Origin of the sequence: Rhizobium leguminosarum bv. viciae USDA 2370 (assembly GCF_002008365.1) — a bacterium.
GTDB classification, from domain to species: Bacteria; Pseudomonadota; Alphaproteobacteria; order Rhizobiales; family Rhizobiaceae; genus Rhizobium; species Rhizobium leguminosarum.
On sequence record NZ_MRDL01000023.1, the window covers coordinates 1 to 57671 of the forward strand.

49 protein-coding genes and 13 pseudogenes are annotated in these 57671 nt (G+C 56.5%); 34 read left to right on the forward strand and 28 right to left on the reverse strand.

What is annotated here, in order from left to right; all coding sequences use genetic code 11:
• Positions 1–672 precede the first annotated feature (672 nt).
• Both repA and BS629_RS39675 read right to left on the reverse strand, forming a co-directional pair.
• A complete protein-coding gene (repA, locus tag BS629_RS10185) occupies positions 673–1923 on the reverse strand; it encodes a plasmid partitioning protein RepA (RefSeq protein ID WP_077988132.1) in 1251 nt (416 codons plus the stop codon).
• Between the two features lie 676 nt (positions 1924–2599).
• Positions 2600–3763: a hypothetical protein gene (locus tag BS629_RS39675; protein ID WP_245315073.1), complete on the reverse strand. Its 1164-nt coding sequence runs from the start codon at positions 3761–3763 to the stop codon at positions 2600–2602.
• 1023 nt (positions 3764–4786) lie between these two features.
• Between BS629_RS39675 and nifH (BS629_RS38195) the strand changes: the two are divergent.
• Both nifH (BS629_RS38195) and BS629_RS10205 read left to right on the forward strand, forming a co-directional pair.
• A pseudogene (gene nifH / locus BS629_RS38195) lies at positions 4787–4891 on the forward strand (nitrogenase reductase); the annotation flags it as partial.
• 379 nt (positions 4892–5270) lie between these two features.
• A complete protein-coding gene (locus BS629_RS10205; protein WP_077988135.1) occupies positions 5271–5987 on the forward strand; it encodes an NPP1 family protein in 717 nt (238 codons plus the stop codon).
• A gap of 410 nt (positions 5988–6397) precedes the next feature.
• Here the strand turns inward: BS629_RS10205 and nifH (BS629_RS38200) are convergent.
• The 8 genes and pseudogenes from nifH (BS629_RS38200) to BS629_RS40210 all read right to left on the reverse strand — a co-directional run.
• Positions 6398–6553, reverse strand: a pseudogene (gene nifH / locus BS629_RS38200) (nitrogenase reductase); the annotation flags it as partial.
• Between the two features lie 81 nt (positions 6554–6634).
• Positions 6635–6886 (reverse strand): CoA-transferase, encoded by a 252-nt coding sequence (locus BS629_RS10210; protein WP_094231116.1) that lies wholly within the window; start codon positions 6884–6886, stop codon positions 6635–6637.
• A gap of 10 nt (positions 6887–6896) precedes the next feature.
• Complete coding sequence (gene phaC, locus BS629_RS10215) at positions 6897–8003, reverse strand: class III poly(R)-hydroxyalkanoic acid synthase subunit PhaC (RefSeq protein ID WP_077988136.1); 1107 nt, start codon at positions 8001–8003, stop codon at positions 6897–6899.
• Positions 8000–8605 (reverse strand): poly(R)-hydroxyalkanoic acid synthase subunit PhaE, encoded by a 606-nt coding sequence (locus BS629_RS10220; protein WP_245315074.1) that lies wholly within the window; start codon positions 8603–8605, stop codon positions 8000–8002. The genes phaC and BS629_RS10220 overlap by 4 nt, the downstream gene beginning before the upstream one ends.
• A 108-nt stretch (positions 8606–8713) precedes the next feature.
• Complete coding sequence (locus BS629_RS10225) at positions 8714–9895, reverse strand: iron-containing alcohol dehydrogenase (protein ID WP_077988137.1); 1182 nt, start codon at positions 9893–9895, stop codon at positions 8714–8716.
• A 55-nt stretch (positions 9896–9950) separates the two neighbouring features.
• A pseudogene (locus BS629_RS10230) lies at positions 9951–11105 on the reverse strand (thiamine pyrophosphate-dependent enzyme); the annotation flags it as partial.
• Positions 11106–11200: 95 nt separating this feature from the next.
• Positions 11201–11865, reverse strand: a pseudogene (locus BS629_RS10235) (thiamine pyrophosphate-binding protein); the annotation flags it as partial.
• A 781-nt stretch (positions 11866–12646) separates the two neighbouring features.
• Positions 12647–12775 carry a hypothetical protein gene (locus BS629_RS40210; protein WP_259671699.1) on the reverse strand — a complete coding sequence of 43 codons (129 nt, stop codon included), beginning with the start codon at positions 12773–12775 and terminating at the stop codon, positions 12647–12649.
• Between the two features lie 741 nt (positions 12776–13516).
• On the opposite strand from BS629_RS40210, the gene BS629_RS38880 reads away from it, so the two are divergent.
• The 3 genes from BS629_RS38880 (at position 13517) to BS629_RS10250 (ending at position 14987) form a co-directional block, all read left to right on the forward strand.
• Positions 13517–13660, forward strand: a complete 144-nt coding sequence (locus BS629_RS38880; RefSeq protein WP_131706237.1) for a hypothetical protein — start codon at positions 13517–13519, stop codon at positions 13658–13660.
• 302 nt (positions 13661–13962) lie between these two features.
• The gene (locus tag BS629_RS10245; RefSeq protein WP_077988140.1) at positions 13963–14283 is read left to right on the forward strand and encodes a Nif11-like leader peptide family natural product precursor; all 321 of its coding nucleotides are present in this window, start codon (positions 13963–13965) and stop codon (positions 14281–14283) included.
• Positions 14284–14351: 68 nt separating this feature from the next.
• Positions 14352–14987 carry a hypothetical protein gene (locus BS629_RS10250; RefSeq protein WP_183628100.1) on the forward strand — a complete coding sequence of 212 codons (636 nt, stop codon included), beginning with the start codon at positions 14352–14354 and terminating at the stop codon, positions 14985–14987.
• Between the two features lie 135 nt (positions 14988–15122).
• Here the strand turns inward: BS629_RS10250 and BS629_RS39680 are convergent.
• A pseudogene (locus BS629_RS39680) lies at positions 15123–15347 on the reverse strand (hypothetical protein); the annotation flags it as partial.
• Between the two features lie 74 nt (positions 15348–15421).
• On the opposite strand from BS629_RS39680, the pseudogene BS629_RS10260 reads away from it, so the two are divergent.
• A pseudogene (locus tag BS629_RS10260) lies at positions 15422–16176 on the forward strand (IS5 family transposase).
• A gap of 112 nt (positions 16177–16288) precedes the next feature.
• Here the strand turns inward: BS629_RS10260 and BS629_RS10265 are convergent.
• Together BS629_RS10265 and BS629_RS10270 are read right to left on the reverse strand one after the other, a co-directional pair.
• Positions 16289–16522, reverse strand: coding sequence for a hypothetical protein (locus tag BS629_RS10265; protein ID WP_077988141.1), 234 nt, complete (start codon positions 16520–16522; stop codon positions 16289–16291).
• Between the two features lie 23 nt (positions 16523–16545).
• A pseudogene (locus tag BS629_RS10270) lies at positions 16546–16766 on the reverse strand (transposase domain-containing protein); the annotation flags it as partial.
• A 306-nt stretch (positions 16767–17072) separates the two neighbouring features.
• Between BS629_RS10270 and BS629_RS10280 the strand changes: the two are divergent.
• Positions 17073–17252: a hypothetical protein gene (locus tag BS629_RS10280; protein ID WP_025393262.1), complete on the forward strand. Its 180-nt coding sequence runs from the start codon at positions 17073–17075 to the stop codon at positions 17250–17252.
• Positions 17239–18007 (forward strand): annotated as a pseudogene (locus BS629_RS10285) (recombinase family protein); the annotation flags it as partial. The gene BS629_RS10280 and the pseudogene BS629_RS10285, both read left to right, overlap by 14 nt.
• An 18-nt stretch (positions 18008–18025) precedes the next feature.
• Here BS629_RS10285 and BS629_RS10290 read toward each other — a convergent pair.
• Positions 18026–18205 carry a hypothetical protein gene (locus BS629_RS10290; protein WP_183628098.1) on the reverse strand — a complete coding sequence of 60 codons (180 nt, stop codon included), beginning with the start codon at positions 18203–18205 and terminating at the stop codon, positions 18026–18028.
• Between the two features lie 784 nt (positions 18206–18989).
• Here BS629_RS10290 and BS629_RS10295 point away from each other — a divergent pair.
• From BS629_RS10295 to BS629_RS10365, 15 genes and pseudogenes are all read left to right on the forward strand, one after another.
• On the forward strand, positions 18990–19841 hold the full coding sequence (locus BS629_RS10295; protein ID WP_077988142.1) for an electron transfer flavoprotein subunit beta/FixA family protein: 852 nt from the start codon (positions 18990–18992) through the stop codon (positions 19839–19841).
• 17 nt (positions 19842–19858) lie between these two features.
• A complete protein-coding gene (locus tag BS629_RS10300) occupies positions 19859–20995 on the forward strand; it encodes an electron transfer flavoprotein subunit alpha/FixB family protein (protein WP_077988143.1) in 1137 nt (378 codons plus the stop codon).
• Positions 20982–22289, forward strand: coding sequence for an FAD-dependent oxidoreductase (locus BS629_RS10305; protein WP_077988144.1), 1308 nt, complete (start codon positions 20982–20984; stop codon positions 22287–22289). The genes BS629_RS10300 and BS629_RS10305 overlap by 14 nt, the downstream gene beginning before the upstream one ends.
• A gap of 11 nt (positions 22290–22300) precedes the next feature.
• Positions 22301–22597: a ferredoxin family protein gene (locus BS629_RS10310; RefSeq protein ID WP_018068357.1), complete on the forward strand. Its 297-nt coding sequence runs from the start codon at positions 22301–22303 to the stop codon at positions 22595–22597.
• 195 nt (positions 22598–22792) lie between these two features.
• Positions 22793–24352 (forward strand): nif-specific transcriptional activator NifA, encoded by a 1560-nt coding sequence (gene nifA, locus BS629_RS10315; RefSeq protein ID WP_077988145.1) that lies wholly within the window; start codon positions 22793–22795, stop codon positions 24350–24352.
• A gap of 196 nt (positions 24353–24548) precedes the next feature.
• Positions 24549–26042 (forward strand): nitrogenase cofactor biosynthesis protein NifB, encoded by a 1494-nt coding sequence (nifB, locus tag BS629_RS10320; RefSeq protein ID WP_077988146.1) that lies wholly within the window; start codon positions 24549–24551, stop codon positions 26040–26042.
• A 15-nt stretch (positions 26043–26057) separates the two neighbouring features.
• Entirely contained in the window at positions 26058–26252 is a 195-nt protein-coding gene (locus tag BS629_RS10325; protein ID WP_018484288.1) for a 4Fe-4S dicluster domain-containing protein, read from the forward strand.
• A gap of 272 nt (positions 26253–26524) precedes the next feature.
• Positions 26525–26731, forward strand: coding sequence for a putative nitrogen fixation protein NifT (gene nifT, locus BS629_RS10330; protein ID WP_028734772.1), 207 nt, complete (start codon positions 26525–26527; stop codon positions 26729–26731).
• Between the two features lie 136 nt (positions 26732–26867).
• A pseudogene (locus BS629_RS10335) lies at positions 26868–27916 on the forward strand (class I SAM-dependent methyltransferase).
• A 317-nt stretch (positions 27917–28233) separates the two neighbouring features.
• Positions 28234–28665, forward strand: a complete 432-nt coding sequence (tnpA, locus tag BS629_RS10340; RefSeq protein ID WP_046669441.1) for an IS66-like element accessory protein TnpA — start codon at positions 28234–28236, stop codon at positions 28663–28665.
• Positions 28662–29018 (forward strand): IS66 family insertion sequence element accessory protein TnpB, encoded by a 357-nt coding sequence (tnpB, locus tag BS629_RS10345; RefSeq protein ID WP_077988147.1) that lies wholly within the window; start codon positions 28662–28664, stop codon positions 29016–29018. The genes tnpA and tnpB overlap by 4 nt, the downstream gene beginning before the upstream one ends.
• A 71-nt stretch (positions 29019–29089) precedes the next feature.
• On the forward strand, positions 29090–30622 hold the full coding sequence (gene tnpC, locus BS629_RS10350; protein WP_077988148.1) for an IS66 family transposase: 1533 nt from the start codon (positions 29090–29092) through the stop codon (positions 30620–30622).
• 636 nt (positions 30623–31258) lie between these two features.
• Entirely contained in the window at positions 31259–31456 is a 198-nt protein-coding gene (locus tag BS629_RS39685; RefSeq protein WP_077988149.1) for a helix-turn-helix domain-containing protein, read from the forward strand.
• Positions 31457–31765: 309 nt separating this feature from the next.
• Positions 31766–32869 carry a pyridoxal phosphate-dependent aminotransferase gene (locus tag BS629_RS10360; protein ID WP_077988226.1) on the forward strand — a complete coding sequence of 368 codons (1104 nt, stop codon included), beginning with the start codon at positions 31766–31768 and terminating at the stop codon, positions 32867–32869.
• A gap of 408 nt (positions 32870–33277) precedes the next feature.
• Positions 33278–34306: an LLM class flavin-dependent oxidoreductase gene (locus BS629_RS10365; protein WP_077988150.1), complete on the forward strand. Its 1029-nt coding sequence runs from the start codon at positions 33278–33280 to the stop codon at positions 34304–34306.
• A 623-nt stretch (positions 34307–34929) separates the two neighbouring features.
• On the opposite strand, the gene BS629_RS10370 is transcribed toward BS629_RS10365, so the two are convergent.
• Genes BS629_RS10370 through BS629_RS10390 form a run of 5 tightly spaced genes read right to left on the reverse strand, consistent with a single transcriptional unit; the run spans position 34930 to position 39322 of the window.
• The gene (locus BS629_RS10370; RefSeq protein ID WP_077988151.1) at positions 34930–35709 is read right to left on the reverse strand and encodes an ABC transporter permease; all 780 of its coding nucleotides are present in this window, start codon (positions 35707–35709) and stop codon (positions 34930–34932) included.
• A 3-nt stretch (positions 35710–35712) separates the two neighbouring features.
• Positions 35713–36747: a nodulation factor ABC transporter ATP-binding protein NodI gene (nodI, locus tag BS629_RS10375; RefSeq protein ID WP_077988227.1), complete on the reverse strand. Its 1035-nt coding sequence runs from the start codon at positions 36745–36747 to the stop codon at positions 35713–35715.
• Positions 36748–36784: 37 nt separating this feature from the next.
• On the reverse strand, positions 36785–38062 hold the full coding sequence (gene nodC / locus BS629_RS10380) for a chitooligosaccharide synthase NodC (protein WP_077988152.1): 1278 nt from the start codon (positions 38060–38062) through the stop codon (positions 36785–36787).
• 22 nt (positions 38063–38084) lie between these two features.
• Entirely contained in the window at positions 38085–38735 is a 651-nt protein-coding gene (gene nodB, locus BS629_RS10385; protein ID WP_077988153.1) for a chitooligosaccharide deacetylase NodB, read from the reverse strand.
• The gene (locus BS629_RS10390) at positions 38732–39322 is read right to left on the reverse strand and encodes a NodA family N-acyltransferase (RefSeq protein WP_077988154.1); all 591 of its coding nucleotides are present in this window, start codon (positions 39320–39322) and stop codon (positions 38732–38734) included. The genes nodB and BS629_RS10390 overlap by 4 nt, the downstream gene beginning before the upstream one ends.
• A gap of 255 nt (positions 39323–39577) precedes the next feature.
• On the opposite strand from BS629_RS10390, the gene nodD1 reads away from it, so the two are divergent.
• The 8 genes and pseudogenes from nodD1 to BS629_RS40485 all read left to right on the forward strand — a co-directional run.
• Positions 39578–40510 (forward strand): transcriptional regulator NodD1, encoded by a 933-nt coding sequence (gene nodD1, locus BS629_RS10395; protein ID WP_077988155.1) that lies wholly within the window; start codon positions 39578–39580, stop codon positions 40508–40510.
• A 666-nt stretch (positions 40511–41176) separates the two neighbouring features.
• A complete protein-coding gene (locus tag BS629_RS10400; RefSeq protein WP_077988156.1) occupies positions 41177–41455 on the forward strand; it encodes an acyl carrier protein in 279 nt (92 codons plus the stop codon).
• Positions 41456–42667, forward strand: a complete 1212-nt coding sequence (locus tag BS629_RS10405; RefSeq protein WP_077988157.1) for a beta-ketoacyl-[acyl-carrier-protein] synthase family protein — start codon at positions 41456–41458, stop codon at positions 42665–42667. It begins immediately after the preceding gene.
• 381 nt (positions 42668–43048) lie between these two features.
• Positions 43049–43621: a nodulation O-acetyltransferase NodL gene (gene nodL, locus BS629_RS10410; protein ID WP_077988158.1), complete on the forward strand. Its 573-nt coding sequence runs from the start codon at positions 43049–43051 to the stop codon at positions 43619–43621.
• Between the two features lie 599 nt (positions 43622–44220).
• Positions 44221–46047 carry a glutamine--fructose-6-phosphate transaminase (isomerizing) gene (gene glmS / locus BS629_RS10415; RefSeq protein ID WP_077988159.1) on the forward strand — a complete coding sequence of 609 codons (1827 nt, stop codon included), beginning with the start codon at positions 44221–44223 and terminating at the stop codon, positions 46045–46047.
• Positions 46048–46124: 77 nt separating this feature from the next.
• Positions 46125–46610: a MaoC family dehydratase gene (locus tag BS629_RS10420; protein WP_018068343.1), complete on the forward strand. Its 486-nt coding sequence runs from the start codon at positions 46125–46127 to the stop codon at positions 46608–46610.
• Positions 46611–46777: 167 nt separating this feature from the next.
• Positions 46778–48226, forward strand: a complete 1449-nt coding sequence (locus BS629_RS10425; protein ID WP_077988160.1) for an efflux transporter outer membrane subunit — start codon at positions 46778–46780, stop codon at positions 48224–48226.
• Positions 48227–48431: 205 nt separating this feature from the next.
• Positions 48432–48790: pseudogene (locus tag BS629_RS40485) on the forward strand (IS110 family transposase); the annotation flags it as partial.
• A gap of 92 nt (positions 48791–48882) precedes the next feature.
• Here BS629_RS40485 and BS629_RS10435 read toward each other — a convergent pair.
• The 5 genes and pseudogenes from BS629_RS10435 to BS629_RS10450 all read right to left on the reverse strand — a co-directional run.
• A pseudogene (locus tag BS629_RS10435) lies at positions 48883–49279 on the reverse strand (ATP-binding protein); the annotation flags it as partial.
• Complete coding sequence (locus BS629_RS40490) at positions 49200–49544, reverse strand: Mu transposase domain-containing protein (protein ID WP_376767662.1); 345 nt, start codon at positions 49542–49544, stop codon at positions 49200–49202. The pseudogene BS629_RS10435 and the gene BS629_RS40490, both read right to left, overlap by 80 nt.
• A 146-nt stretch (positions 49545–49690) precedes the next feature.
• Positions 49691–49852, reverse strand: coding sequence for a hypothetical protein (locus BS629_RS38890; protein WP_020048089.1), 162 nt, complete (start codon positions 49850–49852; stop codon positions 49691–49693).
• Between the two features lie 49 nt (positions 49853–49901).
• Entirely contained in the window at positions 49902–50756 is an 855-nt protein-coding gene (locus tag BS629_RS10445) for a calcium-binding protein (protein WP_077988161.1), read from the reverse strand.
• A gap of 317 nt (positions 50757–51073) precedes the next feature.
• Positions 51074–51315 (reverse strand): annotated as a pseudogene (locus BS629_RS10450) (SfnB family sulfur acquisition oxidoreductase); the annotation flags it as partial.
• Between the two features lie 937 nt (positions 51316–52252).
• Here BS629_RS10450 and BS629_RS10455 point away from each other — a divergent pair.
• Positions 52253–52903, forward strand: a complete 651-nt coding sequence (locus BS629_RS10455) for an outer membrane protein (RefSeq protein WP_077988228.1) — start codon at positions 52253–52255, stop codon at positions 52901–52903.
• A 25-nt stretch (positions 52904–52928) separates the two neighbouring features.
• Here the strand turns inward: BS629_RS10455 and BS629_RS38210 are convergent.
• Positions 52929–53036, reverse strand: a pseudogene (locus tag BS629_RS38210) (IS6 family transposase); the annotation flags it as partial.
• A gap of 348 nt (positions 53037–53384) precedes the next feature.
• Between BS629_RS38210 and BS629_RS10460 the strand changes: the two are divergent.
• Positions 53385–54128, forward strand: a complete 744-nt coding sequence (locus tag BS629_RS10460) for a helix-turn-helix transcriptional regulator (protein ID WP_077988162.1) — start codon at positions 53385–53387, stop codon at positions 54126–54128.
• Positions 54129–54347: 219 nt separating this feature from the next.
• Here the strand turns inward: BS629_RS10460 and BS629_RS10465 are convergent, their stop codons facing one another.
• The 3 genes from BS629_RS10465 to BS629_RS10475 all read right to left on the reverse strand — a co-directional run bounded on the left by BS629_RS10465 (position 54348) and on the right by BS629_RS10475 (position 56290).
• Positions 54348–54797: a protein rhiC gene (locus BS629_RS10465; protein ID WP_077988163.1), complete on the reverse strand. Its 450-nt coding sequence runs from the start codon at positions 54795–54797 to the stop codon at positions 54348–54350.
• Between the two features lie 88 nt (positions 54798–54885).
• Positions 54886–55362 carry a tail fiber protein gene (locus tag BS629_RS10470; protein WP_342588335.1) on the reverse strand — a complete coding sequence of 159 codons (477 nt, stop codon included), beginning with the start codon at positions 55360–55362 and terminating at the stop codon, positions 54886–54888.
• Between the two features lie 232 nt (positions 55363–55594).
• A complete protein-coding gene (locus BS629_RS10475; RefSeq protein ID WP_077988165.1) occupies positions 55595–56290 on the reverse strand; it encodes a protein rhiA in 696 nt (231 codons plus the stop codon).
• A gap of 576 nt (positions 56291–56866) precedes the next feature.
• Here BS629_RS10475 and BS629_RS10480 point away from each other — a divergent pair.
• Positions 56867–57421: an acyl-homoserine-lactone synthase gene (locus tag BS629_RS10480; protein ID WP_077988166.1), complete on the forward strand. Its 555-nt coding sequence runs from the start codon at positions 56867–56869 to the stop codon at positions 57419–57421.
• Positions 57422–57671: the final 250 nt, after the last annotated feature.

A 57671-nucleotide genomic window follows, 5' to 3' on the forward strand; every position in this document is an offset into this window, starting at 1 on the left:
ATATGACTACTCCTAGCGTTACCACTAGGACTGCCAGTCAGTAGCCCGTCATCGCAAGACGGCTTTCACCGTGGGCTTACCGAATTTCCAGCCGGACGAAGTGTGCACCGCCGAATTTTGAGCCACCTCTGGCGGACCATCGGCGGTGCCCGACCTTACAGCTGCAGAACAAATATCAGGCCGGCGGAGTTGAGATTGTCACGGGAGCGGTCGGGTTAGGTACAGTCGACCCGATCCACGCGATCGGGTATGTCGGAAACAACATTGGTTCGGCGGTAGGGGTGTTTGGGACGGCCTTCCTATAAATGCTCAGGGGCCATGCAAGTAGGCGTCGAGCTTTCTTGAGCATGTGAACGGGCGCGGTCATGTGTCAGGCCCCATCGTTGCGGCATCATATGCACTGCGGGCCTGTATGACGTTACGCGGATTAGGTCTAGATCGAATTTACGAGCTTTGAGCTCGTTGCACGCCCCTAATTATCCTAATCCCAATCATATCGATCATAGCCGGGCCGAGCGGCTCACGAAGGCTGTTTTCGACGATGGGACGCCTGGCGCCATTATGGTCGGTGGATTCTGCGACCAAGGATCTCGATTTCCTCGAGACAGGCGGCAATCACCAGACGCACGCGGCGTGGCCGGCATTGATGATACAACCATTAAGTCCTCTCGATTAGGAACTCGCCTTACCTGCAGTCCGCGAAGCCCTCGACACATACATCGGGGGACGGCCCCAAACCTCGGCTATGAGGTCCATTACCTCCGCATTGGTGGAATTCAGCGTTTCCATCGCTTGCTCGTACGCCGACCGGCCTACCTCTCCCGCTGACAGCTCATACAACGACCGGTTTTTCATCCAAGCTTGCCGGATCGCGTCCGATTCCCAGACGGTCGCAGTCAACAGATCATCCCCCAGCCAGTCCCGCAGTAGTGCGACTGCCTCCTGCTGTGAGACGTCACGCGGATCGTGCCCTGTCACCAAATATTTGGTGAAATCATAATTTACCGACCTCCCAGCCTTTTCGATCAAAGAGACCAAATGCGAGAAGCGGTAGAGGGACAGGCCCATTGACTTGATCTCAGGCCATTGAGGGCGGACCGTCACCAGAACGCCGGTCGCGGCTTCATACGCACCCGCGGTCAGAAAGCCTCCACGTCCACAGTGGATAACGACAACGTCGTAGCCCTGCTCGACTTCCTTGAGCGCATCCACCATTCTGATGCTAGCGTCTGGGTGCCTCAAGTCCTCATTATCGAAGCGCTTCGTACTTTCCCGTTCGAATATTTCGAGCTCGAAAGTACCCGGCACAAGATCAAGACCATCAAAATGGGTGGGTCGGATTACAGAGCTCATACTGACCCGATCGTCATCATATCTTAAAGCGCCATACATGGTCGTAGGGTGGTCGGGACAACCGATATCCGGAAAATAATAGCCGAACATTTTCGACAATGAGCCCTTCGGATCGAGATCTATAGCGAGAACGCGGTATCCTTGAAGTGCAAGGCCCTGAGCCAGATAGTACGATGTGGTGGTGCTTGCGGAGCCGGAGGCTACTGAGATGATCTGTAGTTTCTCACCCTCGCGCCTGCGCGGGCAAAACTTCAAAGCCTCTTTTGGACGGGCCGAAGCGAGATAAGCGCGGAGTTCGTTGATCTGTCGAAGCGTATAGGAGCGCCGTCCTGCGGTCCCTAGCCCCGGTGTTGGCCCCAGCCCATCAATTGACAACTGGCGCAAATAGCTGCCCGACACGCCGAGAATTTCGGCAACCTCGCCCAAGGAGAACGAGCGAAGGGTCCTGTCGTCTCGGTCTCGAAAATCAGGAGCTCCCCGCTCCCTTAGGCGATCCCAGAGTTCGTTGATACGGCGCTCGATGCGCTCCGAAGTGGTTTCCATTTGAGGTGGATTCTCAGTGGGTGGCATAAGTGACCTCGTGACGGCATTTCTTGTGCATGACGTGTTTATTCTGTCACGATTTACCACATTATCTGTGCCCGTCAACAAGCACTCTGCCGCGCCAAGAACTTGCGGCTGCATACTTTCGTCAGGGAATTCTTGTTCTCTATTCCTCTTAAGGCGGAACGAGATTTTTTGGGCGATCGTTCTGCTCCGGGGTCCGGCTTGGGCTCGTGTTCGGCGGGACGAACAATCCTCCATGCCGGCGGGGCCTCCCCACAGGAACCACTCGACCCAGCGTGCCACGACCTTCGCCGTTACCCCCTATGGCCCTGATGGCCGCGGATCGTGCGGCCCCGCTTGTCCCAATTAGCCTAAGACGTGGGCTCGCGAACTGAATCGATCCAGATTCTTGTCACAACATGACGATCGTTGCGGTGCGGCGAATGATCTCGAAGCGCACAACCCGTGCCTTCGATATCCGCGCCAGCCGGCTGAATTCAGAAGAGGTCTGGCCCAGAACATTGCGCCGCTCGCGCGCAAGATCAGACTCGTCCTCCGCGAAACAAGCGCCGCTAGGTCCCTTCCGCTGCCGGGGCGATGCCGGACCCGGCGCCGATCACGAAGATAGACGGTCATAACTTCATCGCCGGGCAACTTTCGGCGGTTCGCTTTCTCGGGCAGCGTCGTGGCGGGGCCGGCGTTAGTCCCCGATTGCAAAGCGAGCAATTGACCAGATGAAATCCGTCTGCATGGCAACGGCGGCCTTGTCGAGCTTGCCCGGATTGGTCCAGAACCAATTCGGATCCGGCGCGCCATTCGGACTGCAGGAACCGGATGGATTGGGACAGAGCGCCGGCATCGGCGGATCGACAAATCCTGCTGGCGTCGTCTTTATTCCCTTTGCGTTGACGGCGGCACGCGCATGGCAGGTGATGCAGGACGAAGTGTCGGCGAATCCGGCCTCCGTTACCGAATTGCCGAGATGCGTCGGCAAGCCGGTCGCCGAGACGAAGTCGGTCTGGCTGCCCTTCAGGCAGTAATGTTCCCACACGGGTGAAAGGCCTGCAGAGCCCATCATGGCTTTCAGTGCGTCGTTCTTTGCACAGGCGCTGTAGGGCCGATCAGGGACGTCATTCGCGTCCACGTCGGCGACAACCGCACCATAGGCATCATGGCATCCGGTATAATCGCAACGGCCTGGATTGTTCTGGTGCTCGAACGTTGCCCAGGTCCAGTTGGGCAGCACCTTACTGCTGATATGCATGGCGATTAGCGCGTATTTCTTCCCGTCAGGTGCCTCGCTGACATAATAATCGGCGCTATCGACCTCATCGGCGGGTACCCAATTTGCCTTGACTTCCATGGCGCCGACAGGAGCTGAGATCGGCCGGCCGGCATTATAGAAGGATCGCAGACCGGCCTTGGTAAAGAGCTGGTTGCAAACGATGTAATCGAAAGTCGCCTGGTTGCGGCGAACTTCTTCGCTCCCGTCGGGCGACCCATGCGGGACGAGGCCCATCGGAGCCAACTGCTGGAGGGCTGGAAGACTCAGTATTTTTGGGCTGGCCACGGGAGCGGCGATTTCCGCCGCTGCACCCGACTGTCCACAGGACGGGTCACCTTTGGCGCCCGGAAAAACCGGGCGCGGAGTGAATGTATCTTCGTTCGAAGCCCATGTTTCGAACAAAACCTTGCCAGGCGTCGCCGCGACGGGACTAGCGACATAAGCGAGGAAACGCCAAGACGCCTCGTCCGGCCTGTTGATTGCGAGGTTGGCATCGACCGACTGAGCGAAGCCGTCGAGGGGTATGGACGCCAACGTAAAAGCGGCACCCGTTGCAAGTAATCTGGAAATCCAGCGCATCTTGTTCTCCTAGCAGTTTCATCAGTCTCCGAGCTTTTTCGGAGGGGATTTTGTATTTTCGTTGCCTATTCGAGACATCCCGCCTCGCGTGGAAACCGTCGCGCGGACCGAGCGCAAGGTCATGTGTCTGGAAATAGATAATCGCAGCTGCGCGCCGCGCGCGTATGCGGCCCAGAGTCCTTTGCGATGGCGTCGAGTTAGTTCCGACGTTGTCTCCATTTCAATTTGGTTATTATTTTCGTCGCGACAGCTTTTGACGTCTTTGACGCTTTTATGCCGTCGCGTTATAAAACGCAAGGCCCGTGCCAGCCAACAAGCGCTTTGCTGCGCTGCTCCGTCGGCGCAGGCCTTTCGTCAACTCATTGAATTTTCTCAGTGGAGTGCTGAATGAAGGTCTTCGGGCCAGCGGCGCCTTGTGGACCACGTCCTTCGGCTTGGCGGTGGGATCCGACGTATATACAGCGCTTCGCCACAAGGTTTGGCTGATCCTCCGCGCACACCCTCTGCATTTGGACCTGAAAGCCATCGAGCCGACACGCTAAGTTCGGAACTTTTCATGCATGCCGCACGATCGTCCTTCGTCGGATTGATTGCCGAGGAATCGACTGGCGGCAACATCATGCCAGGCACCAGATGCGGGACGAGGTTACCTCGTTCTAGTGAATGGGACCGCTTGCCGTGACGCTTGATCGTCGTCGATCATCCCACCGGAGAGCGCTGTGGGGCAGGCGGGGCCCAAGGATTGGTTTAGCGCGATAGCACTAGCCTATCAGTGTTTTCAGGTAGGGTCGATTGTTGATGATACGACATCGTCCTCACCTTTGTCCGCTCCGCGACACGCATTCGTCTTCGCCCAATCGCGTATTTTCCGCCCACATCGCTGAAATCGCAGCAAATACTTTGTTCGTCAGCTCAATTGGCCGGCTTGGCACGAATCTTGAGAGCTATTGCGAGGCAGCGGAACGGCCGCCGCATCCGCGTTGCGGGATAACCGCATTGTTCGAACACGTGAAAGGACAAACAATAGCATCACAACATCAGATCGCATTCTGTGGAAAGCGTGGAATTGGCAAATCCACTACCTCTCAAAATACGCTGGCGGCCCTTGTTGACCACGGCCAGAAGATCGCTCGCCGAATGCGATCCTTAAGGGACAGAGGATTTCAGACCCCGTCCAACAGCCTTTCGGCCAGGCGCGTCCAGCAAGATCGGCGGCCTCGGGAAATTAGTTCGATCGAGAAGGTTTCAAGATGATTAAGCGGAAGAAAGCATTCTTCGTCAAGCGGGTCAGAGGTGGCAAGCAGGGGTCGGCAAGGCGGATTACGGTAAGGCGGAGGTCGGCATCGGGGGCGTCGGCAAGTCCAAGCGGAAGCCTAACAAGTCTAAGCATTAACAGAACGGCGCCCAAAGACGGGAGTTCACCGCTGCGACCTACCACTAACCTCGTACGGTTTAGCGTCGGCATTCATTTTGCGGACCGAATCGTTCAAACAGCGAAGGACACAACATGGCACTCACCCTTCCCCATAATCGGCGAACTCTGCTTACCGCGTTAATCTCCCTTTGCGCACTATCGGGGCCGACGCGCGCGGCTGATGTCATTGATCACGATAAGGTCCAAGGGTTTCCCGACAGCACCTCCGGCTTCCTCAAGACCTTCCAGCCCTATCTCAAGGTTTACAACGGCTGTGTCCCTTTCCCGGCCGTGGATGCCGCCGGCAACGTCAGCGGCGGCCTGAACCCGTCGGGAGCGATGGACGGCCATTGCTCACGAAGCATCGGACAGGTCTACGTCAGAGCGGAATCATCCTTCAGGGGCCAGTGCGCGATCATGTACGCTTGGTATTTTCCCAAGGAGCAGAACGTCGACGGACCCGGCAATTTAGGGCATCGGTCTGGTTGGCAGAATGTCGTCGTCTGGACGGCGAGTTGTGACAGCCAAGCGCGGGTGAACGCAGTCAGCTACTCAAGCCATGGTCATTACAACCGGAAGACAGAGCCTCACATGAGCGGAACACATCCGCTGGTCGCCTATCAGCGCAACCCATTCCCGCTCAACCCTTCACTGGTTGACACCAGGACTCGTGGCGGGATGCAGCCTGCAATAAACTGGTTCGACATGACGCCAGCAGCGAGACACACGCTTGACACCTATGTCTTCGGCAAGGGGGTGCCATTCAACGATTACAACTTCTACTACAATCTGAGCAAGGCCCTATTGTAATTAATGGGTGGCGCCGGCTTCTCGCCTTCTCGCCGGCGCCTCTTTACGAGTATCGACGATGGCATGCGCCCAAGCGCACAGTGGAGGAAACGCTGGCACACATATGATCGGAGCCTGGAGAAACCCATGCACTTCGCGGTTCGTATTAAGCAGGGCTGGATTCTGCGCGAATCACGCCGATCCTGGATGAGCACGATCATGCGCCGGGGAGTGCCAACTCATTGTCAACCCCCACGCCTCCAGGCGCCCTCATCGCGCTCTTACCGTTAAATTGCGTAGACAGCCGCTGAGCGAGTTGACATGCCTGCCCTCTCCAAAGTGCCCGCGATTGCACTGCGGCATTCTCCGTATCACATCATCTCGTAGACCTGACGCTTAGGCCGCCGCCCAGAAGGACGCTGCCGACCTACAGCATATTTCAGGATGCCTTGGCGATGTTGTTGGCTGCATAGAGTGCTACCATCTCGACCGACAGACGATGTCGGTTCCTGAGCTTTATTCTCACGGATAGGCAACGCGAAGCCGCCGCAAATAACGTCATAGGATACGTCATAGTTGTGGAAGTTAGTCCTGGCTTCTAACAGTTCTGTTTCGCTCCCTTACCACCGCCGTCGTCGCTCCGCGCAACGCCAATTGGTCGTTTCCTATCACCCGCCCAGCTCGCGATGGACGCAAGCGTCATGCGCCAGTCGGTTGAGGCCCTTGTCTTTGCCGCCGCCCGGGGCGGCGGCAAAGACAAAGGTGAGATTGCTCGGCTCGCCCGTTTCGAGGAAACGCTTCTCGACGGCGCAGATCACCGCCTCCGGCGTGCCGATGCCGCCGAATCCGGAAAAATCGGCTCTATCGCCCGAACGGATGATCGCCACGGCTTCGGCGGCGGAGACAAATTTGTTGCGCATCGCTATCCTCTTACCCGTCCCGTGCCTGGAGCCATTCAACCATGCTTTTGGTGAGCGTGCCCTGCGACTTGCTCGAAACGAACAGGCCGACATGCCCGCTCAGAAGCGGAATCTCCATATAGTCGGTGCTGCCGATCTTGCCGCCGAGCGCCTTGGAACAGGCCGGCGGAATGATATGGTCGTTCAGCGCGTAGATGTTGAGCACGGGCACGTCGATCGCGTGGAGGTCGACGATGCGGCCCGACAGCTCGAACCTGCCCTTGACCAGGCGGTTCCCCTGATAGAGCTCCTTCAGCCATTGCCGGCCGGCCGCGCCCGGGTGATCCGGCCGGTCGGCCAGCCATTTCTCCATGCGCAGGCAGTTCATCAGCAGGTCCTTGTCGCCGGCGATGTCGATGAGGTTGACATTGTACTTGGTCAGCGATTGCATCGGCGTCATGAGCGAGAAGATCAAGCTCATGAATTCGCCGGGGATGACGCCCAACGCATCGACCATGCGATCGATATCCTCTGGCGCAAGCGAGCGCGTCCAGATGTTGAGGAGGCCTTGACTGGCCGCCGGGTCGTCGATATCGGCGTGGAAGTCGATCGGCGTGATGGTCAGGACCAGGTTCTTGACCTTCTCCGGATGGAGCGCCGCATAGCAGGTGGCGAAGAAGCCGCCCTCGCAGATGCCGAGCAGCGTTACCTTGTCATGCCCCGTCTCGCGGCAGATCCGGTGCACCGCCTCGTGGATATAGTCGTCGACATAGTCGTCCATCGTCAGCCAGCGCTCGGCGCGGCCGGGCTTGCCCCAGTCGATCAGCCAGACGTCGATGCCCTTGGCGAGCAGGCTACGCACCAGCGAGCGGTCGGGCTGGAGGTCCGCGATAGTGTAGCGGCCGATCAGCCCATAGACGATGAGGACCGGCGTCTCGACGATGCGCTTGGCCGTCGGCTCGTAGCGGAACAGTTCCACCTTGTCGCGACGCATGACGAGCGTCTTCGGCGTCGCTCCGACATCGACATCCTCGTCGCGGATCCCGGCGAGCACGTCCGCCCCCTTGTGAAACTTGCCGACATTCTCGGCGAAATCCTTCAGGAAGCTGTTGAAGGCGGTTTCGCGGGGTTCGGTCATGACTCATCCCTTCCTGGTTGTGTGGCGAGGCCGCGTGCATCTTCGGCCTCATCGCGCTGTGCCCTGCGGCTGGCGCGCACCTCCCGCCTGAGTTCCGTGAACTGCCGCGTCAGCTCGTCGAAGTCGTGCTGGCTCGGAACGCCTAACAGCTTCGCGACGCTGTCGGTCATTTGCTGTTGGCGGGTGCGCAGCTCCAGCCCGGCGAGCAGCAATTCGCGCTGCGCGGCGAGGAAATCCTTAGAGCGCAGGTTGCTGATCAGTTCCTTGTTCGCAATGTCCCTCCACTTGTCGAAGGCCTTGCGCCAGCCGAAATCCTTGGCGTCTCCTTCCTTCGTGTCGGCGAGCGTCGCGCTGTAGCGTTCATAGGCCTTGCTCCACGGCACGGATGCGATGGCGTGATAGGCCGCCATGCATTGGCTCACGTCCATCCAGGCCGCCATCAGCGCGTAGACCTGCCGGTCGAGGTTCCACATGTCGGCAAGGCGCGGGGCTTCCGCCATGCGTTTGATGGTTTTTGAGATCTCGCCGCACTGCGCGACGGCAAACAGGCTGCTGTCGGCCGCGCGCGTGGTGAGGAAGGGCATCATCGAGTTGAACCACATTTTTCCAATTTCCCCTGCTCCATGCTGCTGCGCCACATTTCCGACATGCGCAGCAGCATCTGCGAGAATTCCGGTTGGTCGTCCGAGCTCGGGGTCATGGCCGGCTCACTAGTCTGCGGCCGGGCCGCGGCCCGCAAGCGCGCTGGCATAGATCGCCCGGGCCTGATCACAGTCGAGCTCGCGCGGATTATTGACCAGTAGGCGATCCTTCTGTTTCATCGCATCCTCCGCCAGCTTGGAAAGATCGCCTTCGCCGATTCCAACCGCCGAAAGCGAGCCGGGCACCCCGCAGTCTCGGCAGATCGCCTCGATCTCGGCGATGAAGGCCACAGCGTCCGCCGCATCGGACTGGCGGCGATAGCCGGGCTGGATAACGTCGGAGAGCTCGGCATAGAGCGCTTCGGCCGCCGGCCGGTTGAATTCCAACACGTAAGGCAGGACCAGCGCAACGGAGAGGCCGTGCGCCTCATGGAAGATCTCGCCGATCGGATAGGCGAGCGCATGCACCGCTGCAACCGGCGAATGGGCAAACGCCATGCCGGCCAGCATGGAGCCGAGCAGCATTTCCGAGCGCGCTTCGAGGTCCGAGCCGTCCGCGCACACTTTCCTCAGATTGGCCGACAGCAGCGCCAGCGCCTTCAGCGCGAGCTGGTCGGAGATCGGGTTCTTCTTGATCTTGCCGGTATAGGCCTCGATCGCATGCGCCATGGCGTCGATGCCCGTCTGGGCGGTGAGGTGCGGCGGCAGGCCGAGCGTCAGTTCGGGATCGAGGATCGCACAGTCCGGGAGGAGGCGCGGCGAGATCACCGCCTTCTTCTCGTTGTTTGGCGTCTTAACGATGGAGACCGGCGTCACTTCCGATCCGGTGCCGGCCGTGGTCGGCACCAGCAGCAGCGGCAGTCGGTCGCCGGTGGCACGGTCGACACCATAGATAGCATCAAGCTTGTCCGGGGTTTTGGCGAGATAGGCGACGAGCTTTGCCGTATCCAGCGCGCTGCCGCCGCCGATTGCCACGACAGTGTCGACGCCGCGCTCGCGGCAGATTTCTGCCGCCGCTTCGATGACATGCGACGGCGCGTCGACGACCACGCCGTCGAACACGGTGAGCGCGATGCCGGCTTCGGCAATCGCCGCTTCCGCATTGCGCGTCAGCCCGGCCGCCCACACCTTCTCGTCGGTGACGAGCAGCACATGGGCGGCCTTGTAGCCCTTGAGGAGCTCGCCGATCTTGCTGGACGCGCCTGCGCCGAAACGGATGTTGGTCGGGGTTTGGAAAGTAAAGGCTTTCATGCTTTTGGTCCTCACTTGGGTCTCTCGGGCGGCAGGGCGGCCTGTCCGAGGCGGTTTATCCTAGGTCGCTCAGGCGCTTCGTTGGTTTCGCTTTGCGCGAGCGCGGCTTATCGGTGAGCCCTCGCTTGTAATCCGAATGAACGATCGCCACTTCGACAACATGGACGCCGCCGCCTTCGAAAGCGGCTTCCAGCGCCGGCACCAGATCGTCCGGCGTTTCGACGCGCGTGCCCTTGGCGTGATAGGATTCGGCCAATTTCACGAAATCCGGATTGTCGAATTTGGTGCCGAAATTCTTGTAACCCTTGGAGGCCTGCTTACAGCTGATCATGCCGTAGTCCTTGTTATTCAGGATGACGATGACCAGGTTGAGCTTGAGGCGGACGGCCGTCTCCAGTTCCTGGCTGGTCATCTGGAAGCCGCCGTCGCCGCAGAGCGCCATGACGCGGTGCAAGGGATAGAGCATTGCGGCAACTATCCCCGACGGCAGTCCTGCTCCCATTGTTGCAAGAGCATTGTCGAGCAGCAGCGTATTGGGGGCATTGGTCTGGTAGTTGCGAGCGACCGAGATCTTGTACTGGCCGTTGTCCAGCACCAGGATGCTGTCATGCGGCGTCATCACCTCGCTTATATCGTTGACCAAACGCTGTAGCGCGAAGCTGTCCTCCGTCGCCCGCGCGGCGGTGCGCTCGAGAATGGGCTCGCGTAGGTAAAGAAGCGCCTGCGCGTTTGGCAGCTTGCCCTCGAGGCGATCGCCCAGCGCCTTCAGCGAATGGCCGATCTCACCGATAAGCTGGTATTGCGGGGAGTAGACCGGCTCGAATGGTGCCCGCTGTTCTGCGATGTGAATGACCTCCTGGCCGCCCTTGCGCATGATGAACGGTGGCTTTTCGGTCGTGTCGTGGCCGATCGGGAGGATCAGGTCGGCCTTGTCGATGACCTCATGCACATCCTCGCCTTCGGATAGCGCCGGCGTGCCCATATAGAGGTGGGAGCTCTCGGACACGGTGCCCTTGCCCATTTGAGTGGTAAGGAACGGAATGCCGGTGCGGATCACAAACTGCGCCATATCCGCTGCCAAGCCGAGATTAGAGGCGGCGGCACGCGAGGCGGCTGCCCCGAATATCAGAAGCGGACTTTTGGCTTCGGTGATGCGGGCGGCGATTTGATTGAGGGTCGCATCGCTTGCTATCGGCCGTTCGAACTGGTGCAGGAGGTCGGACCCCTTGACCATGCGCTTTTCGCCCTCAGGGCTGCGAGTGTTCTTTCGTTGCCTTGTCATGTCAATTCCTTTCGATTGCTGACTGTGCGAATCGTAAACTGCGCGAATCCGGTGTAGATCGGGGACGCGAGGCGACTGCCCCGAACATCAGAAGCGGACGTTTGGCTGCGGTGATGGGGCGTCGGCGCAATCATCAGACCTCCTCCTCCTCGCATTTTTCGGCCGCAATATCTTCCGGAAGCTCAAGATACACTGGCCCCTGCTTTCCCTCCTGGGTGACGCGGAAGGACTCCCTGACCATCGACGGGATCAACTGCGCCGATGCGATTTGTATTGCGAGCTTGGTCACGGGCTTCATCACCGCGACGGCGTCGACCCTCTGAAAACCTGCCTGGGGGCGGCTCTTGATCGCTTTCTGGCCGCCAACCATCAGAAGCGGCATCCCGCCGAGAAAGGCATAGCCAGCCCCGTTGGGGAAGTTGAGCACGCCCGGACCGCAAGTGGCGAGGCAGACGCCGGTCTTGCCAGTCAGGCGGCCATAGTTCGCAGCCATGAGGGCCGCGGCCCACTCGGTGTGGGTCGGCACGAACTTTATCTTCGTCTTCGACTTGCGAATGGATTCCATGATGTCGAGGACTTCCTCGCCGGGGATGCCGAAGATGCATTTGACCCCCTGCTCCTCAAGCCCCCGCACAAAGAGGTCAGACCCCTTGACCTTGCGCTTCCGACGTTTAACAGACTGCGTCACAACAAACCTCCTGACGGTCTACTATTATATAACGGAAATAATCCGTCATGATGCATTTCTAAAGTCATTAGGCAGGAGCGTCAACAGCCATTAAGCTGCCGCGCCAACAAAATTACCGGCTCTATCGGAGCAAGGCCTTTCGTGACGGCTTCGGCGGCGGAGACAATTTTGGTAGTGGACTTGCCAATTCCGCCCTTTCCATAGAATGCGATCTAACGCAGAGCTGCCATGCTTGGTGTTCCTTCATGAGTTCGAAGCAATGCGGTTATCCCGCACCGCGGATGCGGCGGCCGTTCCGCTGCCTCGCAATAGCTCTCAAGATTCGTGCCAAGCCGGCCGATTTTGCTGACGAACAACTATTCGCTGCTATTTCAACGATGTGGGCGGAAGATACGCGATTGGGCGAAAACGATTGCGCGTCGCGCAAGCTGACAAAGGTGACGACGATGTCGTAGGTTGGCGTGGAGAATTTCGGTTAATCGGGTCATCTGGAACTGCATTTGTCGACTTACGACCCGCGCAGGAAAAAATTAAGCGGAGATCGCATTGTCCCGAATTTTGATAGAGGGAGAGGCTGATCGCCGATGTCTGTCGCAAAGTAGAAGCTTCTAACGCGACCTTCTAAATTAGCACAAAATATACTGGTCTGATGCCCTCGCAAGGTGAAGCGTCAACGCCATTTTGGAAGGGCGAACGTCAAGCTGAAGCGAACTGTCGCAGAGCTATCGTTGAACAAGACCGTGCTGCAGGGGTGTCACCTTCGTTCATGCAAGCGTCATGATTATTCAGGTCGCAGGCGCACGGCGAGAGCCTCGCTGAGGTCACCCACACCAACGGGATCGTCCGCCTCCCTGCGCAAGGCCTTGGCATCATCAAGCAGGGAATCGCTGTGTTCGGACTTTTCCTGCATGCCGGACAATCGTCCTTCGGAGATCCTGCTTTCGCCTGACGTTCTTCGCTCAATTGCAACGCTCTGGCATAGTGATGGACGAAACGGTCGATCAACATGCCGTAAATCCTGTGAAAAAAGGCTTCGTGCCCGAACTCTTTATTCCGAACGGAGCGTGCGGACCTGTCATCATGACCAGCTGCAACAGCACTCCAGGCGCGCAGGGCCGAATACATTTATGAAACGGCAAGCGTCATTTGCTCGACGTCGTGGTCCCTTGAGTGGGGAGAGGCCGCTCAAACATTTTTGGCCGATGGCGGAGCAGGCGCGCGCGCCAGACGGCAACATTATGCAGGGTACCAGATGCGGGACGAGGTTACCTCGTCCTGGTGAATGGGATCGCTCGCCGCGGCGCTTGATCGTCGTCGATGATCCCACCGGAGACAGCGCTATTGGGTAAGTGGGATCGTATCCCAGGGAGTGGTTTAGCGCGATAACGCTGGCCTGCCAGTGTTTCCGGTAGGGTCGGTTGTTGATGACAATCATCGTCGTCACCTTTGTCAGCTTGCGCGACGCGCAATCGTTTTCGCCCAATCGCGTATCTTCCGCCCACATCGTTGAAATAGCAGCGAATAGTTGTTCGTCAGCTCAATCGGCCGGCTTGGCACGAATCTTGAGAGCTATTGCGAGGCAGCGGAACGGCCGCCGCATCCGCGGTGCGGGATAACCGCATTGCTTCGAACTCATGAAGGAACGCCAAGCATGGCAGCTCTGCGTCAGATCGCATTCTATGGAAAGGGCGGAATTGGCAAGTCCACTACCAAAATTGTCTCCGCCGCCGTCGCGAAAGGCCTTGCTCCGATGGAGCCGGTAATTTTGTTGGCGCGGCAGCTTAATGGCCGTTGACGTTCCTGCCGAAAAGATCATAATTCGGACAAATGACGGATTAGTACCGTCATATCTTAATTAGACCGTCAGGAGGTTTGTTATGCCGCAATCTGATAAACGTCGGACGTGCTCGCCGGCATCCGTGATGAGGATGTCGATGTTGGAGAGACGCCGAAGACGTATCATGCTTCACGCACGGCCAAGGCTTTCTGAGCTCGAGGCGATCTGGAGATTAAAGATGTCCAAAACTGAACTTAAGCCTTTTGTTGGCGATCTGGGGAAAGACGTCAGCCTGCTGGAATACGTGAAGGAGATTAAAGATGTCTGATACTGAACTAGAGCGTTTCGTTGGCGATCTGGGGAAAGACGCCACCCTGCTGGAATACGTGAAAACGAATGCTACCGGTCTCGCATCACTGGTAGCGAGCGGAAAGACGCACGGCTACGATTTCACGATCGATGAGGCCAAAAGTTACATAAAGGCCAGAAATCCAAGTGGCATGACCGACAAACAGACCGATCCGGCTGTCGGCAAGCGCCATTCGGACGCTGTGACCTCTATCAAAGCAGTCCAGACCATCGTGGCCGCGACCACCGCCGTTGAGGCAGCGCAAGTCGTGGTCGCTGCGGTCCTCGTCTAATCAAACGGTCCCGGGGGTACTCATTCACCCCCGGACCGATGAGACAGTGGAAAATGGGAGGTAACCTCGTGGTGCATTCTGCCAAGGAACACTATCGACAGATCTTTAACCGGCGGACAACTGGAGAGGTCCGCACGTTGGCCCATATCAAGCGCTTCCTGGAGTGCCTCGGCGGTGACGTGGCCTTCAAGAGCGCGCTTTCGGAGAACGTCGACAACCCTCGTAGCGTAACGGCACGCTACGGGATTGAAGTCGATCCGATGGAGATGCTACCGCTCTGGCATTCGAGCTACCGGAAATTCTATCGCGAGCCGGAGTGTGCGTCGTGGCCATTGGCTGTAACTTGGCGTGAGTATATGGACGAGATGGTATGCCATCGCGACATCCTGCGCGACCAAGGCAATATGTCGGTGGCCTCCCCTCGTTTCCATGCGTGGCGCGAGCGCCAAATGCGCCGCTGCGATGACGTGTTGGGCACATCGGCAGAGTCGATCACACACCCCGTCATTGCTTTCGAGCTGAGCGAAGGCTGCACCGGGGGCTGCTGGTTTTGCGGTCTCTCGGCGGGCCAGTTCAAAGGTTATTTTGAATATAGCAAAGAGCATGCCCACCTGTGGCGCGGCGTGGCCGCGGCCGTCCCTAATTCATCGCGCAAATCTCGGTCTGGAGGATTGGCGTGGAACCGACACTCCAATGTTGATTAGCCGGAGCTGGAGTCTGGGCGCGGTTCCTCCATTTGTTGCCCGACGAGGCGCCAAGTTCGTTTTTGGCCAAGCTTAGGGAAATGCGTTTGACACGCTGCTCATGCCCAAAGTCCGCAGAATGCGTTTATGACAGCTTCAGCGTTCGAACCGCTCTAACATCCTCTTCAATTGCGCATTCTGCATTTGGAGCTTGCGCGCTAACTTGTCCCGGAGGAGCCTGATTTCTTCGTCGAGATTGATTGCATCGTCAGAAGCGGTGAGAGCGCTTAAAGAAGGTGGGATAACGACTGCAACCCTTTCCGCCTTCTTGCCCCGTCTGCTGCGCTTTCGCGTTGCACCTTCACGAGGCTGCAAGGGCTTTAGGCTCCAAACCCAATCAAGCCATTGATCAAAATGGATCGCTGTGATTCATTATGATGACAATGGGAGTTTTGATGATGGCAGGAGAGTTCTGGCTTGATGATCAGCAGTGGGCGGTGATTGCGCCCCTACTTCCCACGAACCAACCCGGTGCTCATCGCACTGACGACCGTCGAGTGATTAGTGGAATCATCCATGTCCTGCGATCGGGTTGCCGATGGCAGGATTGTCCCACTTGCTACGGGCCTTCAACAACCATCTACAATCGCTTCCATCGCTGGTCTGCGAAAGGAATATGGCGGCGGCTGTTTGAAGCTCTGGCGCAAACAACCGATCGGGATCTTCATATGATCGACAGCACCACCGCCAAAGCCCACCGATCAGCCGCTGGCGGAAAAGGGGGGCGGATGCCGAGGCAATCGGCCGCTCGCGAGGCGGCAGATCGACAAAAATCCATGCTGTTGTCGATGGTTGCGGCCGTCCAATCGCGCTGCGAATAACGCCCGGGCAGCGCGGCGACGCACCCGTTGCCGTTCCGCTGCTCACGCCCTTGCCTGCGAGCCGCCTATGTGCCGCAGACACCGCTTATGACAGCGACACATTACGCGACTTCCTCACCGCCCGCGGCACGCAGCCGGTCATTCCCAACAATCCTACTCGAAAGCGCATACAGCCCTTCGACCCCATTGCCTACAAGCGCAGGAATATTATTGAACGCACCTTCTGCCGCCTGAAGGATTGGAGGCGCATCGCAACACGATACGACAAGCTCATGATCAACTTCGAGGCAACTTGCTACATCGCTGCTCTCGTCATTTGGTGGGCATGATTGAGTCTGGAGCCTAGTGTGGTGTGTGCGGCTGTACCGGCGTCATCGGATAAGACCGGATTAGCCGCCTCCACGGTAAGCGCGGTCCTGAGGCCACGGCCAAGGGAGGAGCTTAGTGCTGATTTGCGAGCTGGCGAGCAGTTAGAGCCTCTGCCTGCGCCATCGCGGCAGCCTTGGTTTTGAAGGGGCCGACATCGTTTTCTCCGGTGTCAGGTAACCACTTCGGAAGGAACCACCAGCCTCCGGGATGATAACGGGAACTGCTCCTCACTGAGCCGACATCCTTGGCGAAGAACCAGCCGGAGTCGATTCCATCTTGCTCCCACGAGATGCTCTGCACTGTCATGACATATCCAATCGCCGCCGATTTTATCGGAGCATTTTATCCGTGCGATATGCCCAGGGCAATAACTCGTCGATCCGACTATTGGGGTGGCCGTTGACGATCCTGGTGAGCACGTCCGCGAGATAGCCGAGCGGTTCGACATCATTGAGCTTGGCGGTCTCGATGAGCGAAGCGATGGTCGCCCAGTGTTGCCGGCGTCGGAGCCTGCAAACAATGCATTCTTGCGATTGAGAGCCATCCCCCGTTCATTCTGCCCATGTCGGCGATGAAGTCGAGGTTCGTTATCGCTGGCATCCGTATTTCGGCCAAAAGGTTTCCATTCGCCGCGTCGAAGAACGAGCGACAGGTCGGTTTCTGAAGGTTTTGGGGCCCTCAGTTGTGGTGGTCTCGATTTCGGGGTGGATGATTGATCCTTTGGTGTGCGGCGGCATGACCATGGGAACGGCACGCGTCGATCTTGCGGCGCTGATCGAACTGAACTGACTGGTCTCAAGCGGTGCGAAGGCGGCACTCTTCCGGGGTGAACATGGAATCACTTAGGAGGAAGATGATGAGATCCCGCAACACGCTGGTGCCGGCGTCGGGCCGGCAGCTCGACCTGATATTCAAAACCCGCACGCTCGACGGACTGAGCGACAAGGATCGCAAGAAGGCGATATCAACACTGGCTTGCCTGCTGATGCAGGCGGCCGGTCTGGCCGTCGAGGAGCTCAACGATGATCAGCACTGATCTGATTCCGACAGTGCTGCTTGAACGCAAGGCCGTCGTTTACGTTCGGCAGTCCACTCAGTCACAGGTGACCAATCTGGAAAGCCAGCGACGGCAGTATGATCTTGTTGACGTCGCACGACAGCGCGGCTTTCTCGACGTTGAGGTCATCGACGATGACCTCGGACGCTCTGCCAGCGGAACGGTCCGCGCGCCCCGGCTTCGATCGTCTCGTCGCCCTGCTGTGCGCCGCCAAAGTTGGTGCCGTTTTATGCTTCGATGCCTCACGGCTCGCACGTAACGGCCGCGACTGGCACCATCTGCTCGAACTATGTGGCCTCGTTGAAGCCCGCGTCATAGATCACGATGGTGTCTACAATCCATGTCGGCCCAATGATCGTCTGCTGCTGGGGATGAAGGGCAGTATCAGCGAGTTCGAACTTGGCGTGCTGAGAGCCCGCATGCTCGATGCCGCCAGATCGAAAGCGCGCCGTGGCGAATTGCGACTTTCCGTTCCGTTCGGGCATCGGGGGGCGGGGCTTGGACTGGACCCCGATCTGCGTCTGCAAGACGCAATCCGATCTATATTCGCACGCTTCCCCTAGCTTGGAAGCACGCGTCAGGTGCTGCTGTCGATGACGAAAGATCAAATCCACTTTCCGCGGCCGTCGGATGAAAGGCGCATGACCAACTTCGTCTGGACGCCGGTCCGTTATCGCAATGTAATCGGCATCCTCAAAAAGAGCTGGCTCGGGAAATTTGAACAGAGCGGTAAGTGAAATTTCTGCCTATCGTCATAGCGCCAGGCCCGAAAGGACTTGTGTGAGCCGTCGTCCATTCGGATCGTCAGACGGGCTTGCGTTAATCTCGCGCGGGTACTCCCATCTTTCGAGAATTGTCGACTCGATGTTGAGGTGCTTTGCCGCATCAGCAAGGCGTGTCACGGCCTGCTGCAACATGTTCTCCGAGCTCATTGGGCTTTTCCTTATTTCTGATGATCACCGGTATTCGTAATAGATGCTGGGCGGCAGATGTTGCCGGCCGGCTTTTGTCGCTGATCTGACACAGGTGACGACAGTGTCGCACATTTGTTGTCACGCGTTTGAAGGACCACAAGCCGGCGCGGGTTCAATGCAGCAAGTGCCGTCAGATCAAGTGGCTTCGGGTTGTTCATTTGGTCATACGGTACTCGCCCAACCGATCAGAACGGCGTTGATGTAAATGATTGAGACGGAGAAAAGCCAAGACCTCGACGCGCTGCGGCAGCGTTCATGAACGGCCTTCGATTGATATTTCCAGCAAGGCTTCTCCACGCCTCTGGCAATGATCCTGGTGACGCCGCAACATCAGCTAAAACGCTTGTCCAACCTCACTAGGCGCCGCAGCGTTATTTTCTCGATCGCTGTGCTTCTGACCGCGTATTACGGTGTCGCTAGTCAGTTATCACCGGCAAACCGAAGCTCGATACACGCCGACCGCACCAGATCTTCAGTCCCCGTACTATCTCCCGGGGGCCGGCTCGTATCGCAGCTATCATGGAGTTGTCCGACCTGAAGCCTATCGAACCGCCATCCGTTCGCGGTGGTGATCGGGCGGATTGCGACACGACATGTCGGCAACCCTACAAAACCCCTCCGCATAGCGACAACGAAACATGTGCAATCTCGAAGGCTTACCGCCGCAACCTGATTGGCACGAGTAGTGCTCAGAGTAAGCCGGGTCCCTAAAGCCCAAATCCGATTGGGAGCTTAAACGATTATGCACATCGTGGTCTGTATCAAACAAGTGCCGGACTCTGCGCAGATACGCGTCCACCCGGTGACAAATACGATCATGCGCCAAGGCGTACCGACCATCATTAACCCTTACGACCTGTTTGCTCTCGAAGAGGCACTACAAGTTCGTGACCGCTATGGGGGCGAGGTGACCGTTCTCACGATGGGACCGCCCATGGCTGAGCAAGCGCTACGCAAAGCCCTCACCCACGGCGCAGATCGCGCAGTGCTTCTGACCGACCGCCACTTTGCTGGATCTGACACGCTGGCGACCTCGTATGCACTTTCTCAAGCAGTAGCGAAAATTGGCGAGAGCTATGGGGCGCCTGATATCGTCTTTACCGGAAAGCAGACAATTGACGGCGACACGGCCCAGGTCGGACCCGGAATTGCAAAGAGGCTGAACCTCCAGCAACTGACTTACGTAACGAAGATTGTCTCCATTGATCCCACGTCGCGCGAGCTCATGGTTGAACGGCACGCGGAGAGCGGCACGCAGATGCTGAAGAGCACGTTGCCATGTCTCATCACCGTGCTGGAAGGTGTCAATGCAATCCGCCGGGGCTCTCTCGATGACGCCTTCCGTGCCGCGCGAAGCCCGGTTCTTAAATGGGGGGCCGCTGACGCCGGCATTGGGGAGTTGACCAAATGCGGCCTAAGGGGATCGCCGACGGTCGTGAAGCGAGTATTCGCTCCTGGTCCTCGCGCCGAAAAAGCTATGCAAATGGACATTAACGACAAAACGTTGGCCGAGGTCGCGGCGGACACGGTCGCTGCAATTTTTGCCCGCGAGCCTGTTTTGGAACGCAAGCTCACGTCCCATGGCGATCGGTGAGCAGCGAGGAGTAGATTTTGGTCGCTAGAAAAAATGAAACGCCGGCAAACGCGGTCGGCCGCGCCAGCTCAGGGAAAAAGCTGCTTAAGTGTTTCGAAGATCACCGGCACGTCTGGGTCTTCATGGAACTTGAGCGCGGCAAGGTTCATCCCGTATCGATTGAACTCCTCGGAGAAGGCCGCAGACTAGCCGATAAGCTGGGCGTTCAACTGGCCGGGGTAATCCTCGGTTCGTCTGAAGGCGTGGGAACCAAGCCTGCGATCGAAGAGGCCTTCGCTTACGGAGCTGATGTCGCCTATCTGGTAGAGTCGCCCCTCCTCGCCAACTATCGAAACGAACCCTTCACCAAGGCTTTGACGGATCTGGTCACTACTCACAAACCAGAAATTCTCCTTCTCGGCGCGACCACGCTCGGCCGCGACCTCGCCGGTGCTGTAGCAACGACCTTACAAACGGGGCTTACGGCTGATTGCACCGAGCTGGATGTTGATGGAGATGGTTCACTCGCAGCGACACGGCCAACTTTCGGCGGGTCCTTGTTGTGCACGATCTACACGCTGAACAGCCGGCCGCAAATGGCAACGGTGCGGTCCAGGGTCATGGCGACGCCGCAACGTGAGGATAAGCCAATTGGGCGCGTTATCCAGCACGAACTCACAATGGTCGAGGAAGCGATCGTCACCAAAGTCCTCGCATTCCTCTGCAACGACGGATCTGAGCAATCCGATCTGGCCAACTCCGACATCGTGGTTGGGGGTGGACTCGGCCTCGGCGCTGCAGGAAACCTGCAATACTTGAGAAACCTTGCAACGACGATCGGCGGGGGAGTCGGGTGCTCGCGGCCACTGGTCCAAAAAGGCTGGATGCCTGCTGATCGACAAATTGGTCAGTCCGGCCATACCATTAGACCTAAGCTTTACATCGCGGCGGGAATATCTGGTGCGGTCCAGCATCGCGTTGGCGTCGAAGGAGCCGATCTGATTGTCGCCATCAACCTCGACCAGAACGCTCCGATCTTTGACTTCGCCCACATCGGCGTTGTCGCTTGCGCGCTGGAGTTCTTGCCGGCGTTGACAGAAGCTTTCGCCAGGCGAATGCCACCGCACAATTCTATCAAGGGTATGGATCGAGGAAGGCTAGATGACCAAGAGTAAGTTCGACGCGATCGTCATTGGTGCCGGTATGTCCGGCAACGCCGCAGCGTACTCGATGGCTCGTCGCGGTCTAAAAGTGCTGCAGCTGGAGCGCGGAGAACATTCGGGCTCTAAGAATGTTCAGGGGGCTATATTATATGCGAACATGTTGGAGGCGATTATCCCAAACTTCCGAGATGACGCTCCCCTGGAACGGCATCTGGTCGAGCAACGATTCTGGCTAATGGATGACTCGTCGCACACGGGCGTGCACTATCGCTCTGATGACTTCAATGAACTGAAGCCAAACCGGTATACGATCATCCGTGCCCAGTTTGACAAATGGTTCTCATCCAAGGTGCGCGAGGCGGGCGGCACAGTCCTTTGTGAAACGACAGCGACGAAACTTGCTCGAGATCGGAGCGGTAGTGTAATAGGCGTTTACACGGACCGAGAGGGCGGTGTGATCCTCGCGGACGTAGTCGTCCTTGCTGAGGGCGTGAACGGACTGCTTGGAACACGAGCCGGTTTACGCGATATGCCGAAGCCAGAAAATGTGGCACTCGCTGTCAAGGAAATGCATTTTATGCCGGAAGAGGTCATCGCAGAGCGCTTCGGCCTCAACGGTAGCGAAGGCTGTGTGATCGAAGCCGGCGGCACGATCTCACGCGGAATGGCCGGACTGGGCTTCCTTTATACCAACAAGGAGTCGATCTCGGTGGGGATCGGCTGCCTCGTCTCCGGTTTAGCGGAAGGCATGGAAAATCCGTACCGCCTTCTTGACGCCTTCAAGCAACATCCCTCGATCCGACCATTACTGGCCGGATCAGAGATCAAAGAATACGCCGCGCATCTTATTCCTGAGGGGGGCTTCAAGGCAATCCCCCAGCTCTTTGGCAACGGGTGGGTCGTCGTGGGCGACGCGGCGCAACTAAACAATGCCGTGCATAGGGAGGGGTCGAACCTTGCGATGACATCCGGCCTCATGGCGGGTGAAGCGATCTTCCAGATAAAGAGCCGTGGCGGTCTGATGACGAAACGCAATCTCTCTCTCTATAAGGGCATACTGGACAAGTCGTTCGTCATGAAAGACCTGATCAAACACAAAGATCTTCCAAGCCTCCTCCACACCGACAGTAACAATTTTTTCATGACGTATCCAACGCTTATCTCTCAGGCGGCTCAAAATTTTGTGCGCGTCGACGGTGCACCTAAAATCAACAGGGAGAAGGCTACAGCTGCCTCCTTTATCAACGCACGATCCCGTTGGGGGTTGATTAGCGACGCGGTTCGTTCCGCCGTATCTTGGCGTTAAAGGAAAATTCGATGAAGGCGACCATCATTGAGCGCATTGAGGATAAGCTGTACCAAAACCGGTATCTCGTCGATACTGGACGCCCGCACATTACGGTGCGACCGCATCTGTCGCCGAGCCCAAACCTCCTCGCCTTGACGCAAATCTGTCCGGCCAAATGCTACGAGGTGAACGAAATTGGTCAGGTGGCGATTGTTTCGGATGGCTGCTTGGAATGCGGCACATGCAGAGTGTTATGCGAAGCGAGTGGCGACATAAAGTGGAATTATCCCCGGGGCGGGTTCGGGGTCCTCTTCAAATTCGGATGAGGAGTCCCTACCTCCGCCGGGATAGCAGCGATCGATGCAGCTGCATTAGCGGCGGCGATTGAATGTGCATCCACTCAACCTTTCGAAAGGCTAATTTTTGCGCCGTCGATAACACGTATTTTTAACTTAGGAATATGCGTTAGCATATTTCGCGTACCAGGGTAAAAAGCAGTGCACCCTCCCCTGTTTGTAGGCATGATTAAACCAGAGGCGCGGCTCCATATTCTCTACGACATCTCCAAAGAGCTTATCTCTTCTTTTCCTCTAGACAACTTGCTGAAGGCTGCCATGAACGCCCTCGTCGAGCATCTGCGATTGCGCGATGGCGGAATCGTGATTCACGACTCCGGAGGAGAGCCCTGGATAAGCGTGCGAGCTCCAATTGGGCACGACGTTCGCTCACGTTCTCTTACGATTGAACAGGCGGACGCAATAAATCGTGTCATCGTTAGCGGTGAGAAGCACTTTGGGAAAAATTCTGCCGTTCTCCCCGTTAAGGTAAACCGGAAAGCAATTGGCGCATTGTGGATTGATTTCGCGCAGAAAAGCGGAGATCAGGACGAAACCCTTCTGGCGATGATTGCCGTCCTGATCGGCTTAACCTGCCAGCGCTATCACGAATTGTGCAGCGATGGCGGCTCAGTCGCCGAGGAACAACAAGCAGGACAGATTCCGAAAATCAAGCCGAAGTCTCATCCCACCCAAATCGATAAAATCGACTGGATCGTCGGGGAGAGCCCCGCGCTCAAGAGGGTATTAGCTATCACCAGGATCGTGGCCGCGACGAACTCCGCGGTGCTCTTGAGAGGAGAGAGCGGCACTGGCAAGGAATGCTTTGCAAGGGCAATACACGCGTTATCGATACGGAAAAGCAAGGCGTTTATTAAGTTGAATTGCGCCGCGCTGTCGGAAACCGTTCTGGAATCCGAATTGTTTGGCCATGAGAAGGGCGCTTTCACTGGCGCTCTCCTTCAACGAGCTGGACGTTTCGAACTGGCCAATGGCGGAACGCTGTTGCTTGATGAAATTGGCGATGTATCACCACAATTCCAGGCGAAGTTATTGCGCGTGTTACAGGAAGGCGAATTCGAACGTCTCGGCGGAACGAAGACATTGAAAGTAGACGTTCGAGTTATATGCGCCACCAACAAAAACCTTGAAATGGCCGTCCTTCGAGGGGAGTTCAGAGCCGACCTCTATTACCGGATCAATGTGGTGCCCATCATTTTGCCGCCGCTTCGGCAGCGCGACGGAGACATTTCGCGTCTAGCGCAAGTGTTCCTCGAGCAATTCAACAAGGCAAATGATCGAAATTGCGACTTCGGGCCGTCGGCAATAGACATTTTGTCGAAATGCGCCTTCCCCGGCAATGTTCGCGAGCTGGACAACTGCGTTCAAAGGACCGCCACTCTCGCCAGTTCAAATACCATCACTTCATCGGATTTTGCCTGTCAGCAAGACCAGTGTTCTTCGGCGCTCCTCCGGAAAGCCGACGGCGACGGTATTGGCAACGACGCGATGCATGGTCTCGACCCGCGAGATACAATGTCGGGCGGACTGGGCGCCCACGCAGGCACTCCCAGCGGTGCCGCAGCCACAATCGAGGCAGCGGGCCTCACCGAGCGTGATCGGCTGATCAACGCAATGGAGAGGGCTGGTTGGGTACAGGCCAAAGCGGCTCGTATCCTGGGTAAAACGCCGCGGCAGGTCGGCTATGCGCTACGCCGGCATCGTATCGATGTGAAGAAGGAGTGACGGCGATCGCCAAGAACTCCGTAAGCGTGGCCCAACGACTTCGGGCGCGATCTATTTTCATTTCTATAAGACATCTCCGGCAGCAAACGGGGAAACGAGCGGTAAGGCGACATAAGCGCTGAACAGCAATGTCTCGTCGACCGGAATCTCTCTTGCTTTTGGAGCTGTAACCTTTCCTCAACAGTGGAACAGTGCGATGTGGGAACCGGAAATAAAGGTCGGGACGACCAGCAGTACCCCCTCCCACCGGGCGCCGATGGCTCCCGCTATGCCCGGTGGCCGCGCATCTTCGTCCTATGGCCTTTCGGTGACGGATGACAAAGATGCGCGGATCTGGGAGAGAATTAAAGATCATCCCTGCTTTTCAGAGCAAGCGCATCACTATTTCGCTCGCATGCATGTCGCGGTCGCACCTGCGTGCAACATCCAGTGCAACTACTGCAATCGCAAATATGATTGCACCAACGAAAGCCGTCCCGGGGTCGCATCAGTAAAGCTAACTCCCGACCAGGCACTACGAAAGGTGCTTGCCGTCGCCAGCAAAGTGCCGGAGCTTTCCGTAATCGGCGTTGCCGGACCGGGCGACGCTTGTTACGACTGGAGGAAGACCGTAGCGACGTTTGAAGGAGTTGCGAGAGAAATACCTGACATCAAACTATGTATCTCCACCAATGGATTGGCGCTTCCGGATCATGTCGATGAGCTAGCTGACATGAATATCGATCACGTGACGATCACTATCAACATGGTGGATCCGGAGGTAGGGGCGAAGATCTATCCATGGATAATTCACGGACATCGTCGATACACTGGCATAGAAGCTGCCGGGATCCTTCACGAGCGCCAAATGTTGGGTTTGGAATTGCTGACCAAGCGCGGCATCCTCACCAAAATCAATTCGGTTATGATTCCAGGCGTCAATGACACGCACCTCGTCGAAGTTAACCGATGGATCAGAGACCGCGGTGCATTCATGCACAATGTGGTGCCCCTGATTTCCAAGCCTACGCATGGTACTTATTACGGTCTTACGGGTCAGCGTTGCCCGGAGCCGTTCGAACTGAAGGCACTTCAAGACTGTCTCGATGGCAACGTTAAGCTTATGCGCCACTGCCAACAATGCCGGGCCGACGCCATCGGTTTGCTGGGCGATGATCGCGAGCGAGAGTTTGCCCTCGACCAGATCTCCACCAAAGTTGAATTCGACACCAGCAAGCGCGAGGCCTATCGCAAGCTGGTCCAGCACGAGCGAGGGGATCAACTGGCAGCAAAATTGGACGCGAACAAAGCAGTCAAGTCACTTGGTTCTTCGCGAACCCTTGCTGTTGCCGTGGCGACTAAAGGTGGCGGCCGGATCAACGAACATTTCGGTCAGGCAAGGGAACTCCAGGTGTATGCAGTCTCACGAAAGGGGATCAACTTGGTGGGACACCGCAAGGTCGAGCAGTATTGCCTCGGTGGTTTAGGCGAGAAGGCCACTCTCGATCACACTATCGTTGCACTCGACGGCATCGACATTCTGCTTTCTTCCAAAATCGGCGATTGCCCAAAGAAGCGGTTGGCAGAAACTGGCGTGCGAGCCAGTGACGCATTTTCCTATGATTACATCGAGACTGCGATTGGCGCGCTATACGCCGCCGAGTTTGGCGGCAAACCGGCGATGCCGACGGCTTTAGGCCCCTCTAATTGAATCAGGAGCTAAATCATGGCCTTCAAGATCATTATATCCCAATGCACCCAGTGCGGCGCTTGCGAATTTGAATGTCCCTCAGATGCGATCAGTTTCAAAGGTGAGGGATATGTTGTGGATTCAAAAAAATGTACCGAGTGCAGGGGTGAGTTCGACACGCAACAATGCGCTTCGGTGTGTCCGATGCCGAAGACCTGCGTCCCTGCCTGATCGTCACCGGACTAAAGCGCAAAATGGGACGAGTGGTCAGTGGTCTCCTAGGCGAACATGAGGTTAAAAATTCACGTCCCACCAATATCCCATCCAGTGAGCGATGCGCGCAACCTGAGTAGCCGACGTTGGCCCGGGAACGGATGCCGTCCAAATTTCAGACAGAGCAATAAGGGAGATATCGGCCTGGGCATATGTCGTACTGAACTAACAGGCTTTGATAACGCTCGACGTCCGGAGCTCCAAAGCCGCCACAACGAGAAGGGACATGCATGAGAGTGACAATCAGCAGAACTGACGTCGGCTTATCGGTCTATATTCACAAGAAAGACCTTGAGGAACCGATCATTTCGGTTGAGCACAAAAACCTATGGGGCGGCTTTATTTTGCTGAAAAATGGATGGCGGATAGCCCTCCCCGAGCTATCGCAGAACAGGCGCCTGCCCGTTACTGTCGACGCGAGGAGGCTATCCAGTTAGCGTGTGCGCGGGTCGATAGATGAGCGTCGATGCCAAGCGCAAGCGGGCATACACCCCGAATAGGGGGCATCGAGTTCCCGATCCATTGAAGGCGGCCATCGGCAAGAGGCCGCCCGTAAATCAGGAGGAATCCGACATGACCCAACTCAACGACACAACGCTTGAGAAGCTCGTGGACCGCATCCTTGGCGACCTTGGCGGTGCATTCAGCGTGCCGCTGGTGCGGATCGGCGATGACCTCGGCCTCTACAAGACGCTGAAGGAGATCGGACCCGCGACGGCCGAGGAGGTTGCCGTGGCCGCTAGATGCGCGCCTCGCTATGTGCGCGAGTGGCTGGCAGCGCAGGCGGCTTCGGGCTATGTGCATTGCGAGAATGGCCAGTTCTCGCTCACGCCGGAGCAGGCCTATGTGTTTGCTGAACCCGACAGCCCGTTCAACCTGATTGGCGCGTTCGATACCGCTGCCGCGATGGTCGGAAATCAGCCGAAGGTGCAGTCTGCCTTCAAGACCGATGAAGGCGTTGCCTGGGGCGACCAGGCTGGCTGCATGTTCTGCGCTGTAGCGCGGCTGTTCCGCCCTGGTTACGTCAATGCGCTGGTCCAGGAGTGGCTGCCGGCGCTCGATGGCGTGATCGCCATGTTAAAATCGGGTGCAACGGTGGCCGACGTCGGTTGCGGGCACGGGTATCGACGGTGCTGATGGCGCAGGCCTTTCCCAATTCCCGGTTTGTGGGCTACGACTTCCATATGGGCTCGGTCGCGGCTGCGAAAGCGCACGCTGAGGCGCACGGGTTGACGAACGTGCAGTTCGAGGTGGGCCGAGCGCAAGATTTCGACGGCCGGGATTTCGACTTGATCACCTGCTTCGACTCCCTGCACGACATGGGCGACCCGAAAGCCGCGGCGTCTCATATCAGAAAGGCGCTGAAAGACGGCGGCACGTGGATGGTCGTCGAGCCGATCGCGGGAGATACGTTGGAGGAGAACATCAATCCGGTCAGGCGCCTCTACTACTCGGCGTCGACGATGATCTGCGTTCCCACCTCGCTTGCGCAGGAGACAGGGCTGGCGCTAGGCGCGCAGGCAGGCGAACGGCGGCTGACCGAGGTGATCCGGTCCGGCGGCTTCACCCATATCAGGCGCGCGGCCCAGAGCTCGCTCAACATGGTGCTCGAAGCAACCTGACGGCAAGGAGTGGCGCGTCCGTGTCCGGCCAGTTGGGGCGGGCGCTCCGCGCAGACGCGACGTCGAAAGCGGGTAGCCTTTGAGATTCGGGCTATCCTGGGGCTCGAGGGCAGATCCGGTCATCGCGCTCTAACTCCCTGCCGGACGAGAGAGAGCTGCGATACCCGCCTCATCGGCCACATGCAGAAGCGCTTACCGGAGTTGTTCCGGGGCAGTCTTACCGCTCAATGCGTCGACGCAAGGTAAGCGGTGCCTTGACCCCACCTTCCGGATCAGCGTGTGATTGTTGATGTTGTTGCCGAACGAGGCTTCGACATATGACGATTACAGGATTTACGCATGGCACCAGTGAAGATGTGCCGTTGCAACGGTTTGAGGTTTTCACGGGAACAGGCCGTCGCCGCGACTGGAGCGACGAGGAGAAGGACCGCATTGTCGCCGAGAGCTATAGCGGCGAGATGTCGGTCAGTGCTGTTGCGCGTCGGCATGGGTTGTCGCCCGGACAATTGTTTACCTGGCGTCGGCAGGTGCGAAGTCAGGCGAAGCAAGACTCGCCGTCAATGTTTGTGCCAGCGGTAATTGATCGTCCGGCAGAGCCACCCCCGACACGGCGAAAGACGATAACGAGGAGCGCACTTCCAATTGCGGCAATCGAGCTGGAGGTTGGCGGCGCGATCGTCAGGATCGCATCTGGCACGGACAGCGCGACCATTGCTGCCGTGATCCAGGCCTTGAAGGCTCAGTCGTGATTGGTCCGTCCGGTGCGGTAAAGGTGATGATCGCCACCAAGCCCGTCGACTTCCGCAAAGGTGCTGAAGGATTGGCAGCACTGGTGAAGGCGGAGATGGGTGCTGACCCATTCTCTGGCACGATCTACGTGTTCCGCGCCAAACGAACGGACCGGATTAAGCTGATCTTCTGGGATGGCAGCGGCGTGTGCCTGGTCGCCAAGCGGCTTGAGGATGGCGAGTTCCATTGGCCTCGAATGCAGGACGGCGCGATGCATCTGACGGCCGTTCAGTTCTCGGCGCTGTTCGAGGGATTGGACTGGAAACGCGTGCATACGCCGAGCGAAACGCGCACGCCGGTAAGGGCTGGATGACGGCCGCGACCAATTGAATCAGCATCATCCAGCCTCTCGATCCGAGCGGTAAAATATGCTGTTCTTGGCGCATGACGATAACGGCGGACGAGCTTCCGGATGACCTGAACGCGCTGAAAGCGACGGTGCTTTCGCGCGAGGCGGAGAATGCCCGCCTGCGTCAGATCATCAAGGAATTGCAGCGCCACCGCTTTGGTCGCCGTGCCGAGACGCTTCCCGAGGACCAGCTTCTGCTTGGGCTTGAAGAGGCCGAGCAAGTCGAGGCTGCCGGTCTCGAAGACAATGAGCAAGCCTCCCCTGCTGTTCGACAGGCGCAGGTCGCCAAACGGCGCACGAACAGAGGTTCGCTGCCAGCGCACCTGCCGCGCATCGAGATCGTGGTCGATATTGATGACCATGCCTGTCCTTGCTGCCGCAATAACCTGCATCGGATCGGCGAAGATGTCAGCGAGAAGCTGGACATTGTGCCCGCCCAATTCCGCGTGCTGGTGGTGCGCCGCCCAAAGTATGGCTGCCGGGCCTGCGAGGAGGTCGTTGTCCAGGCTCCGGCCCCGGCAAGGCTGATCGAGGGCGGCATTCCGACAGAGGCAACTGTCGCCCAGGTTCTGGTCTCTAAATATGCCGATCACCTGCCGCTGTACCGCCAGGCGCAAATCTACAAGCGCCAGGGCATTGATCTTGATCGTTCGACGCTCGCCGACTGGGTCGGCCGTGCCGCCTGGCATCTGCGCCCAGTCCATCAGCGGCTGCTTGATCATTTGAAGTCGTCGTCCAAGCTCTTCGCCGACGAGACGACAGCTCCGGTGCTCGATCCGGGACGTGGCAAAACCAAGACCGGGCAACTTTGGGCCTATGCGCGTGATGACAGGCCATGGCAGGGCAATGACCCACCAGGCGTCGCCTATGTCTATGCGCCGGACCGCAAAGGTGAACGGCCTATGGTCCATCTCGATGGCTTCGCCGGTATCCTGCAAGTAGACGGCTACAGTGGATATCGCCCGCTCGCGGCAAGGAACACCGTGTCGCTGGCCTTCTGTTGGTCCCACGTTCGACGCCGCTTCTATGAGCTGGCTGCCGCCGGTCCCGCGCCCATCGCCAGCGAGGGGCTCCGACGCATCGCCGAACTTTACAAGATCGAAGACGAGATACGTGGCCGGACCCACGAGGAGCGTCGTGTCGCCCGTCAGGAAAAAAGTCGTCCGATTACCGACAGCCTCGCTCCCTGGCTGCGTGAACAACTCGGCTACATCAGCCAAAAGACAAAGCTCGCTGAAGCCATCCGTTATGCCTTGTCACGCTGGGACGGCTTGACCCGCTTCATCGACGACGGCCGGATCGAGATCGACTCCAACACCGTCGAACGATCCATCAGGCCAATTGCCCTCAATCGCAAGAATGCGCTATTTGCCGGGTCCGACGCCGGGGCCGAACACTGGGCGACCATCGCCTCGCTCATCGAGACTGCCAAGCTCAACGATGTCGAGCCACTGGCCTATCTCTCAGACGTCCTCACGAAGATCGTCAACGGGCATCCAAATAGCCAGATCGACGACCTGCTGCCTTGGGCCTATGCCGCAAAGCACGAACTCAAAGCCGTGGCCTGAAAACAGCGCTTACGACGCAAGCTTTGACGGCAGCCACATATTCCTCGCCGTCATAGCGTCGTTGATCAAGAGACGCGCCGCGTTGCCCAGCGTTCACACGATCTTGCGAGATGCCGGGCCTTGCAACGCAAACCCGCATCCTTTGTCCAGCGTGCCTTGGACCCAGTGTGCTTCGTCGTTGACTGTATCGCCTCTATCCTGCGCCATTTTAGCCGAGTGGCTTTCTGACGGGACCGTAACGGTATTCGAGAGGCAATTGAAAGTGAGGCGAGACACCGTCCGAAGATGGCTCGCTCAGTCGTTGGTAATGATTTACGAACGCCCGCTTATGATGGTTTTCATGTCTGGCTGCCAATGCCTCGATTTAATGCCGAAACATTGTGCAAGGGGGCTTTCGCCTCAGGCGTGATCGTTATTCCTCCCGGGCAACGGTTGTTGATCCTATGATCATAAACGCCGGTGATCGCTTATGTTTGGGAAGCGTCGTGGTCCGATTTATCGTCAGCTATAGCAACGATATCGAAAATCCCTGAACAATCTCAATGAAAGCCGTTCTGAAGTGTCGATAACCTACTGAGATTCTGTTCAGGGTCATCGCTTATCGGCTAGACTGGTAACACGACGACTGAAAAGATCATGGATTTCGACATTGCCAATCTGCTCGATTCAGACGAGGCAATGGAAGCCGGCGATTCAAAATTTATCGCCTCAGCCCTCGGCGTTCTTGCCGCGCGAGGCGCACCTGACAGCCGTTGTCGTATCCTTAGAAAGAACCCGTATGACGCGGAATTAGTTGTCGCCAAGGATTATGTCGAAATCGATGTCATCGATTAGATGAGCCACGCCAATTGAATCGTAACGCTGGCCGGGTAAGTTTCGAGAAGGCCATTTCGATCGACTTCTTATCGCGCTGCCATTTTCGAAACATGTGCTCGCGGACAGTCGGCAACGTCCCTGCTCTCCTGTCCCTTCCCGCACAGCCTGCCAGTCAATTGATAGCATGGATGGATGCCATGCATAGAAACGATTTTACCAACCGTATGAAAATCCAATAAAAAAGTCGCGAGCCGATATGGAATGGACGAACAGGAGTATTTGTACCGGCACAATGTGATCGCCCCAGCGAATGAAACGGAGAAAAACATGTCTGATGCAAAATTGCAGAGCGTGCTTTCGGCTCTTTCGGAAGTGCCCGGACAGCTGAACGCTCTGCCTTCCAGTAAGGCGCCGGATGCTGGTTGCATCAAGCTAAACACGAATGAAAATCCATTTGCGTTGCCGGCAGTTGTCATGCAGAGCGCTATTGCTGCCCTCGAACGGCAGTATCTGTATCCGGAAAATGACAACATCAGTCTGAGGGAAGCAGCCGCCCTTACCTATGACCTCTCCAGAGATCAGGTGATCGCCGGGAACGGATCATCTGAACTTCTCGGGCTTATCTACAGGGCATTCCTTGCTCCGGGTGACACTGTCGCGATGGTGTCGCCGGGGTTTTCATTCAACCGCAAACTGGCCTTTTTGCAAGGAGCTGATTTTCTGGAAATTGGGTGGGGGGAAATTCACTCATTGCTGTCAAAGCAATTACTCCTCGGACCAGCAAAAGATGCCAAGTTCATTCTGTTGGCTAATCCGAACAACCCAACCGGAACATTTATTCCGATTGCTGACATCGAACTCCTTGTGGCACAATCGGATCGGTTGATTGTTTTGGATGAAGCCTATGTCGACTTTGCACCTGACGATGCTCTACGTCTGGTTAAGCGTCATGCGAACCTCCTGCTCTTAAGAACATTTTCGAAGAGCTATGCTGCTGCGGGCATTCGAGTTGGGCTCGGATTCGGTCATCCTGAGGTCATCGGCAGACTGCGAAACATACAGAACGTCTTCAACATGAACGTGATTGGCCATGCTGTTGGCGTCAGCATCCTTTCGAATCGGTCCGCCTACGACGAGAACCACAAGCAAATTAAGTATGAGAGACAGCGAGTGAGCGCAGCGCTCTCGCAATTTGGTTTCACCGTAACTCCCTCGCATGCAAACTTCCTGCTGGCCCGTGTGCCAGCGGGAAGAGACAGCGTCTGGTGGCAAGCCTCCCTGGAGCGGAAAAAGATACTCATTGCTGTCTTCCCCGATAGAGGACTGGAATATTCCATCCGCGTTAGCATCGGTACAAAAGCGCAGATGGATGCATTTCTTGCGGCGGTCAGCGATATTATGGGAGCTGAGGATCTCGAAGGCCGGCCTTAAAGCAACGCTGCCTCTCCTCTATGCGTTGCATAAACATGATATGGCGGGCAACGGGAGGCCGCTGCTCGATACTATCCGCCCGGTTTGGACCGGCCATCAAAGTCAAATCAGGAACCATCTTCACAAAAGGCGCGCGTCGGCACGACCTGCAAAGCGTCGACGAAGCCACCGGGTCGGCATTCTCTAGGCCTTGGTGATGTAGAGCGGGCCGACGCCTGACGGTGGACTTTCGGCAACAGCAAAATCACAGATCGCTGCGGGCAATTTCGAGATCTCAATGATCTGCCCTCGCAGACGCAAAGCTCAGAGGTAAGTTCGCCCTGAGCATGAGATCATGTCCGCTCAGCAATCCAAGTCTTAAATTTGGATCGGTGCCTGAAGGATGTGCATGAACGTTGGAGATACGGAATGAGAAACGCCTTTCCTGCAAAGCTAAGCTTCGGCATCTTTGATCATTTGGACGAGGATGGTCGCGACCTCGCACAACAATATGCAAATCGCCTTACGCTAGCAGAGACCTGCGATCGGCTCGGTTTTTATGCGTATCATCTCGCAGAGCACCATTGTACTCCGCATGGCAGAGGCCCATCGCCGAATTTGTTCTTATCGAGCGTGGCACAGCGCACTCGTCATCTTCGCGTCGGCCCCATGGTCATGCTGCTAAGCCTGTGTCATCCGCTACGCGCGTTTGAAGAGATCTGTATGCTTGACCAGTTGAGCGGTGGTAGGCTCGAGTTGGGCATAGGCCGCGGATCACTCCCAATCGAATTGGGCTACTTTGGAATTGATGCGGACGCGGTGCCGGAGCGTTACGCCGAAGCCAGTGAAATCCTTGTCAAGGCAATGAAGGGCGGTACGCTATCCTACCAAGGCGATCACTTTGAGCTAAACAACGTACCATTGACGCTGAAGCCTTATCAGCGTCCACATCCGCCCATTTGGATCGCCACCAACCGGCCCGAGTCTGCAGCTTGGGCCGCTGCAAATGGCGCGAATATCGCGTGCCTAGGACCCGCGTCTGTTGTTCGAAAAATTACTGATGCCTTCCATTCCCATCGAGAGGACTACGATGGCACGAACGACCAAGCCTCATTTCTCGGATTGCTCCGAATGGTGGTGGTCGGACGTTCTGCCGCGCATGCCTATTCACTCGCGGCACCTGCTTACGAACGATGGGTTAAGAGCTTCAAATTTCTATACGATATCAATGCGATCCCAGTTCCGTCAAACCTGCCGCTGACCTTGGATGCCGCAATTGAGAGTGAATTGTGCGTAGTAGGAACGGCAGCCTCTGTGCGACGGTCTCTTCTTGATCAGTTGGAAGAGGCAGGCGCCAACTATCTTCTGTGTCAACTCGCGTTTGGAGATCTGCCATTGGACGCTTCAATATACACTGCTATGACCATTCAGTCCGACATTATGGATCGGGTTGGTTGACTTCGGCAACCACTTGGCGCGCCGCCTGACCTTTCCCCGTGGACTCCGCAACTAACACCAGTTATCCCATGCCGCCTCCACGACACAATTGAATCTAGGAGTCGGCCCGAAGGAGCCCCGGCCTGACCTTGCTCGAAAGTTTTTCGGAGTTCCCTCCAACGGTTTTGTGACGTGGCGGATGTCGTCACTGATCAGATTAAGGCTGGCTTAGGGGAATTGCCAGGCTGTCTGTTGCTTTCTCTAGCCGATAACGTGGCGGTTCCGGCCTAGGTTTCTGTGGGTCATGTCATCGAGGATTGTGTCGTCCCTAGAAACCGCAAGATCGCGTACAGACCAACGGCTATCGCCGACCCTGATTGATCAGCTGACGGGGCTCGGCAGCACGGTCGTCATCGGCGGCATCGCTGGGCTCACGCAGACCATGCTGGCCGAGGCCGGAACAATGGTCGTTTGACCTTGGCATTAGGCCGCGCAATCGTAGTGAGGTGCTGACGGTGGCAGCCATAGCAAATTGGTGAGGCGGCATCACGCCGCTGGAGCCGGGGGTCGTCGCTGCCCCAATATGGTTGGCGGTGATGGCCGCGGAGACGCGATGTGCCCTTTTACTTGCTAAGCAGCATTCTTCACCGCATCAGTCGCCGCCGAAGCAATGCGGTAGACAAGAAGAATGGTACGACTATGTAGATGCAGAGAACGCCGATATGCAGGCAGACATTGGCGATTGGTTGGCCCAGCATCGTCGGGCGGATAACATCTATCGAATGTGCCAAGGGCAAGAAGGCCGCTATCTGTTGGAATGCTACGGGCAATTGGTCTACGGGAAAGACTGCGCCTGATAAGAATAACATCGGTGTGATGACAAGCGTTTGGTAAAATATGAAGTAATCGTAGCTGGGCGCGAGGGCCGTGACGACCATTCCAAGGCTCGCAAAGGCTAAGCCAGTGAGGGCGATGACCGGAAGCGCATAGAGAAGGCATAACCAATGTGTGTATCCCAGCGTGGCGGCGACGATACCAATACCGGTGCCCGCCAGCGCCGCCTTAGTTGCTGCCCATGCCATTTCCCCAACGACGATATCCCCTAGTGTGAGCTGTGTGTACAACATTGCTTCCCAGGTGCGCTGGCCCTGCATTCGGCCAAAGGCCGCATAGATAGTCTCGAAGGTTGCAGCGGTCATCGCGCTTGTCGCGATCATTCCAGCCGCCAAAAATGCAGTGTACGATACGCCGTCAACGCGCCCTACCATCACTCCCAATCCAGCGCCGAGCCCGAATAGGTATATTATGGGATCGGCCAGATTTCCGAGAATGGATGCCAGCGCCGCTTTTTTCCAAGCCAGATAGTTTCTGCGCCAAACTGCGAGCCAGTTCAAACCGCCAGCGGGTAATGTTGCTACGCTCATCGTCTACTTCTCCATCTCGCGTCCGGTTAACCGCAAGAAGACATCCTCTAGATTTGGTGGACGCTCCAGCAAGCGCAGGCCCGAATATCCACGCAGTTGCGCGCGCACCTGCTCTGGATCAGGCGTGTAGCAGAACAGGGTCTCTCCGCTGATTTCCAGTCGCCTAGCGTTTGGCCTGATCAAAAGACTAAGCTCCTGCGGATCGCCACCATAAATTTCGATCACGGGACAGCCAATCTGCTCCTCGATCAGGGCATGCGGTCGGCCTTCGGCGATCTTTCGCCCAGCTTCAAGCACGCACAGCCGGTCGCACAAGCGCTCCGCCTCTTCCATGATATGGGTGGTCAGAAGAATTGTCTTGCCTCGTGCCAACAGCGATCGAAGCCGCTCCCAGATCAAGTGTCGCGCGTGTGGGTCGAGACCAGTGGTCGGCTCGTCCAAAATGAGTAGCTGTGGGTCATTAATGAGCGCACGCGCCAAAGTGAGGCGCCGCTTCATTCCTCCCGATAGGTCTGCCACACGCGTATTCGTCTTGCTCTCAAGTCTCGCAAAATCAAGCAGAGACGGGATGACCGCTTCGATTTCTCGGGTGCTCATGCGGAAGTAGCGGCCGTATACCAAAAGGTTTTCGCGAACCGTGAATTCCAAGTCGAGATTATCGAACTGTGACACGATCCCGATTTTCGCGCGTGCCAAGCGAACCTGGCCCGGCTCCTGCGCTCCGAGTACAGTGATCTTGCCTGCACTTGGCGACGTCATTCCTAGGATCATACGGGTGATCGTACTTTTACCTGCGCCGTTCGGTCCTAAAAGACCAAAACACTCTCCTGCGGCGATAGTAAACGACAAGTCATTGACGACGACTTTACCACCATATGATTTCGAAACGCCGGCCAGGTCGATTGCGACTGGGGACAACGAGCCAGAAGGCGAGTCTATAGCCTTAAATTTCGAACGGCCCTGCCGCTCCGATATGATGATATGATCCTGGTGCGGATCAGCGATTGTCGTCTTCAAATTCGCCAATTGCCCGTTCATTTCTTGTCCCAAATTTTGAGCTGCGGTGACCCGTTCATCACTCGCCACTATAGGCAATTTCAGATGTCGCCCGCCCTGGCATTTTGGTGGCGCCCTGCTGACCAACAGTGGGCGCAACAGCGACTGATCCGCGCGACAGCCAGTCGCTATTGGACAAGGTACAAAGGGCATAGGCCTTCAAGGGAATTAAGAGAAAGATGTTCACGAGCGTGTGGAGAGCAAAACCCAGAAACCTAAGTTCGCGGGCGCGATAGGCAGCCACGCTGCATCGTACAAGAGTCATGGATCCGATCACCAGGATCGTCCACCATGGTACTGTGGCGGTCAGCGCAAACTGGCCAATACCCGTCAATACCGACAGCGCAAGAAGCAGAAGGCCGCCATTTTGCCCGATTGCGTCCAGCGTGAGATACCGATCGAGGCCAGGCAGTATGGGGAGCGCAAGCAAAGTATCCCGAAAGGTGCTGCGTGCCCACCGTAGTTGTTGACGCAAATAAACACCCATTGTGTCAGGAACGACTGTCGCCGCGATGGCGCTCGGAACATACTCAGTTCGAAAGCCTGCGCTCAGCATGAGAATCGTCAAATGGCGATCTTCACCGAAGTCACTCGGCTTGCCGCGATAAAGCTGCGTCTCGTACTGATCGAGCAGCGAAAGCATAGCAGACCGACGGTACATCGCACATGGGCCGCAGCAACACATAACTGCACCGAAGCGAGCTTGTGCCGCGCGCTCCTCGTTGCAGGCAAGCCAGTACTCCATGTCAATCAAGCGAGTTAGCCAGGTGTCCGCCTGGTTACTGGCTTTCATTTGGCCCATCGCCGCACCGACTGCTGGATCGCGCATCTTGTGGGAGAGCTTCGAGACGACGTCGGGGGCGATCGTCGTGTCTGAGTCCACATTCAAGATGAGGTCCCCAGAGGACTGGGTTATAGCGGCGATTTGCGCTTTGCGCTTTCCAACATTTTTAGGGAGAATTGTGAAGTTGAATCTCTCATCGTCTGCATACACAGCGCGCTGAGCCACCACCGCGTCCCGATTTTTGGAACCATCGTCGACTACATAAATACGCAATTTTCCGACGTAGTCCTGTTCCGCAAGCGACGCGAGGCATTCCGAAAGAACGATTGGGTCCTCGTTGAAGCACGGCACGATGACATCAACGCTCGGCACGGGGGTGGATTCAATGTCTTTCGCAGGTGTTGTTGAGATCGTTGTCCGCCTAGCATGAAAAACCTGCGCGCTCTTGTAAACGGTGGAGAGCATTGCATAAAGCGAGACGGCGGCGATGCTGGTTGTTGCGAGCAGGGTCATGGTTTCTCGTTTGTCCAGTGTTTCAGGGAAGCGGGCGAATTTCGAATCCGCGGCTATGCAGTGCCGGAATAATTCGAGAGAGTGCTAAAAGCGTCTGGTCACGCAATCCGGCAAGCGAGCATTGCTCAACCTCATCGGGAGGACACCCGTCGTGCAAAAGCACGATTGCACCAGGCTGAGCAGCCGCAAGCACCTCATCAACGATCACGTCGACGCCCGGGCAAGACCAATCTCTAGGGTCGGCCGACCAGTGAACTGCTCCAAGTCCAGCCCTCATCGATGCTGAAAGCACGTCTTCAGTCCAAACCCCGTAAGGCGCTCGTAAGTGCCGGACCAAGGCTTGGGGACAGGCCGAGACAATAGCTTGATGCGCCTCGTCTATTTCACGTTTGACATCCTTGGGATCGCAGGTGGCGAGGTCGGGATGCGTCATGGTATGATTGGCGACATCATGACCTTCCGCCACAAGACGCCGAATGAGGTCGGGGTGATCCTTCACGTATGAACCGATAGCAAAAAATGTCGCCGGGACACCGTGCTCAGCTAGAACATCAAGGATTTGCGGCGTGCAGTATGGATTAGGACCATCATCGAACGTCAAATAAACGCAGCGATCTTCCTGGCCGCTTGTACGATTGACCGGTACTTCGCTCATATAGGCAGGCCGCTTCATAGTTCCGACCCATTTCGTTCAATCAACGAGCCCGCAGGCCACTCCGTCATCGGACGGTCGACGGGAACTACCAATACGAGGACATCTTCAGTGCGCGTGGCTGGCAGGTCGGAATGCGCGTCTGGAAGCGTGGAGCGCACACGTAGCCCGGTCATCATATTGGCGGCACCGTCTCGGCAGTATCTTTCCATATGATTCCGCATGGCGTGGCGAACTGTTCCAAAAGCAAATGGAACGCTCAACTCGCGCAGAACCGGAAACATGGCGCGGACCGAGTGAGCGATGCCTAATCCTTCCAGATCCGGTCGCACTCCGTACAGGCCTAGCTCGGCCACAAGCAAATCAGTCGTACCGACCTTTATGAAGCGGCGTAACAAGCCCATGTGGCTAGCGACGCCGCGCGAGTCATATGCGATCGCGCGGCGTTCGGGCCTCGCACCACCCCAGCTTCGGCCAGTCTCGAACGGCTTGGCATTGAAAGCTCCCGTCGGCCCATAGGTCTTGCAAAAAAAATCAGCGAGTTCCGCGTGGTCCGAAGCTTCCAGCTCATTTTCCCAGCATATTTTCCATCGCACTTCAGAAGACATGCAAAAGCTCCACGTTGTTTCTTCACCCAGCCACGATCAAAGCCGCGAGATTGTTGCACACGACTATTGGATTGCCGGTTAGACAATCGAGCGGTTAGGAGAAGTAAAGAATTGAAATCGGGCCCTTGCCCGGCATTTCGATTTTTCGTTCCCGGCCTTGATATTGATCAAGTTCCGGCTTTTCTATAAGTGATCCGAAAGATTGGTAAAATTGATTGTTTGGATGGCAATCATCTATGGAATGGATATACACTCATGCGTTTTAAAGGCCTTGATCTCAACCTTCTTGTAGCGCTCGACGCTCTAATGACCGAGCGCAAGCTCACAGCAGCGGCACGCAGCATCAACCTCAGCCAACCCGCCATGAGCGCTGCCATCTCCAGGTTGCGCGCCTATTTCAACGACGATCTTTTCATCATGCAGAGACGGGAGCTAATTCCGACCCCGCGTGCAGAGGCACTTGCCCCCGCTGTTCGCGAGGCCCTCTTGCATATTCAGCTCTCCGTCATCGCATGGGATCCAATAAACCCTGCGGAGTCCGACCGCCGATTCAGAATTATCCTTTCAGATTTCATGGCCTTGGTCTTCTTCGAAAAAATCATAGTGCGCTTAGCTCGGGAGGCGCCAGGGGTCAGCTTCGAGTTGCTGCCACTTGACGACGATCCCGAGGAGCTTCTCCGCCGCGGGGACGTGGATTTTCTGATCCTACCCGATCTATTCATGTCCGGCGCCCATCCGAAGGCAAGGCTTTTCGAAGAGAGACTGGTGTGCGTCGGCTGCCCTACGAACGAGCAGTTGCAAGGGAAGCTCTCCCTGGAGCAATATATGTCCATGGGACATGTTGCGGCTAAGTTCGGACGTGGTCTTAAGCCTTCCGTTGAGCAATGGTTATTGCTGCAGCACGGCCTCAAGAGGCGTATTGAACTCGTTGTCCCGGGGTTTAACTTGATCCCACCGTTGCTGTCAGGCACTAATCGAATAGCAACCATCCCCCTGCGGCTGGTCAAACATTACGAACAAACTATCCCCCTGCGGATCATCGAGCATCCTTTGCCACTTCTTTCGTTCACTGAGGCTGTCCAATGGCCGGCTCTTCACAACTCTGATCCTGGAAACATATGGATGCGCGAGATTATGGTCCGAGAGGCTTCGCGCATGGAATCCGAGACGGAAAGTTGTACGTCGTAAGCGGCACCACTGGGTTCATTTCACGGCCCCAGTCGTTGGAATGGACGCTGATCATTGGAAACTACGCATTCGCTGTGTTCCCAAACGAGGCATCACGTTACAGGCAGGCCCGGCTGCCTCAGCTCATCAGCGATCGAAGCCATTTTGCCGAGAGCGATCGTTTCTACCTGAGAAGGTGCCATTTGTATGCTTTCCTTGGCCTGATGCAAAATTGATTCAAAACTTTATTCCTGTCACTCATGTTCGGCTCATTGCTGAAAACCAACATCACGTCGCGGCGACTTCACCGACCTCCCGCACATGCTTTCTGCGCCGCACTGACAACGCGCCGGCCCGGGAAAGCGGCCAAGCTCAATACTTTCGAACCGCGTAATCACGCTTTTCCTGGAGGGTTTGCAACTGCGCCGGCGCATGAATTCAGCCGCGGCAATGCCCGAGCCGCAATCCATAGCGTGGATGCTTTTGATCCACACAATCAATTTTACCAATCATTCCATATGATCCATAGCAGGGCAACCGCGCGGTGACGTTCCGGTAAGTTTATCGGTTTCTGTCGTCGTTTCGCATAACGAGCCGGAACATCTTCCGATGTTATCAGCAATTAGATCGAGCCTTCTCGCAAGGCCGTCGGCTTGTCGAAATTAGGCATGATGGAAAGGAATACAAATGGCTGATCAACTCACACTGGAAATTATCAGTGCGATCAATAAGCTCGTCAAAGCTGAAAACGGCGAGAGAACGACCGTAGCGCTCGGCGAAATAACGACTGACACTGAGTTGACTTCGCTTGGCATCGATTCGCTGGGTTTGGCCGATGTCCTTTGGGATCTGGAGCAAATCTACGGCATTAAGATCGAGATGAATACGGCCGATGCCTGGTCGAACCTCAACAATATCGGCGACGTGGTGGAAGCCGTCCGTGGCTTGCTCACCAAGGAGGTCTGAATGGACAGGCGCGTCGTTATCACCGGATTGGGCGGACTGTGCGGACTGGGCACCGATGCTTCCTCTATCTGGACGGAGATGCGCGAAGGCCGCTCCGCCATCGGCCCGATCTCAAACTCAGAGATTCATGAGCTGAAGGGGATGATCGGGACCGAGATCAAGGTGCTGCCTCAACACGACATTGATCGCAAGCAGCTCATCTCCATGGACCGCTTCAGCCTGCTTGCCGTGCTTGCAGCTAAAGAAGCCATGCTACAGGCCGGCCTTTCGTGCGATGAAGGAAATGCCCACCGTTTCGGCGCGACAGTGGGCGTTGGCTTTGGCGGCTGGGACGCTACCGAGAAGGCCTACCGCACCCTCCTATTGGGCGGCGCGACCCGCACTGAGCTATTCACTGGGGTAAAGGCAATGCCTAGCGCGGCTGCCTGTCAGGTAAGCATGAACCTCGGGCTGCGGGGGCCAGTCTTCGGTGCCACCTCTGCCTGCGCCTCGGCCAACCATGCGATCGCTTCAGCGGTAGATCAGATCAAGCTCGGTAGGGCGGACGTTATGCTAGCTGGAGGAAGCGACGCGCCACTCGTGTGGATCGTGCTTAAGGCATGGGAAGCAATGCGCGTACTCGCTCCAGATACTTGCCGGCCATTCTCCGCCGACAGGAAAGGACTAGTTTTGGGCGAGGGTGCGGGCATGGCCGTGCTGGAAAGCTATGAGCATGCCGCCGCCCGCGGTGCAACGATGCTTGCCGAGGTCGCCGGCATCGGCCTTTCCGCCGATGCCTACCACATCGCTGCACCAGCTGTGCATGGGCCGGAGGCGGCGATGCGCGCCTGCCTTGTTGATGCGGGCCTAAACGCCGAGGACGTGGACTACCTCAACGCCCATGGCACCGGCACCAAGGCCAACGATCAAATCGAAACGATGGCGATTAAGCGTGTCTTTGGTGACTATGCTCGATCGATCTCCATCTCTTCCACCAAATCCACTCACGCGCACTGCCTCGGGGCAGCAAGTGCGCTCGAAATGATTGCTTGCGTGATGGCGATCCAAGAAGGTGTCGTGCCGCCGACGGCCAACTATCGCGAGCCAGATCCCGATTGTGATTTGGACATCACGCCAAATGTGCCCCGGGAGCGCAGGGTGCGCGTGGCCATGAGCAACGCTTTCGCCATGGGCGGCATGAATGCTGTCCTTGCATTCAAGCAGGTGCAATGAAGTGGGATCGTCACGATTGACCCCTTGTAGGGCCACTTCAAATGCCTGAAGCAGGCGCCGCCGATTCCCGTCAGCAAGGTTTCGCTGCAATTCCCCAGATACTCTCGCGTCTGAAAGATGTTCCTCCGCGCAGCCACGTTACTCCGCTTTCACCACGCGTCGCGGGGAGCTGGTGCCTGACTATTTTCGTCGCCGGAGCTCTCACTCGGCTCGCCGGTCGACTAAAGTTGATGCCTCATCCTTTTCTGCCACGAACAAGGAGTGTTACTATCAATTCCACCTCCGCCTGCGCCCGCCATCGTGCCAGGTGCTAGCTAGCTTGATCGCGATGTAGGCGCACTCAAGTACCGTCATCCCACGAACAAGATCTGAGAAGAGACGATGACACGCAGCCAAAAAGAAAAAATGCTGGCAGGCGAAATGTACAACGCAGCGGACCCCGAGATCCAAGCCGAGCTGCTCCTCACCGGGGCTTGGCTGAAGCGGTACAATGACACGCTGGGCGACACCGCCGAGCGGTGGAATGCGCTCCTTTTAGAACGATTGGGCGCGGTCGGGCTTGGAGCTGTTATTCGTCCGCCGTTCCACTGTGATTACGGGTTTAACATCCGGATCGGAGCTTGGGTTTACATCAACTACAACTGCGTCATTCTTGACGTGGCAGCGGTGACTATCGGTGACGGAACCGCAATAGGCCCTGCTGTGCAAATTTATACCGCGGACCATCCACATGATCCAGAGCAGCGCCAGGCTGGACTGCAGTTGGGACGACCTGTCAGCATTGGCAGGCACGCCTGGATTGGCGGTGGAGCAATCATTCTCCCGGGGGTGACGATTGGCGATCACGCTGTCATTGGCGCTGGTAGTGTGGTCACGCGAGATGTTCCTGCAGGAAGCACGGCCATGGGAAATCCAGCTCGGGTCAAGGCTGGTGGACGCTTGCCAAAATCCTAAAACCAGGCGTCGGGTTAAATCCGGCGGTAAGAAGTAGTTTCTTTGCTTGTGCGAACGGAACTTCTGGGCCGCCATGGCCCCTGCGGTTCAAACTGTCGGCACTTTCACTCCGACGCAAATCTCTTTGCAAATGCGGCTGGGCAGTCGAGCTGACCGGTTCGTGATCACGTTTGCAGGCAAAGGGGCAATTACGACTTAGGGTCAACCCGTAGACGCAGACCGCTTCACCTGTAGAAAAACGAATTGTTTTTTCAGTCCGTGGGCACGATGAAAGACAATTCGTCGTGTCGAATGGACATGCGCGCGCGGCATGTCGTCGGCAAATCCCAATCCCTGTTGACTGGAACATCTTTGTCAGAGGCTACGCCCATCATCAGGGCGTAGCCTATCTGTCGACACTTTGCAGAAGGCATCATTCGCTGCGTGCAGCGTTTATCGAACCTATGAGTACGCCGCATCCATGACGTGGATGATAGCTATCGCAACAATCAATTTTACTAATCTGTTTAGATTTATTAGCACGCGCTGGAGGACACGCACCGAGCGGCGTCCGCCTTCCTGATTACCGGTCGGGGGCTCTTGGGACATGGGTGACGAGCATGTGTGGGATTGTTGGCATAGTGGGACGGAAGCCCGTGTCGGAGCGGCTGATAGAAGCCTTGGAGCGACTGGAATACCGTGGCTATGATTCAGCCGGCGTTGCTACGATCTGCGAGGGAGAATTGCACCGACGCCGCGCAGAAGGCAAGCTCGTGAACCTTAAAACGAGATTGAAAAAAGAGCCCCTGAGCGGCACCGTCGGCATCGCCCACACGCGCTGGGCGACCCATGGCGCACCGACAGAATGCAACGCACACCCGCATTTTGCCGATGGCGTAGCCGTTGTTCATAACGGCATCATCGAAAATTTCTCCGAGCTGAAAGACGGATTGGCAGAGGTAGGGGCCAAGTTCCAGACCGACACGGATACCGAGGTGATTGCGCATCTCCTGACAAAATTCCGTCGGGATGGCATGGGATGCCTTGAGGCCATGCATGCCATGCTGAAGTGCGTCAAGGGCGCCTTCGCTCTTGCCATCCTGTTTGAGGATGATCCCGCGACCATTATGGTAGCGCGCAATGGACCACCATTAGTGATAGGCCATGGCGATGGTGAGATGTTTCTAGGCTCCGACGCGATCGCTCTTGCTCCGTTCACCAATGACATCACATATCTGAACGATGGCGATTGGGCTGTTGTAGGCAAAACGAGTGTCCAGGTTTTCGATATCGAAGGCAAAGTCGTCACGCGCCCACGGCACATATCGCTTGCTACCGCAGGCCTGGTCGGCAAGGGAAATCACCGGCATTTTATGGAGAAGGAAATCTACGAGCAACCCGAGGTCCTCGCCGGTGCTCTTGGTCACTACATCAATGTCAACGAAAATCATGTCAAAGCCATTTCAACCGACATCGGTTTTGCCAGGGTTGAGAGCCTCGCAATTTCTGCCTGCGGCACTGCATACCTTGCGGGACTGATTGGCAAATATTGGTTCGAGCGCTACGCACGCTTGACGGTAGAGATTGATGTCGCCTCCGAATTCCGCTATCGCGAAATCCCATTGTCGCCACGGTCGGCAGCGCTCTTCATCTCTCAATCTGGTGAGACGGCTGACACGCTTGCATCGCTCCGGTATTGCAAAGCACAAGGTCTGAGAATTGGTGCTGTCGTCAATACCCCAGAATCAACAATTGCCCGCGAGGCAGATGCCATCTTTCCGATCCTCGCCGGGCCAGAGATCGGCGTTGCTTCTACCAAGGCATTCACATGCCAGCTTGCTGTTCTCGCTGCGCTAGCCATCGGCGCGGGCAAGGCGCGGGGCACAATCACGGACGACGAGGAACAAGTGCTCGTCCAAAGTTTGGCGACGTTGCCGGGCGTTATGCGACAGGTGCTGAACGACATCAAGCCGAAGATCGAGCTCTTGTCACGGGAATTGTCGCATTACCGCGACGTGCTCTATCTCGGCCGCGGCACGAGTTTCCCATTGGCTATGGAAGGTGCGCTGAAGCTCAAGGAGGTCTCCTATATCCATGCTGAAGGTTATGCAGCAGGAGAATTAAAACACGGTCCGATCGCCCTGATCGATGAAAATATGCCAGTCATCGTCATCGCGCCACATGATCGGTTCTTCGATAAGACTGTCTCCAATATGCAGGAAGTGGCCGCCCGCGGCGGCCGCATCATTCTGATCACCGACGAGACGGGAGCTTCGATGTCGAAACTCCCCACCATGCACACTATCGTATTACCCAATGTCGAGGAGATTATCGCGCCGATGATCTTTGCTCTGCCGCTACAGCTTCTTGCGTATCACACGGCGGTGGTCATGGGGGCAGATGTGGACCAGCCGCGGAATCTAGCTAAGTCAGTCACAGTCGAATGATTGTGACGATTGGTTAAATCGCAGCTCGCCTCCGGGAAAATCCACGACTTGATCAGTCATCAAATAAGTGAGGTCGAATGCACGAACTTTCGCTCGCCGACGTGCCGTCGCGAATTGGCCAGGAACTCGGCAAATCCGAATGGATCACCGTTGATCAAACTACAATCGATCTCTTTGCCGACGCGACACACGATCATCAATTCATCCACGTGCACCCGGAACGCGCGGCAGTCGAAAGCCCGTTTGGTGGCACGATCGCTCACGGCTTCCTGACACTCTCGCTTCTGTCGGCGATGAACTTCAGCGGCATGCCAAGGATCCGCGAGCAGACCATGGGCCTTAACTACGGCTTAGACCGGGTGCGTTTCATGTCACCGGTCAAGACCGGCAGTCGTGTGCGCGGTCGCTTCGTTCTCTCTGAATGTCAATTTCGCGGCGCAAGCATGCTGGTGACCACCTACGAGGTGACGGTCGAGATCGAGAACGAGAACCGACCGGCACTCACTGCCAATTGGATCACGATCATTCAGTTTGACCCGAACGACAGGCCTAAAGGGATTTGACGCCAGCTCGCGCCAGCGGGTGTCGACTTGTTGTTTTGGCTGCACGCGATTTCGTAGTGTCACGCCGGAATTCTCGATCTGCTGCGTCGGCAATTGCGCGCTGGCATCATCCTTCGGGCAGGCGAAACGGGTTTGAGTTGAATTTCGCTGTAATGGAGGCTGATTAATTGCATTCGTTCCGTCTGGCCGCTGCGGTGTTGCCGCTACTTTTGTCATCTTGCATGCTCGGGCCCGACCATGCACCGCCGGAAACGCCTTTGCCGGAGAAGTTTTCCGAGGGTGCAAAACAGAGCGCCGGCGATGTTGCGGTGTCGGCGTGGTGGGATTCGTTTTCAGATCGTACGCTCAACCAGTACGTTGCCTCCGGCCTGGATGAGAACCTCAGCGTTCAGCAGGCGCTCGAAAGGGTTAATGCCGCCGCCGCGGACGTCACCATCGCTGGCGCCGGGGGCCTTCCCAAGGCATCACACACGACAAGCGGCGAGATCGGCAAAGGGGGAGATGTCACGAGCACACAGAATATCTCCAGCGTGCAACTATCGTTGACCTGGCTGCTGGACGTATTCGGTCAGTACCGGCGCAGCACTGAAAGCGCACTGGCTTCTCTTGATTCTGCGCATGCGGCTGTCGACGCCGCAAAGCTAGCTCTAATCAAAGATCTTGTTTCCTCCTACATCGACGCCCGGTACTACCAGCAGCGCGTCTCGATTTCCCGAGCGAACCTGAAGTCCCGCCAGGAGACCTACGATTTCACGAATTTTCAAGTCGAAGCGGGAGCGGCTTCCAGGCTGGATGTCTTGCAAGCCGAAGGACTTGTCCGATCGACGATTGCCGAAATACCAAGGCTAGAACTGAATTTTCGCGTGTCGGCGCATCACATTGCGGCCCTCCTCGCTTTGCCGTCGGAAACAGTGATCAAGCAACTGCAGAAAAGTGAAGGGCAGCCGGTCTATCGCGGAAAGATCAATGCCGGCATTCCCGCCGATCTTATTCGCAATCGATTCGATATTCGCCAGGCTGAACGGGATCTCGCCGCCGCGACTGCACAGATCGGCGTGGCGGAAGCACAGCTTTACCCCGCGATAACGCTCTCCGGCTCGATCACCCCTTCCTATATCAAGCAGCGCGGCCGTCACGGGGGTATCTTGAAATGGTCCTTCGGGCCGAGCCTTGACCTCCCAATTCTGGACGGCGGCCGTTTGCGGTCAAACGTGGAGACTTCTAAATCGGACGCCGCAGCAGCCTACATAAGCTGGAAATTAACCGTCCTGACAGCTGTGCAGGAAGTCGAGGACGCTTTGACAGCCATCCGACGCGACGTTCACACAGAGAACTCACGTCGCAGGCAAGTAGAAACGATCGAAGAAGCACTGAAGCTTTCGACGGCCTCGTACACGGATGGTGCCTCTTCTCTCCTCGATGTTCTCGAAGCGCAAAGGCAGGTGTCCAGCGCTCAGGCGAGCCTCGCTGCGGCGATCCAACAACTGGCCAAGGATCACGTGCGGTTGAATGTAGCAATCCGCGGTGGTTTTGCGGCTCCCAAAGTCGCGTCACCCAGGGAGGCCTCGACGGTTGCAGCCGCAAATGCAAACATCCAATCCGCACATTCGCAATAGCCGAGCGCTGGATGCGGGATGGTTTAACCTGATCACGTCATTAGCGCGCCAGCGCCTGAGTTGTATTGGCGCCGGCCGGGAGGTCGTCCAATCGCGGCACATGCCCTTCACCACCTCCCGCTTACGAGCAGGGCTTAGAGCTAATGGGATGGTCCGCCCTGTCTCCCGAGAGCATAACGGAGGTGGGCAAAGGAGGGCTGAAATTATGGATCGCAACCAACTGCGCCAATGCGCCGTCTTCGGCATCGATATCGGAAAGAACCTCTTTCCCGTGGTCGGCCTGGATAGTTCCGGCGCGAGACGCTACTGCAGTTCTTCGAACGAGCGAACAGAACGCTTGTCGGAATGGAATCCCGTCCGGGTTCCCAATGGCTTGCGTTAAGTTGCAGACGATGGGGCATTCCGTCCGCATCATCCCGGCGCAGTGAAGTCTATGTAAAATCGAACAAGAATGACATCATCGATGCTGCGGCGATCGCAGAAGCTGCAAGGCGACCGACGATGCGCTTCGTTGGCATTAAGCAAGCCGATCAGGTCGATCTTCAGATGTTGCATTGGGTGCGTATTCCGATGAAACCGGCCACCGATTCCGATTTGAAGCCGGCCATTTTTCGGGCTGATCCTGGGTCTGTTTGATGTTTGGATCGGGTTTTGTGTCAGGTCAAGCTTTGCTGTGTTTCAAGCGCCATCGGTGAACGCTGTTTGCGCATACTTTCGCCAATGAGATCGATGCCTCGGCGTTGTGAACGAGGCGATCCAGTATCGCATCGGCGGCGTTGGATTTGAAATAATTTCCCACCAGCGATCCAGGGGCACCTGGCTTGTGACGATCGTCGAGCGACGCTCGTAGCGGTCTTCGATGATCTCGAGAAGATCGCGGCGCTGATCATCGTTGAGTTTTTCCGGTCCCCAGTCATCGAGGATCAGCAGGTCGGTCTTGGCGATAGATTTGGGGATTCTGCCGTATCGCCCGTCACCCCTTGCAAGCGCGAGCGTGGCGAACAGCCGGGGAACGCGGTGGTATGCAACGGAGAAATCCTCGCGGCATGCTTTGACCGATGGATGCGGCCCAGCGCCGAAAGCGATCTGGTGTCCACTCAGCGTATCGCCGGTGGGAACTGGGCATGTGATCTGGGTCGGCTCCATGACGACAGCCGCCATAGCGGCGCTGATGGACGGCGATGCGCTTGCCGCGGTAAAAGATCTCGATGGTGCGCGCCGTTGCTCTAAGATCGACCTGCTGGCGAATGAGGGCATGGGGGACGGAACTAAAGAAGCTTTTGAACTCGACGTGATAATCGGTCGAGACACGGACCAGACGCCATTCGGCGAATTCGTAGTTTCAACCCGGGAGGCTAGCGAGCGCAGCACGTTCGACACGTTCAAATACTTGCCGCCGGGTAACACCCAATCGACGCATGAGGTGATCGTTGATGCGATCAAGTGCCAATAGCGGCATTGGCCTCAGCCAGCGAGAAGAAAGTCAGCTTGCGCAACCGCCCCAGGATGCAGGTGGCGCATGGCGGCGTCGTCATCGGCGACGAGAACTTGTTTCAATGGCGTACCTTTACTGGTGCAGTCGATCAATAAAATCACGTCGTTTCTATTTTCAGTTCCCTGCGCCATGTTGGAAAAGAGAAGCGCCCCAAGGGTGGAACGCTCCTCGGATCTTCAATTAAATGAAGCCGAAATTTTCCGCCGTGAGCGAGGTAAGATCCGACATGTCGTGCAGATTGTCGACATGAGCGAAGGCATGCGCGTGGTTCGCAGAATCAACATAGGCTAGTGTCGCACCGTGAGTTTTGCCATCTTGACCGAGAGTTTTTTCATCATGGTAGACAATGATGTCACCGGGGGCTTCGTGATCAATAGCAGTCGCGGCGGCAGCGGCAGACGCAAAGCCTCGATCAGTGATTACCACGACATGCTCGCCGTGCGCGCCTTCGGCCGCGCCGTTGTAGAAGGTGTCCACAAATTCGCCCGGAAAGCCCTTGGAATGATTGATGAAATTTGCATCAAACAGATTCCGGTCACCACCGAAATCTGCGGCGTCCAGGACAAAGCGGTCCTGCTTCGTGTCGAAATCCATCACACTCGTATAGCAGTGCGTTGTTCCAACCATAGGGTTGTGGAACCGAAACACGAAGGCGTCGCCGTCGTCGCCGCCAGTCAGAACATCTGCGCCGTCACCAGCCACAAGTATATCGCGGCCAGGGCCGGCGTCGAGCACGTCATCGCCCTCGCCGCTATGCGGTATTACGCGGTGAGGGTCGGTGACGTATAAGGGGTAGGAGGCGTCGCTGTACAAGAGATCGTCACCACCGTCGGCATGGATTACGTCTGAGCCATTCCCGCCGTAGGCAGTGTCATGGCCCGGACCGGCCATGATGTAGTCTTGGCCGTCACCAGCTTTGATCCGATCATCGCCGTCGCCGGCATCAATCCAGTCATTCTTCTTGCCGCAATCGATAGTGTCGTTGAGATTGGATCCCCAAATAAAACCGCCTTTATCACTGCCTTTGATATTCATCGCATATACTCCTTATTAGGCAACGGGCGCCGCCTGTGCCCCTTATCTTTTCCAAGAGCGAATTAGTGAAATCCATTGTTTTGATATGACCTATTTGAATGACGGATGCGAAAATGTTTATCTCGGCGGCACCGTGCGCCCTTCGCGGTGGCCGGCAGAATATGAAAAAAGACTTGGGGCGATGACAATCGGCGGCCAAGCAGCGGCAACAATGTCCGCGACACCTCGTTGACGAAGGCGAAAGCTTCCTCCCTCGTATGCGCTGCAGACATAATCTGCAGAGCACCTGATCTTAGGTGCTTTGCAGATCGGAATCCTCAGCTCCAGGCATGGAGCGGTGGCTTCTCGCCATTCAGGAAATACTTACCCAAAATGGGGTACTTCCAGCGGACCGGGTCGTGCAGAGTATGGGTGCGGGCGTTGCGCCAGTGGCGATCAAGTCCGTGCTCTGCAGGGGTTGAGCGCGTTCCTGCCAGCTCGAACAACTTGTGGCCGCAATCGCGATTTCGGTGGAGAGTATCTTCGCTTCGGCGGTAACGATCTGGGCTTCCGCAACGGTTCGGGAAGAACAAATTGGCGATGCTGATCACCAGCAGGAACAGCGCCGAGATACTGGTCCCGACGACGCCGTCAATGTTGTGAATATCCTCAAGCCGACCCGACGCGTCCCTATGACACGCTTCTCCACCAACGGTGAGCCAACACGGCGGGGTGGGAGTCGGACGGGCGTCTCACCCATCACTCGGGGGTTGCCAGACGGCTGAACCGGCCTCGGGGTCGGGCATCGCACCGCAGGTCGGCAACCGCTCGGCCCCACCCAGTGGCTGACCGACGATCATATCACTGCGAAATACAGGCTCCTGGACTCGCTGCGGATTACAGGCTCCTGGACCAGGAGTGGCAGGGACGCTCTGCGGATCTGGCCGCCCGGACGAGCGTCGTGAATTCTGTCGTGGCATAAGGTCAGCTACAGTCGCGCTTTCGTTGTGCGAGCCTAATTTTGTTGGCGCGGCAAATGCTTGTGCCACCAGCTGGAAAATAAACCATAATATATATGAAAATATATTGTCGTATATTTTCCTTTAAACGGTGAAGTATCAATCCATTCCCGTTTTTGATATAACATAAACGAATATATTCTTAAATATATCCTCTGCGTCTCTTGCCTTAAATCAGGTAATTGTAGAGAGTCTGCTTATGAAAGCAGGTATGACAATGCTGAAATATTCAACAGGCGAAGGGCTGTCGCAGGGAGGAACGTCGGCTATGGTCCAGGAGGAAGGCTCCAGCACAGCAGGGACAACGCCTCCTATGTCCCAAAGAGCGTCGGGTCGACCCAAGACCCAGCGGACGCGATGCGAAACTTGATCCAGTCGAGCGATTTGGCTTTTCTCATGGAAGCTGATGATGCCCTCTCCGCGGGTAAGGCGGGGCCTGCAGACTTTGGGCGTCCAGCCCAGCACCGGATGTTAGTTTCGCTCGTTATGGAGTTACATATGTCGCTAATTAAAAGAAAAATCTTCTCCGTAGGTGTCTTGACGCTAATGGCATGCGGCGCGTCGGCGGCCGATCTAGCTGACCACAGCGTTCCGAGCGCCCCCTCTTATGACGCACCGGGAACCTTCTCGTGGGCCGGGGCTTACGCCGGTCTTCATGGAGGTGTCGCAGCCTCCAAATTCAACCCGTTCAACAATGGTCGCGCCCCAGCGGTGGGCGCTCAGGTAGGTTACAATTTCCAGGCTGGATCGGGCGTTTTCGGCGCCGAACTGGAAGGCTCTTACTTGAACAACGAAGTGCGTGTGCCCGGCGGCAACGTGGAAAGCCGCTTCCGCGGTGGCGCGAAAGCGAAGGCTGGCCTGGGCTTGGATCGCACTTTCGTCTACGGCACCGCGGGCGTCACAACGACCGAGTTCGAGGGCCGCCGCCTCGTACCCGGATCGGACAAACGGAAATCCGGGCCGGATAGCTGGAAACAGGGCTACCTCTTCGGTGGCGGCGTCGAGCACGCGTTTTCGGGCGGCGTGTCGGCAAAGATCGAGTACAACTACGTCATTAACAACGCCGTCCCGACCACGAGCGGAGGCATCAGCTCGAAGTCCGACCTCAACGATAATGTAATTGAGGCGGGCCTTAACTTTCGCTTCTGACGAACTCGTCTGAAGCCTTGAGCAAACGCAAACACCAGGCAACCGCCCGCACGATCGGCCATGCCTCGAAATGCCGGCCCTTGAAATCTTCCATCGGTTGCCGCTTCAGCTTTTCGGTAATCGCATTCAGAATCGTCGGTTCGCTCCACAACTTTTGGAGGGACAATCTCTCGTCCCATGGTCCACATACCGTTAAGCGCCAAAATTTGCCACAGGCCCTGCTTCGAAGTTGTCAGTCATCTGCCGTACGGTTCCGAGTCAATGCCAAGCTAAGCGATCGGGCTGACGCACTCGGTTAAAATTGACGGCTCGAATTGTTTTTCAGACGAGCGGCGCCAAACGGTTGCCGACGACGATCCCGTCTGGAAGATGCGCTTTTTGGTTGTATATATCAAGGGTATCTAATATGGTTTTCAGAGTTAGCCGCCCACCGAACTGGGCACTATGACGAAGTTAATCTTGCGCCGAACCGGAGGTTGTCGTGAAGGAAGGATCCTCAGCGGTCTCGAATCTGGTGTTCGATTTCCTGTCAGAGTCAGCCAGTGCAAAGAGCAAAGACGATGTGTTGCTCCTACTTGGAAAAATTTCACAATATTTCGGGTTTAGTTATTTCGCGATATCCGGAATCCCCTCGCCTCCGGAGCGAATTGAACCCTATTTCGTATTGGGCAATTGGTCAGCCGGGTGGTTTGATCGCTATCGTGAAAACAATTATATCCACGCCGACCCCATAGTGCAGCTTAGCAAGACATGTGATCACGCATTTGTTTGGTCGGAAGCTCTGCGAGATCAAAAACTCGATCGGCAGAGCCGTCGCGTCATGAATGAGGCACGCGAATTCAAGTTGATTGACGGCTTCAGCGTTCCTATACACACTGCCGCTGGGTTTCAATCGATTGTCAGTTTTGGAGCGGAAAAGGTAGAGCTCTCAACCTCCGACCGAAGCGCGCTTTATCTGATGGGGGCTCACACACACAGCTTGCTCCGCGCCCAAATTGGGAATGATGCCAGTCGAAAAATTCAGGCCTTACCCATGATCACAACGCGAGAGCGCGAAATCATCCATTGGTGTGCCGCAGGCAAAACAGCAATAGAGATCGCAACGATTCTCGGACGATCCCATCGAACCATTCAAAATGTCATTTTGAACATCCAGCGAAAGCTCAATGTGGTTAATACACCTCAGATGATTGCCGAAAGCTTTCGTCTCAGAATCATTCGCTGAAACACATGGAGTTGCGGGCCACTTCAAAGATCGGGCCTGTTGGGTCCACGACAGCCATCATGATCAGATAGTAGCCCCATTGAAATGCAGAGCTAAATCAGCGCCTGAATTGATAGACAGGCGCAACACAGTTTTCGGTAGGTCGAGCAGAGAGCATCCATTGGGTGACTGCGAGGACGTGCTTTGAATTTGTTTCCTCAGAAGTCGTCCAATGACCGCCTACCGCCAGACGGCCCCCCCGAATTGACCAGTCGCGTCTTTTGGGGTGATCCCCGACAGGTCGCAGTGGTTGGCATTTTCTGGTCGGGCAGCTTGGATTAGCCGCGCACTTTTGACCGGCGCATTTATCATGCAATACGCGTTAAAGCGTGCGGGTAGCCCTGGCAATGTATTCGCCTGGTTGCCATTTGGCCTGCAGTTGACGCTTGCCCCCTCCAAACGTCCGGATGGATCCACAGGCTCACCGCTGAAGTCGCATGTTTTTCCGGTTGACGTTCCCGGATTTCCAACCGGGCCGGCAAGCGTGACGCCGCGGATCACGATGCCAGTTTCTACGGGCTTCGCCGCGACCTTGCCTTTTTGATGCTCCTCAGCCGCTGCCGCCTGCGCGAAGGTGACGGTCAGAGCGAAAGCAGCAAGGCATCCGAAAGCTCTCAAAGTATCAGTCATCAAACTTCTCCTCTTTTGCCGGCCGGCAAGATGTCGCTTCCGGACCGATGTCTCTGAATCGAATGAAAGGACCTGCGCGCCTTTCAAGTTACCGAAACTTGATCAGGTAGTTCACGGCCACGTTCTTGGGACGCGTCTCAAGAGCGGTGCGTGCCGGACTTTCCGGCAAGCCTGTCGATTTGCTTGAAATGGAAGTTCCGGCGGCACTGCCCTGTTGCGAAATTCCCGCCGGCGTCGTTATCTCATAGGGATGCGCGTGAACTTGCAGAGCATCGCATTGGAGTGATCCAACAACATTCGCAACATTATTGCCGGTTGGATCTAGCCGTCGTTTCGCGTCAGGGTCCATACCGCCACCGGCATCGAAACCGCGCAGGAACAGCCCACGGTAGTCTGGAATCCGAAATTCCAGATCGGCCGTAGAATTCCGCTCTCCATAGAGTCCGCCGAGAACGGCGTAGAGTTCTGGATAGGCGGCTGCCCTGAGATAGCGTCCATCGCAAAGCATCCATCCCTGGGCTTCGACGTAGCTGATAGGAGCTTCCGCATTTGTACCCGTAGCCACGCCAGAGCTTGCGCATGGTGTGTTGCTCCAGATTGTATTGACCGAGCTCGAGATGGGGGCAACTTGCCCCGCAAAGGGACAGACCGCACCGATTGGAGGCCCTGCAAACATCTTTGGTTCCTCGGTCAAGATTGATGCGTGAGGGAAGGAATGCCAATTATTATCAACAACAGGTACTCCCAGGCATCAGCTCCGCCCTGACGGGCGGAGCTGATGCCTATTCACCTTGCCATCAAGCCGGGTTGATATCCCAGGTATTGTCCTCTTGGAGCACGCCTACGAGATTGAAGACGGCAGAGGGAAACTTGGCTTCCCTGGTCTGGGTGATCGTGTCGATACTGAGCACCGAGCCGATATTCACATTTGTTCCCGCCGCAATCCAATAGCTCGGAGTTGGCGTGAACGTGTGGAGCAGATTGGTGCCCGCTTGTGCAACATAAGTTCCCGTTCCGGACATGCCGATGCCCACGGAGAACCGGTTGTTTGGCACATTGGCAGCATCGTTAATGACCAATGATCCTGCAGGATCACCCTTGATCGGCGCGGTCAGGCCAGGTCCATCACTTAATGAAAAAGTAGTGGTGTTTCTCCCGCTGGGGCTGCAGTCCTCCACCCCGGAGGAAAGAAAGTCCACGCCAGGAATCAGTTGTCCCGTGTCGCTCCAGACGAAATTATAGGCGAGCTCCCAACTGAATTTGATTTGATTGCCAACCCGAATTTTATACGGAGAGCAGAACCATGCCAAAGAGAAGACATTGGCAACAGGTTGAGGCATCTTTTGATAGACATAGAAGGTCCAAGGTTGCGCCGATCGATTCTTCAACAGCAACGAATATTGCGTTCCTTGGGCAAGCGCCGCGCTTCCCGGCTGAGATGCACGGGCATGATCCGTCATTTCCTTGTCTACGTAGCTGACATGCAAGGACATTTGATTCTCCCTTTCCGCTGATTTTCTATCTTCACGCCAGGACTGATCCAATCGTTTGGACCGCTTCTTTGCCCAGCTCCAACTGAGGCGAGTGTTATTGGAGGCACCAATTCAGCTATAAGTATTTCTGGGTGACGTAAATGAGTAGATATACTCCCTGACAGACTACCATTAACCCACAGCCATGCCCCCGAGACCCGGGACGGTAAGAGCGGTCGAAGCCTATTTAGTCGGTAGCAGATAAGCACCGGCCGAGATGGTTTTCTAACGCAATCACACCAAACGAAAAGCGGCCTGAGAGCCGGCTCGATCGAGCCTTTAGGCGTCTTTGAGCACACCGATGCTCTGCAATTTCACTCTAGCGGCACGAGATGTCGGCATTCTAAACCCGTTGCCCGATCTTTCCGAAACCGCCTTCCCACGCCGCGCGGGATTGTCCGGATTCAAATCATGATTGCGCGACGAATGCTGCGCGAGAAAGTCGCCAATCATCCTCGCCCCAGCGCAGAGGTGAGTAATTCTACTCATTTTGAAGGACCGAAAGATCGTGCATAGTGATCCGGGGGTCAGGTAGCGATGATCAAGATTTGCATTGGGCACTCTCGGGCTAACGCCGCAATCATGGAGAAAATCTGGCGATTTCGACACCAGCAATTTGTGGAACGACGTGGGTGGGAGGCGTTACGCAAGAGTGACAGACGGGAAATAGATCAGTTCGATCACGATTGCGCTATTCATTTTAGCGTTCTCAAGAACAATGCGGTGATCGGGTATTCTCGGCTCCTTCCTACTGTGCAGCCACATCTTCTCTCAACCGTCTACCCGCAAATCATGCGAGGTCAAAAGTGGCCAAGGTCGCACGACGTTTTCGAATGGACGCGGTGGGCGGTCGCAAGCGGTGACGAAAAGATTGACGGGGTTCCAGTATCGCGTGTTTTGATGATCGGGTTGATGGAGTTTTGCCGCGTTGCTGGCATTACCTCGCTCATCGGCGAGACGCACCCAAAGCTGATAAACTCGTTGCATGCCAACGGGTGGCAAACACACATCCTCTCAGAGCCTAGCACTTTCGAAAAAGAATTAGTCGTGCCGCTCGAAGTCATCCCATCGTCCTTTCCGCAGACGTTTTAGGCAATTAGCTGGTATAGGAAATTCCGCTCGATGTTTGAACATTACGTCTCAGGAAGTTTTGGTCACCAATTCGCCGCCAGTCCGGCTCACAAGCGAGGACGAGTCCCCGCCTGGAATTCTTTTGTACAAGCGGCGCCGCATCGCAGGCAGACCCGCTTCTTTACCGGGCGATTGTCGTACGCTCAATGCATAGGTCAGAGAGCCAGCCGCGTAGCCGCCCGGATCGATTGCAGCCAAATACTTCCGCAGC

Coding starts and splice junctions, on each gene's coding strand:
- repA (WP_077988132.1), bottom strand. CDS start 1,923: ATGCCACCCACTGAGAATCCACCTCAAATGGAAACCACTTCGGAGCGC.
- BS629_RS39675 (WP_245315073.1), bottom strand. CDS start 3,763: ATGCGCTGGATTTCCAGATTACTTGCAACGGGTGCCGCTTTTACGTTG.
- BS629_RS10205 (WP_077988135.1), top strand. CDS start 5,271: ATGGCACTCACCCTTCCCCATAATCGGCGAACTCTGCTTACCGCGTTA.
- BS629_RS10210 (WP_094231116.1), bottom strand. CDS start 6,886: ATGCGCAACAAATTTGTCTCCGCCGCCGAAGCCGTGGCGATCATCCGT.
- phaC (WP_077988136.1), bottom strand. CDS start 8,003: ATGACCGAACCCCGCGAAACCGCCTTCAACAGCTTCCTGAAGGATTTC.
- BS629_RS10220 (WP_245315074.1), bottom strand. CDS start 8,605: ATGTGGTTCAACTCGATGATGCCCTTCCTCACCACGCGCGCGGCCGAC.
- BS629_RS10225 (WP_077988137.1), bottom strand. CDS start 9,895: ATGAAAGCCTTTACTTTCCAAACCCCGACCAACATCCGTTTCGGCGCA.
- BS629_RS40210 (WP_259671699.1), bottom strand. CDS start 12,775: ATGCAGGAAAAGTCCGAACACAGCGATTCCCTGCTTGATGATGCCAAG.
- BS629_RS38880 (WP_131706237.1), top strand. CDS start 13,517: ATGGCAGCTCTGCGTCAGATCGCATTCTATGGAAAGGGCGGAATTGGC.
- BS629_RS10245 (WP_077988140.1), top strand. CDS start 13,963: ATGTCTGATACTGAACTAGAGCGTTTCGTTGGCGATCTGGGGAAAGAC.
- BS629_RS10265 (WP_077988141.1), bottom strand. CDS start 16,522: ATGACAGTGCAGAGCATCTCGTGGGAGCAAGATGGAATCGACTCCGGC.
- BS629_RS10280 (WP_025393262.1), top strand. CDS start 17,073: ATGAGATCCCGCAACACGCTGGTGCCGGCGTCGGGCCGGCAGCTCGAC.
- BS629_RS10290 (WP_183628098.1), bottom strand. CDS start 18,205: ATGAGCTCGGAGAACATGTTGCAGCAGGCCGTGACACGCCTTGCTGAT.
- BS629_RS10295 (WP_077988142.1), top strand. CDS start 18,990: ATGCACATCGTGGTCTGTATCAAACAAGTGCCGGACTCTGCGCAGATA.
- BS629_RS10305 (WP_077988144.1), top strand. CDS start 20,982: ATGACCAAGAGTAAGTTCGACGCGATCGTCATTGGTGCCGGTATGTCC.
- BS629_RS10310 (WP_018068357.1), top strand. CDS start 22,301: ATGAAGGCGACCATCATTGAGCGCATTGAGGATAAGCTGTACCAAAAC.
- nifA (WP_077988145.1), top strand. CDS start 22,793: ATGATTAAACCAGAGGCGCGGCTCCATATTCTCTACGACATCTCCAAA.
- nifB (WP_077988146.1), top strand. CDS start 24,549: ATGTGGGAACCGGAAATAAAGGTCGGGACGACCAGCAGTACCCCCTCC.
- BS629_RS10325 (WP_018484288.1), top strand. CDS start 26,058: ATGGCCTTCAAGATCATTATATCCCAATGCACCCAGTGCGGCGCTTGC.
- nifT (WP_028734772.1), top strand. CDS start 26,525: ATGAGAGTGACAATCAGCAGAACTGACGTCGGCTTATCGGTCTATATT.
- tnpA (WP_046669441.1), top strand. CDS start 28,234: ATGACGATTACAGGATTTACGCATGGCACCAGTGAAGATGTGCCGTTG.
- tnpC (WP_077988148.1), top strand. CDS start 29,090: ATGACGATAACGGCGGACGAGCTTCCGGATGACCTGAACGCGCTGAAA.
- BS629_RS39685 (WP_077988149.1), top strand. CDS start 31,259: ATGGATTTCGACATTGCCAATCTGCTCGATTCAGACGAGGCAATGGAA.
- BS629_RS10360 (WP_077988226.1), top strand. CDS start 31,766: ATGTCTGATGCAAAATTGCAGAGCGTGCTTTCGGCTCTTTCGGAAGTG.
- BS629_RS10365 (WP_077988150.1), top strand. CDS start 33,278: ATGAGAAACGCCTTTCCTGCAAAGCTAAGCTTCGGCATCTTTGATCAT.
- BS629_RS10370 (WP_077988151.1), bottom strand. CDS start 35,709: ATGAGCGTAGCAACATTACCCGCTGGCGGTTTGAACTGGCTCGCAGTT.
- nodI (WP_077988227.1), bottom strand. CDS start 36,747: ATGAACGGGCAATTGGCGAATTTGAAGACGACAATCGCTGATCCGCAC.
- nodC (WP_077988152.1), bottom strand. CDS start 38,062: ATGACCCTGCTCGCAACAACCAGCATCGCCGCCGTCTCGCTTTATGCA.
- nodB (WP_077988153.1), bottom strand. CDS start 38,735: ATGAAGCGGCCTGCCTATATGAGCGAAGTACCGGTCAATCGTACAAGC.
- BS629_RS10390 (WP_077988154.1), bottom strand. CDS start 39,322: ATGTCTTCTGAAGTGCGATGGAAAATATGCTGGGAAAATGAGCTGGAA.
- nodD1 (WP_077988155.1), top strand. CDS start 39,578: ATGCGTTTTAAAGGCCTTGATCTCAACCTTCTTGTAGCGCTCGACGCT.
- BS629_RS10400 (WP_077988156.1), top strand. CDS start 41,177: ATGGCTGATCAACTCACACTGGAAATTATCAGTGCGATCAATAAGCTC.
- BS629_RS10405 (WP_077988157.1), top strand. CDS start 41,456: ATGGACAGGCGCGTCGTTATCACCGGATTGGGCGGACTGTGCGGACTG.
- nodL (WP_077988158.1), top strand. CDS start 43,049: ATGACACGCAGCCAAAAAGAAAAAATGCTGGCAGGCGAAATGTACAAC.
- glmS (WP_077988159.1), top strand. CDS start 44,221: ATGTGTGGGATTGTTGGCATAGTGGGACGGAAGCCCGTGTCGGAGCGG.
- BS629_RS10420 (WP_018068343.1), top strand. CDS start 46,125: ATGCACGAACTTTCGCTCGCCGACGTGCCGTCGCGAATTGGCCAGGAA.
- BS629_RS38890 (WP_020048089.1), bottom strand. CDS start 49,852: ATGGCGCAGGGAACTGAAAATAGAAACGACGTGATTTTATTGATCGAC.
- BS629_RS10445 (WP_077988161.1), bottom strand. CDS start 50,756: ATGAATATCAAAGGCAGTGATAAAGGCGGTTTTATTTGGGGATCCAAT.
- BS629_RS10455 (WP_077988228.1), top strand. CDS start 52,253: ATGTCGCTAATTAAAAGAAAAATCTTCTCCGTAGGTGTCTTGACGCTA.
- BS629_RS10465 (WP_077988163.1), bottom strand. CDS start 54,797: ATGACTGATACTTTGAGAGCTTTCGGATGCCTTGCTGCTTTCGCTCTG.
- BS629_RS10475 (WP_077988165.1), bottom strand. CDS start 56,290: ATGTCCTTGCATGTCAGCTACGTAGACAAGGAAATGACGGATCATGCC.
- BS629_RS10480 (WP_077988166.1), top strand. CDS start 56,867: ATGATCAAGATTTGCATTGGGCACTCTCGGGCTAACGCCGCAATCATG.